Annotated in this window: 49 protein-coding genes; 43 read left to right on the top strand and 6 right to left on the bottom strand. The window is 39.2% G+C overall.

The features are described from left to right. Window positions 1-106: 106 nt before the first annotated feature. Window positions 107-814: a DUF975 family protein gene (locus tag AB5Z52_RS02635; RefSeq protein ID WP_003128265.1), complete on the bottom strand. Its 708-nt coding sequence runs from the start codon at window positions 812-814 to the stop codon at window positions 107-109. Window positions 815-1,008: 194 nt separating this feature from the next. On the opposite strand from AB5Z52_RS02635, the gene tgt reads away from it, so the two are divergent. Beyond that, the gene (gene tgt, locus AB5Z52_RS02630) at window positions 1,009-2,154 is read left to right on the top strand and encodes a tRNA guanosine(34) transglycosylase Tgt (RefSeq protein ID WP_005470211.1); all 1,146 of its coding nucleotides are present in this window, start codon (window positions 1,009-1,011) and stop codon (window positions 2,152-2,154) included. Window positions 2,155-2,236: 82 nt separating this feature from the next. Continuing rightward, window positions 2,237-2,575, top strand: a complete 339-nt coding sequence (yajC, locus tag AB5Z52_RS02625) for a preprotein translocase subunit YajC (protein WP_005470213.1) — start codon at window positions 2,237-2,239, stop codon at window positions 2,573-2,575. 368 nt (window positions 2,576-2,943) lie between these two features. Here yajC and AB5Z52_RS02620 read toward each other — a convergent pair whose 3' ends face one another. Beyond that, the gene (locus tag AB5Z52_RS02620; RefSeq protein WP_003128269.1) at window positions 2,944-3,375 is read right to left on the bottom strand and encodes an Hsp20/alpha crystallin family protein; all 432 of its coding nucleotides are present in this window, start codon (window positions 3,373-3,375) and stop codon (window positions 2,944-2,946) included. Window positions 3,376-3,606: 231 nt separating this feature from the next. Here AB5Z52_RS02620 and AB5Z52_RS02615 point away from each other — a divergent pair, with 231 nt between their 5' ends. The 14 genes from AB5Z52_RS02615 (at window position 3,607) to AB5Z52_RS02550 (ending at window position 21,108) form a co-directional block, all read left to right on the top strand. Then, window positions 3,607-4,449, top strand: a complete 843-nt coding sequence (locus AB5Z52_RS02615; protein WP_005470216.1) for a YitT family protein — start codon at window positions 3,607-3,609, stop codon at window positions 4,447-4,449. Window positions 4,450-4,469: 20 nt separating this feature from the next. Beyond that, complete coding sequence (locus AB5Z52_RS02610; RefSeq protein WP_003128274.1) at window positions 4,470-5,198, top strand: GntR family transcriptional regulator, LSA1692 subfamily; 729 nt, start codon at window positions 4,470-4,472, stop codon at window positions 5,196-5,198. A 12-nt stretch (window positions 5,199-5,210) separates the two neighbouring features. Next, on the top strand, window positions 5,211-6,512 hold the full coding sequence (locus AB5Z52_RS02605) for a Sapep family Mn(2+)-dependent dipeptidase (RefSeq protein ID WP_005470217.1): 1,302 nt from the start codon (window positions 5,211-5,213) through the stop codon (window positions 6,510-6,512). Between the two features lie 156 nt (window positions 6,513-6,668). Further along, on the top strand, window positions 6,669-7,616 hold the full coding sequence (locus AB5Z52_RS02600) for a N(4)-(beta-N-acetylglucosaminyl)-L-asparaginase (RefSeq protein ID WP_003128278.1): 948 nt from the start codon (window positions 6,669-6,671) through the stop codon (window positions 7,614-7,616). Between the two features lie 50 nt (window positions 7,617-7,666). Next, window positions 7,667-9,013: a PTS sugar transporter subunit IIC gene (locus AB5Z52_RS02595; protein WP_005470219.1), complete on the top strand. Its 1,347-nt coding sequence runs from the start codon at window positions 7,667-7,669 to the stop codon at window positions 9,011-9,013. 13 nt (window positions 9,014-9,026) lie between these two features. Beyond that, a complete protein-coding gene (locus AB5Z52_RS02590; protein ID WP_003128281.1) occupies window positions 9,027-9,548 on the top strand; it encodes a GrdB-related putative oxidoreductase in 522 nt (173 codons plus the stop codon). Between the two features lie 15 nt (window positions 9,549-9,563). Further along, complete coding sequence (locus AB5Z52_RS02585) at window positions 9,564-10,628, top strand: M42 family metallopeptidase (protein ID WP_005470220.1); 1,065 nt, start codon at window positions 9,564-9,566, stop codon at window positions 10,626-10,628. Between the two features lie 12 nt (window positions 10,629-10,640). Continuing rightward, window positions 10,641-11,720, top strand: a complete 1,080-nt coding sequence (locus tag AB5Z52_RS02580) for a M42 family metallopeptidase (RefSeq protein ID WP_368243514.1) — start codon at window positions 10,641-10,643, stop codon at window positions 11,718-11,720. Window positions 11,721-12,050: 330 nt separating this feature from the next. Then, entirely contained in the window at window positions 12,051-14,642 is a 2,592-nt protein-coding gene (adhE, locus tag AB5Z52_RS02575; RefSeq protein WP_005470221.1) for a bifunctional acetaldehyde-CoA/alcohol dehydrogenase, read from the top strand. A gap of 258 nt (window positions 14,643-14,900) precedes the next feature. Then, window positions 14,901-15,389, top strand: coding sequence for a hypothetical protein (locus tag AB5Z52_RS02570; protein ID WP_005470222.1), 489 nt, complete (start codon window positions 14,901-14,903; stop codon window positions 15,387-15,389). A gap of 45 nt (window positions 15,390-15,434) precedes the next feature. After that, on the top strand, window positions 15,435-15,983 hold the full coding sequence (locus AB5Z52_RS02565) for a GNAT family N-acetyltransferase (protein WP_288551566.1): 549 nt from the start codon (window positions 15,435-15,437) through the stop codon (window positions 15,981-15,983). A 614-nt stretch (window positions 15,984-16,597) separates the two neighbouring features. Continuing rightward, window positions 16,598-18,961, top strand: coding sequence for a MucBP domain-containing protein (locus tag AB5Z52_RS02560; protein WP_288551565.1), 2,364 nt, complete (start codon window positions 16,598-16,600; stop codon window positions 18,959-18,961). A gap of 365 nt (window positions 18,962-19,326) precedes the next feature. Continuing rightward, window positions 19,327-20,193 (top strand): AraC family transcriptional regulator, encoded by an 867-nt coding sequence (locus tag AB5Z52_RS02555; RefSeq protein ID WP_005470224.1) that lies wholly within the window; start codon window positions 19,327-19,329, stop codon window positions 20,191-20,193. A 357-nt stretch (window positions 20,194-20,550) separates the two neighbouring features. Further along, window positions 20,551-21,108 (top strand): hypothetical protein, encoded by a 558-nt coding sequence (locus AB5Z52_RS02550; protein ID WP_003128291.1) that lies wholly within the window; start codon window positions 20,551-20,553, stop codon window positions 21,106-21,108. An 85-nt stretch (window positions 21,109-21,193) separates the two neighbouring features. Here the strand turns inward: AB5Z52_RS02550 and AB5Z52_RS02545 are convergent, their stop codons facing one another. Further along, complete coding sequence (locus AB5Z52_RS02545) at window positions 21,194-21,667, bottom strand: GNAT family N-acetyltransferase (protein ID WP_029486348.1); 474 nt, start codon at window positions 21,665-21,667, stop codon at window positions 21,194-21,196. Between the two features lie 481 nt (window positions 21,668-22,148). On the opposite strand from AB5Z52_RS02545, the gene AB5Z52_RS02540 reads away from it, so the two are divergent. The 13 genes from AB5Z52_RS02540 to sufB all read left to right on the top strand — a co-directional run bounded on the left by AB5Z52_RS02540 (window position 22,149) and on the right by sufB (window position 35,797). After that, complete coding sequence (locus tag AB5Z52_RS02540; protein WP_003128293.1) at window positions 22,149-23,609, top strand: ATP-binding protein; 1,461 nt, start codon at window positions 22,149-22,151, stop codon at window positions 23,607-23,609. A 6-nt stretch (window positions 23,610-23,615) separates the two neighbouring features. Then, complete coding sequence (locus tag AB5Z52_RS02535; protein ID WP_003128294.1) at window positions 23,616-24,314, top strand: response regulator transcription factor; 699 nt, start codon at window positions 23,616-23,618, stop codon at window positions 24,312-24,314. A gap of 302 nt (window positions 24,315-24,616) precedes the next feature. Then, the gene (locus tag AB5Z52_RS02530; RefSeq protein WP_225585975.1) at window positions 24,617-24,739 is read left to right on the top strand and encodes a teichoic acid D-Ala incorporation-associated protein DltX; all 123 of its coding nucleotides are present in this window, start codon (window positions 24,617-24,619) and stop codon (window positions 24,737-24,739) included. Between the two features lie 11 nt (window positions 24,740-24,750). Continuing rightward, window positions 24,751-26,268: a D-alanine--poly(phosphoribitol) ligase subunit DltA gene (dltA, locus tag AB5Z52_RS02525; protein WP_003128296.1), complete on the top strand. Its 1,518-nt coding sequence runs from the start codon at window positions 24,751-24,753 to the stop codon at window positions 26,266-26,268. Beyond that, a complete protein-coding gene (gene dltB, locus AB5Z52_RS02520) occupies window positions 26,265-27,464 on the top strand; it encodes a D-alanyl-lipoteichoic acid biosynthesis protein DltB (RefSeq protein WP_003128298.1) in 1,200 nt (399 codons plus the stop codon). The genes dltA and dltB overlap by 4 nt, the downstream gene beginning before the upstream one ends. A gap of 14 nt (window positions 27,465-27,478) precedes the next feature. Further along, complete coding sequence (dltC, locus tag AB5Z52_RS02515) at window positions 27,479-27,721, top strand: D-alanine--poly(phosphoribitol) ligase subunit DltC (protein ID WP_003128300.1); 243 nt, start codon at window positions 27,479-27,481, stop codon at window positions 27,719-27,721. After that, the gene (gene dltD, locus AB5Z52_RS02510; RefSeq protein WP_137264604.1) at window positions 27,718-28,992 is read left to right on the top strand and encodes a D-alanyl-lipoteichoic acid biosynthesis protein DltD; all 1,275 of its coding nucleotides are present in this window, start codon (window positions 27,718-27,720) and stop codon (window positions 28,990-28,992) included. The genes dltC and dltD overlap by 4 nt, the downstream gene beginning before the upstream one ends. Before the next feature lie 45 nt (window positions 28,993-29,037). After that, a complete protein-coding gene (locus AB5Z52_RS02505; protein WP_029486352.1) occupies window positions 29,038-30,300 on the top strand; it encodes a serine hydrolase in 1,263 nt (420 codons plus the stop codon). A 263-nt stretch (window positions 30,301-30,563) separates the two neighbouring features. After that, window positions 30,564-31,337: a Fe-S cluster assembly ATPase SufC gene (gene sufC, locus AB5Z52_RS02500; protein ID WP_003128303.1), complete on the top strand. Its 774-nt coding sequence runs from the start codon at window positions 30,564-30,566 to the stop codon at window positions 31,335-31,337. A gap of 13 nt (window positions 31,338-31,350) precedes the next feature. Continuing rightward, window positions 31,351-32,670 carry a Fe-S cluster assembly protein SufD gene (gene sufD, locus AB5Z52_RS02495; RefSeq protein WP_003128304.1) on the top strand — a complete coding sequence of 440 codons (1,320 nt, stop codon included), beginning with the start codon at window positions 31,351-31,353 and terminating at the stop codon, window positions 32,668-32,670. After that, entirely contained in the window at window positions 32,667-33,911 is a 1,245-nt protein-coding gene (locus tag AB5Z52_RS02490) for a cysteine desulfurase (protein WP_288551564.1), read from the top strand. The genes sufD and AB5Z52_RS02490 overlap by 4 nt, the downstream gene beginning before the upstream one ends. Next, window positions 33,889-34,377 (top strand): Fe-S cluster assembly sulfur transfer protein SufU, encoded by a 489-nt coding sequence (gene sufU, locus AB5Z52_RS02485; RefSeq protein ID WP_003128306.1) that lies wholly within the window; start codon window positions 33,889-33,891, stop codon window positions 34,375-34,377. The genes AB5Z52_RS02490 and sufU overlap by 23 nt, the downstream gene beginning before the upstream one ends. A gap of 28 nt (window positions 34,378-34,405) precedes the next feature. After that, complete coding sequence (sufB, locus tag AB5Z52_RS02480; RefSeq protein WP_005470231.1) at window positions 34,406-35,797, top strand: Fe-S cluster assembly protein SufB; 1,392 nt, start codon at window positions 34,406-34,408, stop codon at window positions 35,795-35,797. A 94-nt stretch (window positions 35,798-35,891) separates the two neighbouring features. On the opposite strand, the gene AB5Z52_RS02475 is transcribed toward sufB, so the two are convergent. Beyond that, complete coding sequence (locus tag AB5Z52_RS02475) at window positions 35,892-37,034, bottom strand: site-specific integrase (RefSeq protein WP_002287705.1); 1,143 nt, start codon at window positions 37,032-37,034, stop codon at window positions 35,892-35,894. Between the two features lie 38 nt (window positions 37,035-37,072). After that, window positions 37,073-37,807 (bottom strand): helix-turn-helix transcriptional regulator, encoded by a 735-nt coding sequence (locus tag AB5Z52_RS02470; protein ID WP_002287709.1) that lies wholly within the window; start codon window positions 37,805-37,807, stop codon window positions 37,073-37,075. A gap of 232 nt (window positions 37,808-38,039) precedes the next feature. Here AB5Z52_RS02470 and AB5Z52_RS02465 point away from each other — a divergent pair, with 232 nt between their 5' ends. Beyond that, window positions 38,040-38,315, top strand: a complete 276-nt coding sequence (locus tag AB5Z52_RS02465) for a helix-turn-helix domain-containing protein (RefSeq protein WP_002287723.1) — start codon at window positions 38,040-38,042, stop codon at window positions 38,313-38,315. A gap of 97 nt (window positions 38,316-38,412) precedes the next feature. After that, entirely contained in the window at window positions 38,413-40,410 is a 1,998-nt protein-coding gene (locus AB5Z52_RS02460) for a hypothetical protein (protein ID WP_002323107.1), read from the top strand. Window positions 40,411-40,485: 75 nt separating this feature from the next. On the opposite strand, the gene AB5Z52_RS02455 is transcribed toward AB5Z52_RS02460, so the two are convergent. Next, window positions 40,486-40,821: a helix-turn-helix domain-containing protein gene (locus AB5Z52_RS02455; protein ID WP_002301912.1), complete on the bottom strand. Its 336-nt coding sequence runs from the start codon at window positions 40,819-40,821 to the stop codon at window positions 40,486-40,488. A gap of 126 nt (window positions 40,822-40,947) precedes the next feature. Here AB5Z52_RS02455 and AB5Z52_RS02450 point away from each other — a divergent pair, with 126 nt between their 5' ends. From AB5Z52_RS02450 to AB5Z52_RS02395, 12 genes are all read left to right on the top strand, one after another. Then, window positions 40,948-41,163, top strand: coding sequence for a helix-turn-helix transcriptional regulator (locus AB5Z52_RS02450; protein WP_002298398.1), 216 nt, complete (start codon window positions 40,948-40,950; stop codon window positions 41,161-41,163). Window positions 41,164-41,199: 36 nt separating this feature from the next. After that, the gene (locus tag AB5Z52_RS02445; RefSeq protein ID WP_002298396.1) at window positions 41,200-41,562 is read left to right on the top strand and encodes a zinc ribbon domain-containing protein; all 363 of its coding nucleotides are present in this window, start codon (window positions 41,200-41,202) and stop codon (window positions 41,560-41,562) included. A gap of 45 nt (window positions 41,563-41,607) precedes the next feature. Continuing rightward, entirely contained in the window at window positions 41,608-41,934 is a 327-nt protein-coding gene (locus tag AB5Z52_RS02440) for a hypothetical protein (protein ID WP_002298394.1), read from the top strand. 842 nt (window positions 41,935-42,776) lie between these two features. Further along, a complete protein-coding gene (locus tag AB5Z52_RS02435; RefSeq protein WP_002298390.1) occupies window positions 42,777-44,600 on the top strand; it encodes a beta-glucoside-specific PTS transporter subunit IIABC in 1,824 nt (607 codons plus the stop codon). A 13-nt stretch (window positions 44,601-44,613) separates the two neighbouring features. Next, window positions 44,614-46,023, top strand: coding sequence for a glycoside hydrolase family 1 protein (locus AB5Z52_RS02430; protein ID WP_002298389.1), 1,410 nt, complete (start codon window positions 44,614-44,616; stop codon window positions 46,021-46,023). A gap of 17 nt (window positions 46,024-46,040) precedes the next feature. Further along, window positions 46,041-46,877 (top strand): PRD domain-containing protein, encoded by an 837-nt coding sequence (locus tag AB5Z52_RS02425; RefSeq protein WP_002298387.1) that lies wholly within the window; start codon window positions 46,041-46,043, stop codon window positions 46,875-46,877. Window positions 46,878-46,941: 64 nt separating this feature from the next. After that, entirely contained in the window at window positions 46,942-47,724 is a 783-nt protein-coding gene (locus tag AB5Z52_RS02420; RefSeq protein WP_002317770.1) for a hypothetical protein, read from the top strand. A 509-nt stretch (window positions 47,725-48,233) separates the two neighbouring features. Beyond that, a complete protein-coding gene (locus AB5Z52_RS02415) occupies window positions 48,234-49,829 on the top strand; it encodes a type I restriction-modification system subunit M (RefSeq protein ID WP_002330869.1) in 1,596 nt (531 codons plus the stop codon). Next, the gene (locus AB5Z52_RS02410) at window positions 49,819-51,036 is read left to right on the top strand and encodes a restriction endonuclease subunit S (RefSeq protein WP_002330870.1); all 1,218 of its coding nucleotides are present in this window, start codon (window positions 49,819-49,821) and stop codon (window positions 51,034-51,036) included. Before AB5Z52_RS02415 ends, AB5Z52_RS02410 begins: the two co-directional genes overlap by 11 nt. 12 nt (window positions 51,037-51,048) lie before the next feature. Next, complete coding sequence (locus AB5Z52_RS02405; RefSeq protein WP_002330871.1) at window positions 51,049-54,198, top strand: type I restriction endonuclease subunit R; 3,150 nt, start codon at window positions 51,049-51,051, stop codon at window positions 54,196-54,198. A gap of 843 nt (window positions 54,199-55,041) precedes the next feature. Next, the gene (locus AB5Z52_RS02400; RefSeq protein WP_341874536.1) at window positions 55,042-55,653 is read left to right on the top strand and encodes a fibronectin type III-like domain-contianing protein; all 612 of its coding nucleotides are present in this window, start codon (window positions 55,042-55,044) and stop codon (window positions 55,651-55,653) included. Further along, window positions 55,646-57,061: a PTS transporter subunit EIIC gene (locus tag AB5Z52_RS02395; protein WP_060804982.1), complete on the top strand. Its 1,416-nt coding sequence runs from the start codon at window positions 55,646-55,648 to the stop codon at window positions 57,059-57,061. The genes AB5Z52_RS02400 and AB5Z52_RS02395 overlap by 8 nt, the downstream gene beginning before the upstream one ends. The last annotated feature ends 52 nt before the right edge of the window (window positions 57,062-57,113 follow it).

Genomic DNA, 57,113 nt, shown 5'->3' with positions numbered 1-57,113 from the left:
TAACAGTTAATCTTATCATACAAAAAAGGAGTGGATTTCTCCACTCCATAAAAGTCTAACTTTTTGGGGTCACTACACTTTGATATGTCAAAGTAAGGTCCTTTTTTTAAGCTAATGTCTGTTTTGGCAAGTTTTCATAAAAGGCTGCTTTGGTAGCACTGATATAAGGTGTCAACCAAAGATACCCGATACCAGCTGTGATAATGGCTAGAATGTGCCAGCCAATAAAACTCAAATCAAGTAAGAACAGTTTTCCTTTATACCCTTTCATCAATCGGCGGCTAGCCGTGATGCAAGCAAGAAAATCTGGCCGTGTACCTGTTTGCTCATAGGTATCATAGTAGATGAAGTATGCTTGTGAGTAGGAATAGGATTTGATGATTCCTGGAATCACAAATAATAATGCCCATAAACTAACGAAAATCGTTGATAAAATATAGATGACAATGATACCAAGTGCGAATACACCGCTAAATCCACGAAAGACATCAGAAAATGGACGAATCTCTTGTTTATTGCCGCGTAACAAATCAAGGAATGTCCAAGAAATCCCGGCACCAAACAATGCTGAGAATAATCCGCTGATCAAGCCACCGCCACTACCGCCAGTTGAGTTCGACGCTTCATTGATGGATTGACTATCAAAGGCACCATTTTGACTTAATGCCATCAAAGGCAACACAACAATCACTACGATCACAACAGCAAAAGCAATAGAGATCAACGTAGGGACCAAGCACATCAATACGCTATCTTTCCAGCGTCCATTCAGAACGGATTTGGCTTCACTTTTTAGTTGTCCTCTAGTTTTCATAAAAAAACCTCCTTTCTATCTGTTTAACATGATAGCAAATGAGCATGGATTGTACAAAAAATAAAGCAAAGAAAGGAAAGTTTTTTTGAAAAAGAGGAAGAGAAGCTGAAACCTTCTTGCAAATTCCTAACGCAACCCTTATCATTAATAGCGTTGCACAGTTAATCGAGTCTATAAAGAAAGTAGGGAAATGAATGTCGCAACCTGCCATTCGTTATCGTCTGATCAAGAAAGAGAAACATACAGGTGCCCGTTTAGGTGAATTGATCACACCGCATGGCACTTTTCCAACGCCAATGTTTATGCCTGTAGGAACTTTAGCTACTGTTAAGACCCTTGCACCGGAAGAACTGAAAGCCATGGGCGCTGGTGTCATTTTAAGTAATACATATCACTTATGGCTGCGACCAGGAGAAGATCTAGTGGCCGAAGCAGGTGGGCTGCATAAGTTTATGAATTGGGATCAGCCGATTCTAACCGATTCTGGTGGCTTCCAAGTTTTCTCACTAGCAGATATGCGAAATATTGTTGAAGAAGGTGTCCATTTCAAGAACCATCTAAACGGTTCAAAAATGTTCCTTTCACCAGAAAAAGCTATCGATATCCAAAACAAACTAGGTTCGGATATCATGATGAGTTTTGATGAATGTCCGCCATTCGATGAAAGCTATGAGTATGTCAAAAAATCAGTAGAGCGGACTTCTCGCTGGGCAGAACGCGGATTGAAAGCTCATGCCAATCCAGATTCTCAAGGCCTATTCGGGATCATTCAAGGGGCCGGTTTTGAAGATTTACGGAAACAAAGTGCGCAAGATTTGATCAGCATGGACTTTCCTGGTTATTCGATTGGCGGTTTGTCAGTAGGCGAGCCAAAAGCTGAAATGAATCGCGTCTTGGAATTTACCACACCATGGATCCCTGACCACAAACCTCGCTATCTGATGGGGGTAGGAGCCGCAGATTCTCTGATCGACGGCGTTATTCGCGGGGTCGATATGTTTGACTGCGTATTACCGACTCGAATCGCCCGTAACGGAACATGTATGACGTCTAAAGGTCGTTTAGTCGTGAAGAATGCCCAGTTTGCCCGAGATTTCCGACCAATTGATGAAAACTGTGATTGTTATACTTGTAAGAATTACTCACGGGCGTATATTCGTCATTTGATCAAATGTGATGAAACATTCGGGATCCGATTAACTTCTTATCACAATGTTTATTTCTTGTTGAATTTGATGAAACAAGTCCGTCAAGCGATCATGGATGACAACTTGCTGGAATTCCGGCAACATTTCTTCGAAGAATATGGCTTCAATAAAGAAAATGCCAAAAATTTCTAATTTATTCTGGTAAAACGGTAGGAATACACGTCAGATTCTGATAAAGTATCTATAGAAAAGTAAAAAAATCGAGGTGAAAAAAATGGCACAATCTTTACCAATGCTCTTTATGCTTGTTGCTTTGGTGGCAATGTGGTTCTTCATGAGCCGTTCACAAAAGAAACAACAGCAAGAACGAAAAAACTTATTGGAAAATATGAAGGCTGGAGATCGCGTAGTAACAATTGGCGGACTTCATGGCGTTCTTTCTGAAGTAAATACAGACAAGAGTACAGTTGTCATCGACTGTGAAGGTATTTTCTTAGAGTTCGATCGGGCAGCGATTCGTACCGTGACACCTGGTACTGGTGCATCTGTTGCAACTGAAATCGAACCAGCTGATGTTGTTGATGAAACAAAAGCAGACGATACAAAAGAATAATTTTTTTCGATCCGTCTGACAAAGACAGCTAGGACTAGAGCGTGGGACAAAAGTAAAAAAAACTTTTGTCCCACGCTCTAAACACGTCTAGATGGTGGGAGCAGAAGCAACTCCTTCGGAAACAAGTCGAAATACCCCAAAATTTGAGAAGCAATTTCCGCGTATTCCTTCTTATTTCTAGGAGTTTAGCACCTCTGTCCCAGCCTCTTTTTTTATAGAGTGGCGTTTGTCCAGATTTTCGCTTGTTCTTTAGCAAGAGCAAAAAAATCAGCAAGCAAAGCATGGAGAACAGGTCTTTTTCTACATTAATAGCCCCCTTAACAAGCATTTCTGTTAAGGGGGCTGTTTGTTTGGTAAAAGTGATGCTGCTACTCGATCGGAATGGTTTTCTTAGGTTCTTTGCCGTGATCATCTTTTGGCAAAGTCAATTTAAGAATACCTTCAGAATAAGAAGCTTTGATGTCGTCTTCTTTGACATTTTCTAGCAAATATTGGCGACGAACACTTGTTAAACTACGCTCGCTGCGTACTAGTTTTCCTTTTTTATCTTCAGTCGTAGTATCCGATTGATGTTGACCAGCAATCGTCAAAATACCATTCTCATAAGTGACTTGAATATTTTCTTTAGGAATACCAGGCAGCTCTGCTTCAACGAGATATTCCGAATCATTTTCGTGAATATCTGTTTTGATCATGTTCGCTTTAAAACCATCAAAAAAACTGCGACCAAAATCTTCGAAGAAATTAAAAGGTGTCATACTATAGGCATCTGAGCGACGAGGTTCAATCTCATGTGACATAATAATCAATCCTTTCTTTATTTTTCTTTCCAATTATTATTTTAGTCAAAATTAGTCAGTTTTCAAGTATTTTACTCTCTTTTTCTAGCCCGCATGTCAGGATAAATTTTACCCCTCGATCCTGAGAAAGACTATGGATCAGCAAAGGCGGTTTCTTTAAAGAAAATAAGTTTTTTGATGACAGTATATACTTAATGATATATACTATAATCGAAGCGGAAGGAGATGCTTATGCCAAAAAGAATAAAACGATTAGCTGTTGCACTCATTTATGCACTGTTATCATCCATCGCATTGAATATGTTCTGGCTGCCAGGAAATATATTTGCCAGTGGAATTACTGGACTTTCACAATTATTGTCGCAGCTCTTGGAAGTATACTTTGGTAACGAGTGGTCAATCCCTGTGTTGGTCTTATTTTTTAACGCGCCATTGTTAGCGATTGCATGGTGCAAAATCGATCGTGATTTCGCGCTTATGACGGTTTGTACTGTCTTCCTCTCATCTGTTATGATGAAGGTGGTCCCAGTTGTCACATTGACTACAGATCCAGTCATCTGCGCTGTTTTTGGCGGTGTGCTCCATGGGTTTTCCGTTGGTCTGACTTTAAACGATGATTTTTCCACAGGAGGATTAGATATTTTAGGGATCTTAGTGAAGAGAATGACCGGCAAAAGTATTGGCAGTTTCTTTATCTTTTTCAATGTCAGTCTCCAACTCGTTGCTGGAATGATTTTTGGCTGGCCGTACGCTTTTTATAGTGCAATCTCTTTCTTTATCAGTGGTCGAATGGTAGACTACGTGAATCTCAAGCAAAGGCGTGTGCAATTACTAGTAGTAACCGAAAAAGCAGAAGGTGTCATTGCAACATTACAATGTGCACTTCAGCGAGGGATCACAGTGATCAATGATGTTGAGGGGGGCTTTGATCATCAACAGAAGAAATTGTTGCTTTTAGTCATCTCCCAAAAAGAATTAAAGACAGTTGAAGGAATGATTCAATCCGTCGACAACCAGGCCTTTGTTAGTGTGGCTTCTGGTGTGAGTGCGAATCGTCCATTTTATGAATGGTAGAGTAGAAAGTAGGGAATCAAGTGAAAAAACAAGCCGTTTTTCAGGAAGTAGCAGATAAAATCGCCCAACGTGTCAATGATGGCACTTATGTAACGAGTCAGAAGCTGCCTTCTGATTATGATTTAGCGGAAGAATTTCAATGCAGTCGGCTAACTGTCCGCAAAGCCATCGATCTTCTGATCACCCAAAATATCCTAGTCAAAGAAAAAGGCAAAGGAACGTATGTGATGAAGCAGCCAAAGATCCAGAGTGGATCTGGCGGATTGCAAAGCTTCACCGAAACGGCCAAAGCCCAAGGGAAAAAGACCCGAACCGAAGTATTACAAGTAGAGACAGTGAAAGAATTACCGACTAAGATCCGACAGATGTTCGGCAACTATGGGAAAGAACCAATGGTGTATCTGACTCGTTTGCGTTATTTTGATGATGAACCGATGACGGTGGAGAACCTCTATGTATTGAAGCGTTATTTAGAAAAAGAGTCCGGCGAAATCACCAAAGATCAGTTAGAGTCTTCTTTATATGAAGTGATCGAAGCCAACATTGAGATTGGTTATTCCCATCAAGAAGTGGAAGCGGTCAAAAGTCCGCCAGACATTGCCAAGCTATTGCATGTATCCGAAGAGGAACCAATGCTTCTCGTCCATTCGATGACTTATTCCCCTTCTGCGAAACCGATCTTGTTCGATACATCTTTTTATCGTGCAGATAAATATACCTTTAAAAATACATTGGTACGTCAAAAATAAGGGGTGGCAAAAATGGACCAAATCAGCACAGCCATTGAGGAAAACTGGCTGGATTTTCTAAACTTACTCAAACAAGTCATGCAAGTTCCTAGTGTCAAATCTGAACCTATGCCACAGGCGCCCTATGGTACGGAAACTCGGCGAGTTTTGTCTTTGGTAATGGAAAAAAGTGCCGCTTTTGGATTTGGAACAAAGGTGATCGATGATGCGATCGGCTATGCACAGTGGGGACCAGAAGGGTCAGACTACATCGGTATCCTGGGACATCTCGATGTGGTGCCTGCGGGTTCAGACTGGGATTTTCCGCCGTTTGATTTAAGCGAAAAAGACGGCCGCCTTTATGGTCGGGGAATTCTAGACAACAAAGGACCAATCATTAGTTGCCTTTATGGGATGAAATTATTGAAAGAATTAGGACACCAACCGAAAAAAAATCTGCGGATCATTTTCGGTACGGATGAAGAAAGTGGTATGTCGGATGTTCCTCATTATTTGGCCGCAGAACAACCACCTGTGTTCGGATTTACGCCAGATTGTAAGTATCCGGTAGTCTATGGCGAACGAGGGGTCGTCAATGTAGCGCTCCATTTTCCGCTGCCAGACGATGAACTACAGCAACTCACTTCGTTTCAGGGGGATCAATTCCGAGACCATGTTCCTGACGACTTGAGTGTAAGCATTGCCGATCAGAAGTTTGAAGTCACAGGGAAACGTTCTCCAAGCAATGCTCCTGAATTGGGAGAAAATGCAATTTCGATCCTGGCAGCCCAACTGGCTGAGAAACAAACTATTCCTCCAACCATACAATCTTATTTTCGTTGGATCTGTCAAAGCTTTCATCAGCAGCATTTTGGAGAAGGGATTGACTTGGCGCTGGCTGATGAAGATTCTGGTAAATTGATTTTGACGCCTGTCGTGATACAAAAGTCTCTCACAGGATTAGTGATGGAAGTTGCCTTTCGCTACCCAGTGACTGTTACAGAAACAGACGTATTGTCCCGTTTGAAAAGGCAACTGCCTATCGGTGTCGAATTAGAAGTCATTCGCAGTATTCCCGGGTTTTGCCGAGACAAAGAATCAACCGAAATAGCTAAACTGTCGACGATTTATCACACAGTCACAGGCAATGACCCTAAACCAGTAACCACAACAGGGGCAACCTATGCACGCAAAATGCCGAATATCTTGGCATTTGGTCCGTCTTTTCCTGGTCAAAAAGGGATTGCACACAATAAGAATGAGTACATGGACAGTGCTGACTTACGGATGAATTTAGAGATCTACATGCGCAGCATCAAAGCATTAACAGAATAAGAATGCCCTGGATGAATCCTCAACAATAAAAAAAATCCGAAACGAGTTTCTTATAAATCAATGAGAGTTGAAAGAAACTCGTTTTTTAGTATAGACATACTAGTATATACCATATAGAATATACTTGTAAGCGCTACAAATGATGGAGGGAAAGATATGTGGGGAATGATTGCAACTTGGCGAATGGCACACGATGGTGTACTGGCAGCCAAAGAACTTTTAGAAGGACAAGCGTCATGCAAAGATGCAGTAGAAACTGCCATCAAAGCAGTGGAAGATTATCCATTTTATAAATCAGTTGGTTATGGCGGATTGCCAAATGAACGCGGAATCGTCGAAATGGATGCCGCTTTTATGGATGGTGAAACATTTAAGATTGGTGCCGTTGCAGGGATTACCGATGTTGCCAATCCCATCTCAGTTGCACGCCAATTGAGTGATGAGAAATTCAATAGCTTTCGAGTAGGGCAAGGAGCCACCGAATACGCGATGTTGGCTGGATTTGAACGTAAGAATATGTTGACCGATCGGGCAAAAAAAATCTGGGAAAAACGATTAGCAGAAATCGCTGCTTCCAACCTCGATCCTTACGATGGCCATGACACGGTTGGCGTTGTTGCTCTCGATACGCAACAGCAAATGGCAGTCGGAACCTCTAGCTCTGGTTTGTTCATGAAAAAACAGGGTCGAGTGGGAGATTCGCCATTATCCGGCTCAGGATTTTATGTAGACAGTACGATTGGCGGAGCTGCCGCTACAGGTTTGGGTGAAGATTTGATGAAAGGCTGTCTTTCTTATGAAATCGTCCGCTTGATGGGAGAAGGTCTTTCACCACAAGCCGCTTGTGACCGGGCTGTTTATGGGTTTGAAGAACGATTACGCAAACGTTATGGCAAAGCAGGTGCCTTTTCGTTGATAGCATTGGATAAAAATGGGGCATGGGGGGTGGCAACAAATGTAGAATTCACATTTAGCGTTGCGACAGCTGACCAAGAAGCGGCTATTTATATGGCCAATCCTGGTCCAGATCAAACCACGGTGATCACACCGATCACGCAAGAGTGGCTTGATGCATATGAAGCACGCATCAAAGCACCGGTATGATTTCAAAAAAAGAGGATTGCAAAGAGCAAGATCTCGAAAGGAAGAGTGGAATGTTCGATAAATTAGAAAATGTGTTGATGCCGCTTGCGGTAAAGTTAGGGCAGAACAAAATTTTGATCGCAGTGCGTGATGGCTTTTTGATCACGACACCATTAGTGATTGTAGGATCGATTTTCTTACTGTTCGCAAATTTTCCAATACCAGGGTGGTCAGAGTTTTGGGCAGGAATGTTTGGTACAGGTTGGGAGTCGTGGGTCACTCGGGTTTCTGGTTCTGTCTTTAATACAGTTGGCTTCTTTTCATGTCTAGGAACGGCGTATGCTTATGGACGGGAAAAGAAAACCGATCCCATCCAAGCGGCAGCGGTAGCCGTGATTGCGTTTTTGATTTTAACACCAAATAAGCTGATCGTTGAAGGAGTGGCAGATCCAATTAGCGGGCTTTCTTTTGATCACTTAGGAACAAATGGGATTTTTGTCGGTTTGCTCGTCGCACTTATTTCTGTAGAAATTTATGCTTATACAACAAAACGAGGCTGGACCATCAAGATGCCTGATGGGGTTCCACCTGCTGTAACGAAATCCTTTGCTGCGCTGATTCCAAGTGCACTAGTCATGCTCTTATTTTTTGTCATCAATATATTATTTGGTATGACCCCTTTTGGTACCGTCCATGATTTTATCTTTAATGTCTTGCAAATGCCATTAAAAGGAGCCGGTAATACATTAACCGCACAGATTTTCTATAGTTTAGCCTGTACGATTTTTTGGTTCTTTGGGATTAATGGTCCGGCGGTAGCCAATTCTGTATTTGCGCCGATCTTAAGAATTCTAACCATGGAAAACCTAGATGCCTTTCAAGCTGGTAAAGATTTGCCAAACATCTTCACGGATCCATTTTCGAACTTCTTTACCAACTTTGGCGGCGGTGGTTCTACACTTTCCCTTGTAATCATCATGGTCCTCTTCTGTAAATCAAAACGGATCAAAGAACTAGGGAAACTTTCGCTCGTTCCTGGAATTTTCGGGATCAATGAGCCAATCATCTTTGGTTTGCCAGTCGTATTGAATCCAATCATTATTATTCCTTTTATCGCTGTTCCAATGGTTAATCTGCTTTTATCAACATTGGTAACCAACCTAGGAATCATTCCTTATACAACCGGCGTTTCATTGCCATGGACGACCCCGATCGGCTTCTCAGGGTATTTGAGTACAGGAAGTCTGGTTGCCTCTGTCTGGCAATTGATTCTATTAGCCATTGGTTGTTTGATCTACTATCCATTCATTATGGCATTAGACAAGCAATACCTGAAGGATGAACGGGAAGCAGAACAAGCCAAAAGTGAAGAACTGGAATTGTCGTTTGATGATATTTCCATCGATCACTTGTTATAGAAGGGGGATCACAATGAAAATAATCTTTTTGCTGGATCAAATTCAAGCCGGACTTGGTGGGAAAGAACATGGGGATCAGCCATTAGGGGGGCAAAAGACAGCGATTGGTTCTGTCAAAATGTTCGAAAAGTTATTAAAGGAAAAGAATATGGAGGTTCTTGCCACGATTTATTGTGGTGATGACTATTACCGAAAGCATGCGAAGGAATCTTCTTTAAAGATTGCCGCAATGGTACAGAAATTAGGCGCAGATGTGTTGCTTTGCGGTCCATGTTTTAATTATGAAACATACGGGGAAATGGCTGCTGAAGTTGCGAAAGTTGTCGAAGAGAAGGTTCAGATCCCTGCTGTTGCGGCGATGTCCATTGAATGCCAAGAGGCAATCACAAGATTTAAAGATCAAGTAGATATTGTAAAAATGCCAAAAAAGGGTGGTACTGGATTAACAGAAGCAATGAACGAAATGTTGACTCTTTGTCAGTTGAAAGCAGAGAAAAAAGATACAACGGATTACGTGAAGGAACATTGTTACTAAGGAGTGGTAAAGCAGATGGGACAAATGGATCAGCTCGAAAAAGTGGTCAAAACTCCCGGAATTTCCGGAAGAGAAAAAACAATCTCTAAATTATTGAAAGAGTATTATGCACCTTACTGCGATGAAATCATCTATGACAATCTAGGTTCGATCTATGGGGTCATCAAATCTGAAAAGGAGAATCCAACCACTGTTTTAGTGACTGCCCATATGGATGAACTTGGGTTTATTGTCAAAAAAATCGAAGAAACCGGCTTGATTCGCGGACTGATAATGGGGAAAATCGAGCCGAATAGCTTATTGGGACAGGAAGTCCACCTGTACAATCGACAAGGGAAAGCCTTCCCAGGCGTCATTTTAGGACGAAACAAAGCAAACCAGGTTCAGGGAAAAGAGGACGTTTTATTAGATTTTGGTTTTTCTTCAAAAGAGGAAGCATTGTCAGAAGAAGTTTCTTTGGGAGATATGGTGACATTTGCGCCCAAATTTACTGTCAGCAAAAATGGAAAAGAATGGATCGCTCCAAATTGGAATGGACGGATTTCTGTCAATCAAACGATTGATTTGTTACGTCAAATTTATGAAAATCAACTCAGCTTCCCTTTTGATCTATATGTTGGATGTACGGTTCAGGAGCAAGTCGGTGCCAGAGGTGCTCAAACAGCAGCGAATCTGGTTGCACCAGACCTAACGATCATCCTAGATACAAATCGAGCCTGGGATTATCAGGAAGATGCTGGCGATGTACAAGGAGAACTCTCAAAAGGAGTTCTATTGACATATTATGATCCTTCCGTTTTGCCAAATCGGTTGCCGATGGAAGAATTGAGAAAAATCTGTGAAGAGGCAGCATTGCCATATCAATATTATTTCTCATTAGAAGACTCAGACGGTGCTTGGTTCAACAAATTACGGACGGGATGTCCAGTCTTATTTATGAACATGCCTGTAAGAAATATGAACACAGCAGCTCAAGTTGTTTCGCAAGAAGATTATGAAACAGTCGGTCAAGCCATCTATCTTTTTCTGAAAGACTTAGACGAAGCAGCGATTGTTTCATTCAAAGAAGAAAACCGCTAGGAGACGATCCCTATGAGAGCTGTAGACTTAGAAATCCTAAAAGAATTAAGTGAAGCCGATGGTATCGGCGGCCGGGAAAAAGAAATATCCAGAATCGTGAAGAAATATGCAGAAGGAGCAGTTGATTTCTGTTTTTATGACAACCTTGGTTCATTGATCTTAGTAAAAAAGAGTTCTAAAGCGAATGCGCCCAAAGTGATGTTGTCAGCCCACATGGACGAAGTCGGTTTCGTAGTTCGAAAAATCACCAAGGAAGGTTATTTGAAACTCTTACCGGTAGGCGGCTGGTGGGGACACGTCATGCCCGCACAGGAAATGCGTGTCACAACGATGGAAGGCAAGAAATACACAGGGGTCATTGGAAGTCGCGCGCCCCACGGGATGTCGCCAGAAGAAAAGAATAAAGTGATCCCAGCTAATGAATTTTATTTAGATATGGGGGTTCCGTCAGCTGAATATATTCGCCAGTTAGGAATAATGGTAGGCGACATGGTTACACCTAAGACGGTCTTTCGTGAAATGAATGATCCGAATTACTTGCTAGGGAAAGCGTGGGATGATCGAGTTTGTGTGGGTGTCTGTATTGAGGTCATGAACGCTTTAGCCAAAGAAGAGCTAGCTGTTGATGTCTACTTTGCGGCAACGACTCAAGAAGAAGTCGGTATACGAGGTGCCCGTACAGCTGCCCACAGCATTAAGCCCGATTTGGCGATTGCGTTAGATGTCACTACCGCTGTAGACACTCCCTTTGATCAAGGGGGATTGCAACTGGGAAAAGGTCCTGTACTCTCTGTTTTGGATTCGCTAACGATCGGTAATAGTGAACTGCTTGCAAAAATGGAAGAGATTGCAGTAAGACAAAAACTACCTTATCGGCATGACTTCATGACTGTTGGAGGGACAGATGCTTGCAACATCCATAAAGCAATGACAGGAGTTGTTGCAATGACAGTATCGATTCCGACAAGGTATATGCATTCCTCAAGATTAATCATCCACAAAGAAGATTATTTGCAAACAATCATTCTATTGAGTGAATTTTTGAAAAAAATCACCTCTGAAGAAACACGCTCCTTCAAAATTGGACAATAGAGTGTTATTGTTCATCTATGTAAATGCAAAACCAAAATCAGTATCCATCATACTAAGAACCGATATATTTGAGAATCAATCAAATATATCGGTTCTTTTTCTTGGAAAAAGCTTGATAAAAGCAACGATTGTTCAATAAAGCACATGGATACTCGAGTCACTTAAACATCAGATTAAAATAACTCGATATGTTGAAAACGCTTGATTTAACTTATTTTTAAAAAACTGTGAAAAAAATCACAGAAATTGTTTACAAACGAAAAGAGTTATTGTATGATGTGTATGTGAAGTAATTAACAAATAAATTGTTAACGAACTAGGAGGATTACAATGGCTAAGACATTGGAAAAAGAAGTGACGATCGATGTACAAGCAATGATCGATGATCTTGCAAAAAAAGCAAACGTGGCCTTAAAAGAAATGGAAAACTTTGATCAAGAGAAAGTAGACCATATCGTACACGAAATGGCTATGGCAGCCTTAGACAAACATATGCCGCTTGCAAAAATGGCAGTTGAAGAAACGGGTCGCGGAATCTATGAAGATAAAGCAATCAAAAATATGTATGCTTCAGAATATATTTGGAATAGCATCAAACATGACAAAACAGTTGGCGTGATCAATGAAGACAAACAAAAAGGGTTGATCGAAATTGCTGAACCAGTCGGGGTTGTCTGTGGGGTAACTCCAACAACGAACCCAACGTCAACAACGATCTTTAAAGCAATGATCGCATTGAAGACTCGGAACCCAATCGTGTTTGCTTTCCATCCATCTGCTCAAAAATGTTCAGCAGAAGCAGCGCGGATCGTTCGTGATGCAGCAATCGCAGCCGGTGCACCAGAAAACTGTGTGCAATGGATCGAACATCCATCAATCGAAGCAACAGGCTTATTGATGAATCACCCAGGAATCGCCATCGTATTGGCAACTGGTGGTGCAGGCATGGTCAAAGCTGCATACTCAACAGGAAAACCAGCCCTAGGTGTAGGTCCAGGTAACGTCCCTTCTTACATCGAAAAAACAGCAAAAATCAAACGCGCGGTCAACGATTTGATCGTTTCTAAAACATTTGATAACGGAATGATCTGTGCTTCTGAACAAGCAGTGATCGTTGATAAAGAAGTCTATGCAGCTGTTAAAGCAGAGTTTGAAGCTCATCAAGTATACGTGGTAAAACCAAAAGAATTGCAAAAACTTGAAGATGCAGTGATGAATGAAGGCAAATATGCTGTAAATCCAGCAATTGTTGGACATTCAGCAATGGAGATCGCAAAATTAGCAGGCATCAAGGTGCCTGAAGGTACGAAACTATTGATTGCAGAACTAGATGGCGTGGGTGCAGATTACCCATTATCTCGCGAAAAACTTTCTCCAGTTCTAGCAATGATCAAAGCAAACAACACAGAAGATGCTTTCCAAAAATGTGAAGCTATGCTTGATTTAGGTGGATTAGGACATACAGCGGTTATCCACACAGAAAATGAAGATTTGCAATTGGCATTTGGCTTACGCATGAAAGCTTGCCGTATCTTGGTGAATACTCCATCTGCTGAAGGTGGTATCGGTAATATCTACAATGAAATGATCCCTTCATTGACACTTGGTTGTGGTTCATACGGAAAGAACTCTGTTTCTCGTAATGTTTCTGCTGTGAACTTGATCAACGTTAAAACTGTAGCGAAACGGAGAAATAATATGCAATGGTTTAAATTACCGCCAAAAATCTTCTTTGAAAAGAACTCTCTATTATACTTAGAGAAAATGGAAAATGTTGAACGTGTCATGATCGTTTGTGACCCAGGAATGGTTCAATTCGGCTACTGCGATACCGTTCGCGAAGTTCTTGCTCGCCGCAAAAACGATGTGAAGATCGAAGTCTTCTCAGATGTAGAACCAAACCCATCAACAAATACCGTTTATGCTGGAACGAAGATGATGGTTGATTTCAAACCAGATACAGTAATCGCTCTTGGTGGTGGATCAGCAATGGATGCTGCGAAAGGCATGTGGATGTTCTATGAACACCCAGATACATCTTTCTTTGGCGCAAAACAAAAATTCTTGGATATCCGTAAACGGACATACAAGATCGACAAACCAGAAAAAACTCAATTTGTATGTATCCCAACAACTTCCGGTACAGGTTCTGAAGTAACCCCATTTGCGGTTATCACAGATAGCGATACGCATGTGAAATACCCATTAGCAGACTACGCATTAACACCAGATGTAGCGATCGTTGACCCTCAATTCGTCATGTCAGTTCCTGCTTCTGTAACAGCAGATACAGGTATGGATGTATTGACCCATGCGATTGAATCTTATGTGTCGGTAATGGCATCTGATTACACTCGTGGGTTGAGCTTACAAGCAATCAAGTTAGTCTTTGACTACTTAGAAAAATCAGTGAAAACACCGGATATGGAATCTCGCGAAAAAATGCATAACGCATCAACAATGGCAGGTATGGCCTTCGCCAATGCATTCCTAGGTATTTGTCACTCAGTTGCTCACAAAATTGGGGGAGAATATGGTATTCCTCACGGACGTACCAATGCGATTCTTTTACCGCATATTATCCGTTACAATGCCAAAGATCCTCAAAAACATGCGATGTTCCCTAAATATGATTTCTTCCGTGCTGACACAGATTACGCAGACATTGCGAAATTCTTAGGTCTTAAAGGAGAAACAACTGCGGAACTAGTTGAAGCATTAGCAACTGCGGTTTACGAATTAGGTAAATCCGTTGGTATCGATATGAACTTGAAAGCACAAGGCGTGACTCAAGAAGTATTGGATGCAACTGTAGATCGTATGGCTGAATTGGCTTACGAAGACCAATGTACAACTGCGAACCCTAAAGAACCATTGATTTCTGAATTGAAACAAATCATTGTGGATGCTTATAACGGCTAAGCAATGAATGCACCAATCCCCTCGGTATCTTAGCTGCCGAGGGGATATTTTTTGTAGTTGAGAGATACAATGAATTGAGTTAACTGTAGGGTGGTGCAGAAACTAGTAAATTTGACTATAAAAGAAGTGGTATGTGATATGTAATATACAGTAGAGAAAACAATTACTATTCAGCCCGTCTGTTTTTCAACATTATTCTCGAAGCTTTTCTTGACGAAGCAAAAGAAAAACGCAACAATAGAGTAGGAGGTGGTACCGATGGACACAGAGGCCTTAGTGTTAGATTTACTCGTTCAGCAAAAACAAATGGAAGCGTTACAAAACTATTTAATGAAAACATCAATGGTTGAAGATGAAGCAAGCCAAACGTTTCTTTTTGACTTAAAGGATTATGTCGATAGTTTATCTTTAGTGACTATTTACGAAACGGCACCAACGATAGAAGAACGTCAAGTGGAAGAGATGTCGGCTATTCTGGGAGATCAGGCTCAAACACTTCGAGAGTTAATCCGGCAACTAGAAGAACTTGAAGATGCTGGGAAGAAGGATTTCTATGGTCAACAAGACGGTGAGTTGCGCCGAACGATTGCTGGGTTAAAAGGTATCCTCGAGTTAAATGGATTACTTTTACAAGATAATCTTACGTTTCAGAGAAAGTGGAAGGACACCGATGGTACAGTGGTAGTCAAAGAAACAGCGTCCGAAAAAAATGGCTTTTTTCAACGTTTGTTTGGTAAAAACAAGTAGCTTCAGTTTTATTTTTCAGCAGTTTGATGTTTGAAAAGGAGAAAGATGAAAAATCATATACAATTGAAATCAATCACCGAAGAAAACCTTTCTGCTCTTTGGTCGATCAGTTATGGTCCTAAAGCTGACTTAGAGTGGAAAAAGTGGGATGGACTTTATTTTCAGGACCCTATCCTAACCTGGGAAGAATTCAAAAATGGATTTGGCAAAAATTGTTTAAATAATCCATTACGGAAGGCTATTTATTATCAAGGAAGGCTTGTAGGAATCGCCACTGCATATTGGGAAGATGGCAATCTGCATCAATGGCTTGAATTTGGTGTAGCAATCTATGATGCCACTATATGGAATCATGGGGTCGGTAGTCATGCGATGCGTTTGTGGATCACATTCTTATTTGAACAAGAACCACTCATCCAACGGATCGGATATACGACTTGGTCAGGCAATCACCGGATGATGAAGGTTGGGGAAAAACTGGGCATGACGAAAGAAGCACAAATCCGTAGAGTTCGTTATTGGGAAGGCCACTATTATGACTCAGTAAAATACGGTGTGCTGCGAGAAGAATGGAACCAAAGAATGGGCAGGTAAGAAAAAAACTGCACTGTACCAATAAACGGGATTTTTTGTTCCGTCTGTTGGCATCGATAACAGATCTAACTGCTAAAACGTAAAAAATATCTATTTGTGGATCCAGCTGGGGATATTCCTTGCTGGTCTTTTTTTGTCGCCAACTGTTATTGATTGTCTTGCTCCACAATATCGAAAGACGAGGAAGCTAAGAAGCAGCTTTATTTCAGCTGATCAATTTACAATTTTAGATGCAATCCTTTTTTGAAAGTCATGGGAGAGTAAGCGTAGATACACTGATTTTTGTTTGAAGCAAAGTCAAAGCAGGTACAGCTATTTTTTTTGCTACCATTATTCCTAGAAATACTTTGGTCTACAGATACAGTAGTTATTAATTTTTAGCAAATGAAATGGCGTGATTGGGGTGTGAAAAGTGCGTAACGTTCGTGCTATATTTCACTAGTTAAGTTATAACTTTACTATTTTCCATTTTAGGATTATTATTATTAAAATGAGAATATGGTTAAAAAAAGAAAAGGTAATGATTAGCAAAAAAGGAGATCAAAAATAAACGAAAAATATTTAGCTATGTATCTTTATTTGTCTTATTAAATTCACCACTGGCTACCCCCGTAGTGACAGTACTAGCAGCGGAGGGAAACGACTCTGTACAGTCTGACACCACCCAAGAAACTAGCAACGATTCAGTTGAGACTGTTACTGAATCTTCTACCTCTGAAAGTGTTACTTCTGATTCAAAGGAATCAAGTTCTGAGAGTGAAGCATCAACAACATCAACAGCATCAACAGTAGGTACAGAAGAATCATCGATTCCAGATACAAGTTCTGCCAAATCAAAGGAAAAATCAGCTAGAAGTTTGTTGCCATCAAATGCTCAACAGTTCGCAAATTCGTTGCCTGATAATCAAGCCAATACTGAGGATGTTTCTAGTTGGTTACCAGATCCTACATTACAGTCAATAGTGGCGAAGGCATTAGGAATCGAAGTATCAGAAATCACTAAAGAAAAAATCAGTAAAATGCAGACAATCTATATTTATTCGACTGATTCAGCTCTTGCTGATTTGTCCGGTTTGGAGTATGCCACAAGCCTGTCTTCCTTTTACATGAATGGAACCAATCAGATTTCTGATTTTTCGGTATTAACTAAGATAGATAGTTTAGTCTATGCTTATTTAATGGGAGCGAATGTTACAGATGACAATGTTCCTGATTTTGGGGACAATTTTACTCGATTGAACCTTTCTTCTGCTAATGTCACAGATGCTGTCTATCCGAAGATACTTGAAATGAAGAATTTAGAATCACTTACTTTTGAGTCGAATATGAATATTACTACGATTGCGCCATTGGCTACATTGCCGAATTTAAAGGAATTACGGATTCAATTTTGTGCGGTCAGCGATTTCACCGTTATCAACAATTTTCCTGTCTTAGAAAATCTGGCGGCTTATGGGCAGAATACAGGAAGAAGTGATGGAGTGACTACGATATCTGCTAAGGAGCTGAATTATGATGCTGCAACGCAGTCATTTTTTGTCCCGTTTTCGATCATGCCCAATCGACTAACAAATTTTGATGGCTATGTTCCACCTTTTTCAACATCCAATAGTCAAAGCCAAACGTATTTTGACTTAAACGGGGTTCAACTCCCTTCTTCTCAGCTATCTATTACAGATCAAGACGTCACTGTGTCTGATATAACCCCAGAAGAATTTGAAGGTATTCATACGATGAAATACAATTCACGTCTGAATAATCCAGCCGGGACATATGCACAACCAGATGGGTTTAGCTTCTACGCGATTTCTTCAGGTACCTATTTGCATCAATTTGCGATCAATCATCAAGAAGCAGCCGCAGATGTCACAGTAGAATATGTGGACACAGATGGAAATGAGATCCACGCACCACAAGTCATTACAGGGAATGTTGGAGATGACTACGACGCTACGACAGATGTATACAAACTAACGATCAATGGTTATACATTAGACACGAAACAGTTGCCAGATAATGGTATTGGGGTAATGAGTGATCAAGCACAAACAGTGACCTATGTGTACGCGAAAGACCCTGTAAAAGCCGCAGATGTGACGGTGAAATATGTGGACACAGATGGAAATGAGATCCACGCACCACAAGTCATTACAGGGAATGTTGGAGATGACTACGATGCTACGACAGATGTATACAAACTAACGATCAATGGTTATACATTAGACACGAAACAATTACCAACTAATAGCACTGGGGTAATGAGTGATCAAGCCCAAACCGTGACCTATGTATATACCAAAGATCCTGTGAAAGCGGCAGATGTGACGGTAGAATATGTGGACACAGATGGAAATGAGATCCACGCATCACAAGCCATTTCAGGAAATGTTGGAGATGACTACGACGCTACGACGGATGGATACAAACTAACGATCAATGGTTATACATTAGACACGAAACAGTTGCCAAAGAATGGCACTGGAGTAATGAGTGATCAAGCGCAAACCGTGACATATGTGTATACGAAGAATTCGGATAAAGGCAAAGATTCAGAAAGAGCGGCAGCTGTGACAGTTGTCTATGTTGACAAAGACGGCAAAGAAATTCATGCAGCGAAAACCATTCAAGGAAATATCGGTGATCACTATGATGCTACTACGAAAGAATATCAGTTGTCGATCAATGGTTATCATCTAGATGAGAGCCAATTACCAGAAAATCGGATCGGAAAGCTAGGGAAAGAGCCGCAAACCATCACATATGTATATACAAAAGATGCTTCTCCAGCAAAAACATCCACTTCAGAGCAAAAAAACAAGACATCAACATCTAAGAAAGAAAATACAAATTATCAAAAAGATTCAGAATCAAAAGCAAAATTACCACAAACCAATGACGTATCAAAAAGTTATTTAAACCTTATAGGAATTGGATTAGTCAGCTTTATTGAATTCTATTTAATAAAAAGACGAAAATAAAAGGTAGCAGTTCTTTTTGATTACGAGATGTCGATTCTTAAGTGGAGACAAGGATTGTTCATTAAGAACGATCGATGAGTAAACGACTAAATACCAAAACAAGGAGCCTATCTTCTTGTTTTGGTATTTTTGTGTGCGGTAGTCTTTAGGAATCAGTACATCGACAGCTCAAAAAAATAGATCTATTTACAAATACACTTTTTAAAACATAGAGAACGTTCATGCATTTAAAGGAATTTCTTGTTCTATGCTATACTTGGGGCATCAAAAAATACTTTTGACTAAAACCGATAAAACATGCAACGATAATACCGGGTGACGTTCTTTGAACTTTGTTATTGTGTAGGAGATGGGAGAGAAGACGAATGAATCCTTTAGAGAATATGAATCAGGCAATGGCCTATCTAGAAGAAAACTTGTTAGAAGAAATTGATTTTACACACATGGCTAAATTAGCTGGTTGTTCGGAATATCATTTTCGGCGGGTATTTTCCTATTTGGCGGGTATGTCTTTAAGCGAATATTTGCGATGCAGGAAATTGGTTTTGGCAGGAGACTTGTTGAAACAAGGAGCGAAAGTAATCGACACTGCAACGTTACTTGGCTATGATTCGTCGGATGCTTTTAGTAAAGCCTTTCGTGGGATGCATGGCATTTCTCCCTCACAAGCAAAACAGCTGGATGTTATTCTAAAAGCATTTCCACCAATGACTTTCCAGCTGACAATCAAAGGAGGTAACAAAATGGACTATCGGATCGTGCACAATGAACCTTTTCAAATCGTCGGTTTCAAAAAAAGGATCACGCTGCAGTATCAGGGAGAGAATCCGCAAATGACATCACTGTATGAAAAGCTGACGCCAGAGCGCATTATGGAACTCAAAAATCTGGCAAATATCCAGCCGCGAGGAATTATCAGTGTGTCGGCAAATTTTGTCGAACGAGAAGTGGAAGGAACAGCGCTTGATCAGTATGTCGGTGTAGCAACTACCCAAAAAGCATCAGAACCTTATGATGTGTTACAAGTGGAAGAATCTGATTGGGCAGTCTTTACAGTAGTAGGACCATTTCCAGAAGCAGTTCAAGAAACTTGGGCGCGTATTTACAGCGAATGGCTGGCAATGTCTGATTATCAATTAACTGGAGGACCCGAACTTTTGTGGCATGAAAGTCCTGATTTGTCTAAACCCGACTGCAAAAGCGAGCTATGGATTCCAGTCAGTAAAAGCTGATGATTGACGAATCAAACGTCACGAAAGAACGTGCAAAGTGAGGAATCAAAACAAGCCAAAAGAAGCACAGAAAGTTACTTCTGTGCTTCTTTTGTATATTCATTGAATAGGAGTTTGAGAAGAATCCATGATGTGGAATTTGTGAGAATAAGACGAGTGATGGTGCAAGAAACTTTGGGCGAAGCCCATTGCTCAAAATAAGTAAGCTAAAAAAATATATTCAAAATAAAAAATGTTATTGTATGTTTGAGAAGTAAGAAGTAGACTATTCTTAATAGTAGACTACTCTTAATGATAGAATGGCGCCTTTTATAGACAAACGTTTTTGAACAAGTATGCCAGGGAGGAGCTGGGTAAATGGACAAGCAAACGAGTAATCAATCATGGTTTTATAGTACATTTTCAAATGACATCCAAAAAATGTTACTCGATGGAAAGCGGGTAGCAGCACTGATTGAAATTGACGCCAAGGAATATCCTCAAGGGTTTGTCAAATGTTCAGCTGGAACGCCTAATTGCAAATGTATCATTGGAGAAGATACGATTGACATAATCAAGTTGGGGGAAAACCATTGTTTGTTTATGAAAAAGCAGGAACAGGAACTATTTCACATAAGAAGAGCAGACTTGGAATATCTTTATTTAGAGATAAGAAGATTAGGAGCTGCGACTAATGGGTACCATTTCTTATTTTTAGATTTGAAAAGCAAGATAAATCCGAACCCGCTAAAATTTGCTATCAATTCTTTGAAACCATTTTTGCTGCTGTGGAATCATCCAGCTTTTGCAGCAATTGAAAAAAGGATAGACGATCGCTTAACTCCTTTACTAAATTGCAATGATTCAGATAGGATCCCTGACGAAATCAAAAGTAATAGAATCGATATTCCTTTAGTGACTGATCGAATAGAATAGAGACAGATTCAAATTAGTCCAAGTGTCAGGTGAAACCCGACTATCGCATTTTCATTGAAACAAGCAAAAAGACTGCGAAGAACCTTTAGAAAGGTTCTGTCGCAGTCGTTTTCTTGTATACCATAATCAGTTCACCATTTTCTGGATCTATGTGGTGGGTATGCCTAAAGCCAAAAGCGGTATAAAACGAAAAGATCGTTTTGTTCTCTTTGTGGGCACTTAAATAGATTTTTTCCACTGTCCAATGGCAGAAAAGATAGTCTAGGAGCAACGGCATAAATTTCTTGCCTAAGCCTAATTTTTGCCAATGCTGATCGATCATCAAGCGATCCAACCAAATACTTTGTTCTTGTTCGTTATAGGCACCGACCATTGCAAAGCCGACAATGGTTTCTTCTTTGTACAAAGCAAGCGGGACCCAATGCAAAGAAGTATCATATGCAGCTTCCAGCAAGGAGGTGGTGTTGTCTTCAATAAAAGTATGTTGGGATTCTGATACTTTTAAGGCAGCAATTGTACGCCAAGTAGACTGGGACACTTCTTCAATTCTGACTGTCATAGTGTATGTCCTTTCTTCCATTTTTTTTTAGTATAACGAAAGCTGTCTCAAAGAACAAATACAGTTGCCGCAATTAGCAGCTAGTCTTGCGTTAGGGGGAGAAGCCGGGCTGTACTTTTCGTATTTAATTTACTTTTTAGCAATAGTTTACTTTTTGTTTACTATTTCCTGTTACTATAGTATTGGCTCAGTTTTTATTATTCTGATAATCAAATTTTATTTTCTTTATTTAAAAAGGTAAGAAATCGGATCATTGCGTGTGCAAGGAAGAAAGAATTCACTCTTTCACAACTGACTGAAGGCATCGGTTGAAGTACCTACAAGTATGGGCTAAAATCGAAAAAAATAGACAGCACCTCCTTTCAATAAGAGGCGGATCACGTCGTGAAAACAGGCGATCCCAATTTTTTCAAAGAGAACACTTTAAATGATGGCTGCATAACTATGTTGAATCATCGCTATCAAAGAGAAGAGGAAAAGAATGACTATCAAGCAGCGTTTATTTATATCGCATATATTGATGATTATTGTCCCAGTTTTATTGAGCTTATTAGCTTCAGTGATTGCTTTTTTAATGGTCTGGCGTTATTTCTGGGGGCTAGATGAAGGAGCCATGATCAAGAATACCGAATTTCGTGCCCAGTATGCGACGGTTGAAAGTCTGGTGATCAAATGGGATACGGAGAAGACGACAGATGCAGAAGTAGTCGCCGACATGCAACATTTCAAAAAGACCAATCATAGCAAAAATATTGCATTGCTGGTTTATCGCGGCGACAAGCTAATTTCGTCTGTAGGGGAAGTAACAGATCAAAAAATGAAAGAAACTGCTCTTAAAGAAGAGGGAGAACATAGTTACTTAAAAGATCAAACCTTTCTTACGACATTTGATACCAGCAACTACAAGATTATCTTGATCAATTCAAATTATTACAATGATTTGTATTATCAAGATCCATTATGGGATCGCGATTACAAAGCGATGTTGTCTCGGATCATCGTGTTAGTCGTGATTTTGATTTTGTCGATTATTTTTATTACTAGCCGTGTTCTGACGCGATATCTCACAAGAAGTATTACCGATCCTTTGGAATTATTGACTGTAGGTTTCTATAAAATCAGAGAAGGAGATCTGCAATATCAGATCCAGTATACGAAGCAAGATGAATTTTTACCGGTCTCAAAAGACTTCAACGGTATGGCACGTCAGCTGAAAGAAATGATGGATAATCAAAACAAACTGGAAACCAATCGTCGAGAATTGATCGCGGGTATTTCCCATGATCTGCGAACCCCACTGACTTCGATCAAAGCCTATGTCGAAGGATTAGAGAAGGGGATCGCTAATACACCTGCCATGCGGACCAAATATTTTACGATTGTAAAAAAGAAGATCGATGATTTGGACCAAGTGATTGCACAGCTTTTCTTGTTTTCTAAGTTGGATACCGGTGAATTTCCTTTCAATCTAGTGACAACTACTAGTAAAAAACTGATCGATGAATACATCGGCTTTATCCAGCAGGAATACGAATTGAATGGATTGACGATTCTATTGGAACCGACGGATCAAAACGTTTCGCTAGAAGTGGATCCAGTTCAGTTTCGTACAGTCTTAACAAATCTATTTGAAAATGCCCGCAAGTATGTGGATCGCAACGATAAACAAGTGGTCGTCTCTTATGAAGTAGTTGAGGAACAGTTTATCTTGTCGATCATTGATAACGGCAGCGGTGTTTCGGAAGAGAATTTGGAAGACTTGTTTGAACTTTTCTATCGCGATGACCGCTCAAGAACCAACCCGAGCAAAGGCAATGGCTTAGGCTTAGCGATTTCGAAGAAAATCATTGAAGGATTCAATGGAACGATTCAAGCGTACAACCATCCAGCAGGGGGATTAGCGATCGTTATCACCCTCCCAGTTAAATCAAAAAGGAAGTGATCGAAGTTGAGTGTACGAGTATTAATTATTGAAGACGATGAAGATATTTCAATGATCGAAAAAGATTTTTTAGAAATGGAAGGGTATGAAGTCCATATCGTTAACGACGGTTGTGTGGGCTATCATGAAGCATTGACGGAGAAATACCAATTGATCCTATTGGATGTGATGCTGCCAGGAATGGATGGACATGAGATTTGTCGAAACATTCGCGATAAAGTCGATATTCCAATCATTATGGTCACGGCCAAGTCAGAAGAATTAGAAAAGCTGCGAGGTTTAGGTATAGGTGCGGATGATTATATTTCGAAACCTTTTTCGCCAACCGAACTTGTCGCTCGGGTCAAAGCGAACATTGCACAATACAATCGGATCAAGCGCGGACAACAGACAGAAACTGTATCTAGTGAAATCGAATTAGGCGGTATCCGAATCAATTCACAAACGCATCGGGTTTACGTGGATGGAATCGAAGTTGACTGCAAACATCGAGAGTATGAGTTATTGCTCTTTTTGATGGAAAATCCAGAGATCGTCTTCAGCAAAGAACAACTCTATGAAAAAATCTGGGGGATGGAAGCACTAGGCAACATCCGAACCGTCGCCGTCCATATCAATCGTTTAAGAGAAAAAGTCGAGGAAGATCCCACCAATCCACAATATATTCAAACCGTCTGGGGAGCAGGGTATCGCTTTAAGGCGTAACATTGCAGCAAAGTGGTTAGTTGCTGCCTAAAAATATAGCAGCAAGAATCTTTTTTCAGCATAGGTGCTGTTTAAAGAGATTCTTGCTTTTTTTATGAAGAGATGACAATTTTGTTCGTGAAAGCCATTTTGTATTACAAAAATGTAAGCAGATTAAAAAAAACTAATAAATGAAATAAAAAGTTTATCGCCAGTTTATAAATTGTTTAACATTTCAAGGTCAATTATTTACTCCTTCATTCTAGAATCAATATAGCAAGAAAAGGAGGGATTTGGTGAAACAACGAATCAAAAATGAACATGTGCGTCAAGCACTCTTCTTTGCAGGCAAAACCCTTTTTTATTTCTGTATCATTTTGATGCTGATTTATCTTTATCATTATAAAAACGTGCAAGGTGGCACCTTTATCTATAATGAATTTTAGGAGGAATGTTCATGAACGTGGTAAATATTGTGCAAGCCATTGAAGAATGGGCACAAAAGGATCCAGAGAGGATTGCCTACCGAGAAGATGACCTAACATATACTTATGGACAATTAGCAGCTCGATCCGACCAATTAGCTGCCTATCTCGAGGAAACTCTGGAAACTCGCGGACCGATCGTGGTTTATGGCGAGTTAGAATTTGACATGCTAACAGCCTTTTTGGCAGCTTCCAAAACAGGTCGGGCATATATTCCGATTGAAAGTACCACGCCAAAAGAGCGTATTGAATTGATCCTCTCTGTGGTTACGCCAGATTTGATCATTAGCGTAGCTGACTGGCAAGGTCCGGAAACAATGATTCCAATGCTAGAAATAAATCAATTGGAAGAAATCTATCAAAGTGGGCGCAATTTAGGCACTACAAAAGTACTAGGGAAGGATGATATTTACTACATCATCTTCACATCAGGAACGACCGGCATCCCTAAAGGAGTTCAGATTAGTCATGGAAATTTATTGAGTTTCGTGCAATGGACATTGAAGGATTTTTCTTTACGCGAAGGGATGCATTATTTGGCACAGGCACCGTATTCCTTTGATCTCTCTGTCATGGGGTTATATCCAGCATTGACTTCTGGCGGCTGTTTGGTGCCTTTAAAAAAGGCGGTCATTAATGACTTCAAAACATTGTTTGGAACCTTGCCGCAATTGGCTATCAATGTTTGGATCTCGACACCTTCATTTATGAAACTATGTTTGATGGAAGAGACCTTTGACGGGATGCACGTTCCTCAGTTGGAACGTTTCTTATTCTGTGGGGAAGAACTACCAAAAAAAACCGCTCACGCACTGCTGGAACGTTTTCCAAATGCAAAAATCTACAATACCTATGGACCTACTGAAGCGACTGTTGCCGTATCCGGAGTGCAAATCACTGAAGAATTACTGGAGCAATATGATCGAGTGCCAATTGGGTATGTGAAAGAAGATTCGACGGTTTTCTTTATGGAAGAAGATCAACTAGTTCCTAAAGGGCAAGTAGGTGAGATCATCATTAGTGGTCCTAGCGTGTCAAAAGGGTATCTGAACAATCCCGAGAAAACAAAAGAGGCATTTTTTGTCCATGAAGGGCAACCAGCGTATCGAACCGGCGATAGTGGCAGAATGACGGAAGATGGTTTGTTGCATTATGAAGGGCGTCTTGATTTTCAAGTGAAGTTCCATGGGTATCGAATGGAATTAGAAGAGATCGACCATCATTTAAGCAATAGTTCGTGGGTCAAACAAGCCGTCGTAGTCCCTAAATATCAAGAAAAGAAAGTGGAACAGCTGATTGCTTATGTCGTTCCCGAAACGCACCCCTTCGAGAAAGAGTTCCAACTGACAAAAGCCATCAAATCTTCACTGAGTGAAACAGTGATGGAGTATATGATTCCGCAGCGATTTATCTATGTTGAGCAGTTGCCTCATACGGCAAATGGCAAAATCGACCGCAAATGGCTGACAAATGAGGTGAATCCTTCATGAACCTGCAGCATATGATTCCTTATGCAAATCCCACCTATTTCATTTGGCTAATGGTAGGATTGCTTCCGATGATGCTTGTGCTGCTGTTCAAACAAAAGCGTTGGCAATGGTATCAAACGTTACTCACACTAGTGGTATTGTACGTAAGTTTTGGTGGTGAATATTGGCAACAGGGGCTAGCGCTGATCGGATACGTCGTGTATCAGACATTACTCGTCTATGGCTATTATCAGCATCGCCAACGAGCAAATACTTCAGGCGTCTTTTATGGTGCAGTGGTAGCAGCGATTTTACCATTGGCATTGAGCAAAGTCACCCCTTTCTTTGTTGGACATGCCTCATTGATTTATTTCTTGGGTATCTCTTATCTGACCTTTAAATCAGTGCAAATGATCATGGAGATACGGGATGGACTGATCAAAGAATACCATCCTTGGCGTTATATCCAGTTTCTACTATACTTTCCAACGATTTCTTCGGGTCCGATCGATCGATATCGCCGCTTTGAGAAGGATCTGCTGAATCCGCCGACAAAAGAAGTGTATCTCGATTATTTAAACAAAGGAGTCGCCAAAATCATGCTAGGGCTCCTGTATAAGTTCATTCTTGGTTATTATCTCGGTCAAGTATTACTGCCGATCGTAACCAAAGAAGCCCTGCAAAATGGCTTGTTCTCTTGGGGAATGCTGAGTTATATGTATGTTTATAGTATGTATCTGTTCTTTGATTTTGCTGGCTATAGTTTGTTTGCGATTGGTGTCAGCAACTTCATGGGTTATGATACACCAGCTAACTTCAATAAACCTTTTCTGGCGCCTAATATCAAAGAATTCTGGAATCGTTGGCACATGAGTCTGTCTTTTTGGTTCCGAGACTATGTGTACATGCGTTTAATGTTCACACTGATCAAGAAGAAAGTTTTCAAAAGCCGTATCGTCGCATCCAATGTCGGCTATTTTGCCCTCTTTTTGTTAATGGGCATTTGGCATGGACTTACCTGGTATTACATTTTATACGGGGTATATCATGCGACATTGATTTGCGGAAATGATGCGTGGATCCGTTGGAAGAAAAAACAAGGAAATCTGCCATCGAACAACCTAACCAAAGCGGTGTCCACTGTATTGACCTTCCAAGCAGTTTGCTTTAGTTTTCTGATTTTCTCAGGAATCTTGGACAAATTATTCGTTAAATAAAAGGAGAAAAGAATATGACAACCAAAGAAGCAGTATTAGACATTTTAGAATCAGTTACAGGAAGTGATGAAGTAAAAGAAAACGAAACAATCGATCTTTTTGGTGAAGGATTATTAGATTCATTAGGATCTGTTCAATTGCTGGTTGAACTAGAAGGGCAGTTAGGAATTGAATTTCCCGTATCGGAATTTGACCGGGCAGAGTGGAATACACCAGCAAAAATCATTGAGAAAGTCGACACGCTGCAAAGCCGATGATGAAAAAACGACTACTCACGGCTTTTGGACCGCTTCTTTGTGTGGGGATTCTTGTCGGGGTACTCTTCCTTGGCCCTTGGAAGATCAATAGCTACGATCCGAAAGTCATCGCTCAAGCGGCGACGGCAATGAATGATGTGGTGTTTCGCGGGGATCGTATCAAAAATGAGGCAATAGCAACAGGAAAATATGTCCCATTTTTTGGCTCATCCGAATTAAACCGTGTGAGTGCCACCCATCCTTCCGTATTGTCGCAGAAATATCAACGTTCTTATACGCCATTTTTGATTGGTGCACCTGGCACCCAGTCGCTGACCCAGTACGCCATCATTCAATCAATGGCGAAAGAATTAGCAGGGAAAAAAGCAGTCTTCATCGTTTCCCCTCAATGGTTTGTTCCTAAAGGGTTGAAAGGAGACTATTTCAACCATCATTATTCCGAACAGCATGTGTACGATTGGCTCTCTTCGTTAAAGAAAGTCTCTGACACCGATCAATACTATGCCGAACGTCTCTTAGACTATTCGAAAGTGAAAGAAAATAGCTTGACGGAACAAGTCTTGAATGAAGTGAAATCCGGTAAGATACCGACTGATTGGCAGAAAAAACAGATTGATCTGCAACGATCTATTTTGAAACGGGAAGATGAGCTTTTTAGTGGTCTTGGGTTGGGGCACAACTTGACTGACAAAATCACTGCTGCTGCAAAGAAATTACCTTCTACCTATAATCTCGCTCAAATAGAACAAGTAGCCGATAATGAAGGAAAAGCAGAAACGACTAATAATTCTTTAGGGATCAAGAATTCTTTTTACCAACATAATCTGCAAAGCCGCATAGATAAAATGAAAGGCTCTCAAAAGAAATGGGATTATCGTTTTGGACCAGAATATAGCGACTTTCAACTAGTACTGACAGAATTTGCTCGCAACAATGTGGATGTCTTATTTGTGATTCCGCCCATCAATCAGAAGTGGATGGATTATACCGGCTTGCCGCAAGAGGTGTTGTCCGGTTTTGACAAAAAGATCCGCTACCAGTTAAGAAGCCAGGGCTTCATGAATATCGCTGATTTATCAACGAAGGGCAATCAACCCTATTTCATGGAAGATACGATTCACTTAGGCTGGCGTGGCTGGTTGGCAGCAGATGAATACATTCAGCCATTCTTGGATTCCAAGGTCAAAGAAAAACCGTTGTATGAAATCAACCATTATTTTCTCTCCAAAAATTGGCAGCAAGAGGCACCAAAAGATATTCAAGGGAAATGAAAAAGGAGGACTGTTGGAGAATAGGAATGCTGGAGGCTTCATTCAATGAGTAGACATACGAAAAGACATGCAAAAAGACGCTCAAAAAGACGCTCAAAAAGAAACGTTCAAAAACTATTGCTTGGGATTGATATCCTGGTAATCATTTGTGGTCTCATTGGCATCTACTACTTGTTTTTGCCAACGGAACCAACGGCTGCTTCTGATCATTACAGTGAGCAAGTCGCACATTCCAGTACTGCCAGCAGCTCCTCCTCCAAAAAGGAGCAACCCGCAAACAAGAAACAGGACTTGTTGGATGCGGGGAACTATGACAATCTCATTAGTGACCAAGAAGTCGTCACAGCCGAAGGAGCCAGCTACGATCAGAAAATTCTTTCCAGTGGTTTTATTGGAAGTGCATTGGTTGTAAAAAACGGGAAAGTCCTGCTGCACAAAGGGTACGGATATGCTGACAAAGCAGCTGATGTCAAAAACACCCCGGCAACATTATTCAATATTGGCTCGATGCAAAAAGGATTGACGGCGGTCTTGATCATGCGGGCAATTAAGGAAGGGAAACTATCCTTGACGGATACATTAGCGCGCTTTTATCCGTATATTCCAGGCGCTGCCAAGATTACGATTCAGCAAATGCTGCAGATGGCTTCCGGACTCAAACTTTCAGAAAATCCGCAAGGGCTGGAAGACGTGCAACAGATCCTCGACTGGGATGCCACCCATGCTGTCTTATCCGGAACCCAAGGAACATTCAAATATAGTCCCATCAACTACAATTTACTGGCAGGTATTTTGACAAAAGTATCAGGAAAAAGTTATGATGCGTTGTTAACGGATTTTTTTATCAATAAGAATGGGTTGAAACAATCTTTCTTGTATAAAGCCTTTTTACAGCAGGATCATCCTACGGTCAATTACAAAACGGATGGCGAAGCAGATCCTTACGGGAACCCTAACAATATTTCCTCAGCCAACTTGGCAGCTGAGGTAGGAACTGGAAATCTCTATATGTCAGTTGGCGACTTGTATCGCTATTATGATTTATTATTGAATGGGAAACTGCTGGATAAAGCTTCACTGAAGCAAATGTGGCAACCAGCCGCTGGCGGGTCCTATGCCGCAGGTTTTTATGACAAAGGGACTTATTTTCGGGCTCATGGTGGTAAAGGAGGATTCGAATCGTTTGGGTTGTTTTCTAAAGACAACAAAACCAGCGTGATCCTACTATCCAATCGTGGACGTAAAAGCGACACAGAATTAATGAATCAACTCTATCATCCGCTTGCAAATGTTGATGCTTCTTTTTGATTGCATCATTTTGCTCGTGCAAGCTTAGAGTTTTCAAGTAGGATACCCTCTGTTCCTAAAGACAAAAGCACATGCTTTCGTCGGGGCTGAGGGTGTCTTTTTTTAGTTTCTTTCAAAGGGGATCCTCACAGCAGTTTGTAATGATTCCAATGTATCTCTAGGGGCTAGATTAGAAGAATTTTAAAAAAGTAGGCAATTGCGTTTGAACTTCATTCTCAATTAGTCTAAAATAGTGAGAAAGAAAAGATACTGGAGGGAACAGAATGTCAGTTTTAGAAATCAAAAACCTGCATGTCCAAATTGAAGATAAAAAGATCTTAAAAGGTGTTGATCTTGTTTTAAAAACCGGTGAGATCCATGCCATCATGGGACCTAATGGGACAGGAAAATCTACCTTATCTGCAGCAATTATGGGAAACCCGAATTATGAAGTCACTGAAGGAGAAATCTTGTTCGATGGGGAAAATGTGCTGGAAATGGAAGTGGATGAGCGAGCACGTTTAGGTTTGTTCTTGGCGATGCAATACCCTAGTGAAATTCCAGGAATCACAAATGCTGAATTCATGCGAGCTGCTATCAACGCTAAACGGGATGAAGAGGACAAAATCTCTGTCATGGATTTTCTAAAGAAATTAGATCAAAAAATGGATCTATTGAACATGCCAGAAGAAATGGCAGAACGCTATTTGAATGAAGGTTTCTCTGGCGGGGAAAAGAAACGGAACGAAATCTTGCAATTATTGATGCTAGAACCAACATTTGCGATTTTAGATGAAATCGACTCTGGATTAGACATTGATGCCTTGAAAGTCGTCGCTAAAGGGGTCAATGAAATGCGCGGGGAAGGCTTTGGCGCGCTCATCATTACACACTATCAACGGTTGTTGAATTATATCACTCCTGACGTGGTACATATCATGATGGAAGGTCGCGTGGTAATGACGGGATCTGCTGATTTAGCGAAACGCCTGGAAGCTGAAGGCTATGCTGGAATCAGTAAAGAATTAGGGATCGACTACAAAGAAGAAGAAGCATAAGGAGGCAAGGCAAATGGCAAAATTACAGGATTATCTTGACCAAGTCAACGTGTTTTCAGCGTTGAAAGAAGAACCTGAATGGATGTTGGAACTCCGCCAAGCAGCCCTTGCAAAAGTGGATGAACTCCCGTTTCCAAAAATTGAACGGGTCCGTTATGAACGCTGGCCTTTGTTTAATATCAATGAAGCAGCACTTGTCGGTGAACAAGAATTCTCTGGCGTGATTGATCCAGCGGCAGCAGGATTGGGGGCAGTTCCATCCTTTGATGCAATGGATAGCCATCCAACGGTTGTTCAGTTTGATGAAACAACGGTCTTTGAACAATTACCGCAACATCTAGTGGATCAAGGTGTCATTTTTACGGACTTGTTTACCGCAATGAGAGAAGTACCAGAACTCGTCAATCAATACTATATGACTAAAGCAGTCCCAATGGATGAAGACAAAATGACTGCGGCCCATGCGGCATTTATGAATAGTGGTTTATTTTTATATGTACCCAAGAATGTCATCATTGAAGAACCACTAGAAGCAATCTTCTATCATAATGGCAATAGCCAAGCGCATTTCTTCAAGCATGTCTTGATCGTAGCAGATGAGCACAGTGAATTCAGCTACTTGGAACGTTTCCAAACCAAAGGGGATCAAGCCAAAAAGTTATCTGGAAATATTGTTGTAGAAGTGATCGCCAAAGCAGGGGCTAAAGTCAAATTCTCAGCTATTGATCAATTGGGGGTCAATATCACTACCTATATGAATCGACGAGGCTATGTCTTACGAGACGCTATGGTTGATTGGGCGATTGGTGTCATGAATGACGGCGATGTGATTGCTGACTTTGATTCAGACCTCGTTGGCGAAGGCGCCCATTCTGAAGTAAAAGCTGTTGCTATCAGTGCCGGTCGGCAAACACAAGGGATCGATACGCGAGTGACAAATAAAGCACCACATTCGATCGGCCACATTTTGCAACATGGTGTCATTAGAGAACGCGGCGTCTTGACCTTCAACGGTATCGGACATATTTTAAAAGGAGCCAAAGGTGCCGATGCCCAACAAGAAAGTCGGGTCTTAATGTTGTCTGACCAAGCTCGTGGCGATGCCAATCCGATTCTATTGATTGACGAACATGAAGTTACGGCAGGACATGCTGCCAGTGTGGGTCGTGTCGATCCAGAAGAAATGTACTACTTGATGAGTCGCGGCTTGCGCAAGGAAGAAGCAGAACGCTTAGTGATTCGCGGATTTCTGGGATCTGTCTTAACAGCCATTCCTGTGAAAGAAGTGCAACAAGAACTGGTGGCTGTTATTGAAGGGAAGTTACTTGCATGATCGATGCCCAAAAAGTGAAACAAGCGTTTCCTATCTTGGATCAAGTCGTCAATGATGAGCCATTAGTCTATCTTGATAATGCTGCCACCACCCAAAAGCCGGAAGCCGTTTTGAAGACGATCGCTGCCTATTATCATCAAGACAATGCCAACGTTCACCGTGGCGTTCATACATTGGCGGAACGGGCGACCCATTCTTATGAAGCCGCGCGGGAAAAAGTTCGCCATTTTATTCAGGCCAAAGAAACCGCCGAAGTGTTGTTCACTCGTGGTACGACGACAAGCCTGAATTGGGTAGCCCGCAGTTTTGGGGATCAATTTGTCAATGAAGGTGATGAGATCGTGATCTCTTACATGGAGCACCATTCCAATATCATCCCATGGCAACAACTGGCAAAACGCAAGAAAGCGATTCTGAAATATATCCAATTGACGCCAGAAGGTATCCTTGACATGGATGATGCACGTCAACAGATCACGGATAAAACAGCGGTGGTTGCCATTGCTCATGTCTCAAATGTTCTTGGTGTGATCAATCCAATTGCTGAGTTAACGCAACTAGCCCATCAACACCAAGCCGTGATATTAGTAGATGGCGCCCAAGCAGTTCCCCATATGTCAGTTGATGTCCAATCATTAGATTGTGACTTCTATGCTTTTTCTGGTCATAAAATGTGCGGCCCGACCGGCATTGGTGTCTTATATGGCAAACGTTATTGGTTAGATCAGATGGAGCCAGTGGAATTTGGCGGCGAAATGATTGATTTCGTTCATCTTCAAGAAAGCACGTGGAAAGAATTGCCATGGAAGTTTGAAGCAGGTACTCCAAACATAGCTGGCGCCATCGGGCTAGGGGCAGCGGTAGATTACTTGAGTGAACTTGGGTTAGCGGCCATCCATCAACACGAGGCTGAACTGGTCGCTTATGTTTTGCCAAAATTGCAAGCCATTGATGGACTGACGATTTATGGTCCACAAGAAGCAGCCAAACGAACAGGTGTCATCGCTTTTAACATCGACGGGATTCATCCCCATGATGTAGCGACTGCATTAGACATGGAAGGTGTCGCTGTCCGTGCCGGTCATCATTGTGCACAACCCCTCTTAAACTATTTGCACGTACCGGCAACTGCACGTGCCAGCTTTTACCTGTATAATACAAGAGAGGACGCCGATCGATTGGTTGACGCCATCAAGTTAACAAAGGAGTTTTTCCAACATGGCATTAACGAAATTAGATAATTTATACCGACAAGTCATATTAGATCATTCCAGTCACCCCCATCATCGCGGAACACTAGGAGATTCTACCTATAAAGTTGAATTGAATAATCCCACTTGTGGCGATGTGATTCATTTAGAACTCGCCGTTGAAGGGGAGACCATCAAAGACGTGGCATTTACCGGTGAAGGCTGTTCTATCAGCACTGCCAGTGCTTCAATGATGGGAGATGCAGTGATCGGCAAAACATTGACCGAAGCTGGAGAATTGTCAGGTTTATTTTCTGAATTGGTCCAAGGTCATACTGTTTCTGACAGTGACCGTCTAGGTGATGCTTCAATGCTAGGAGGAGTGGCTAAGTTTCCCGCGCGGATCAAATGTGCCACCCTTGCATGGAAAGCATTGGAAAAAGCGATCGCCGACGATACCCAACAATCAGATGTGGAACACAGACACTCGGAAACCGATGAGCATCAAGTAGAGTAGATTGCAGCAAAACAAAGGAGTGAGAACCATGGGTGTACCCGAATTAGAAGAATATAAATTTGGCTTCCACGATGACGTGCAGCCCGTATTTAGTACCGGTGAAGGCTTGACCGAAGACATCGTCCGTGAAATCTCACGGGTCAAACAAGAACCAGAATGGATGTTGGAATTCCGATTGAAGTCATTAGAAGCCTTCAACAAAATGCCCATGCAAAACTGGGGACCGGATCTGTCCGACATCGATTTCGATGCCATCAAATATTATCAAAAACCTAGCGACAGCCCAGCTCGAGACTGGGATGATGTACCAGAAAAAATCAAAGAAACCTTTGAACGAATCGGAATTCCCGAAGCAGAACGTGCCTATTTAGCCGGGGCTTCGGCACAGTATGAATCAGAAGTCGTTTACCATAACATGAAAGAAGAGTTTGAAAAGTTAGGCATCATCTTTACCGATACCGATTCAGCCTTGAAAGAATACCCAGAGATCTTCAAGCAATACTTTTCAAAATTAGTACCGCCAACCGATAACAAATTGGCTGCACTGAACTCAGCTGTTTGGTCCGGTGGAACCTTTATCTATGTACCAAAAGGCGTCCGCGTTGACGTACCGCTGCAAACCTATTTTCGGATCAATGCCGAAAACACCGGTCAGTTCGAACGAACATTGATTATCGTTGATGAAGGTGCCAGCGTCCACTATGTGGAAGGCTGTACCGCACCAACCTATTCCAGTAATAGTTTGCATGCAGCTATCGTCGAAATTTTCACCTTGAAAGATGCCTACTGCCGTTATACAACCATCCAAAACTGGTCCGACAATGTCTATAACCTCGTAACCAAACGAGCAAAAGCATTGGAAGGTGCCACAGTCGAATGGATCGACGGCAACTTAGGTGCCAAAACAACCATGAAATATCCAAGTGTCTATCTCGATGGCAAAGGCGCCCGCGGTACGATGCTCTCCATTGCATTTGCCGGTGCGAACCAAATCCAAGATACAGGTGCTAAAATGATCCACAACGCACCAAACACTTCCAGCTCCATCGTCTCGAAATCTATTTCAAAAGACGGCGGCGCCGTAAACTATCGTGGACAAGTCACCTTCGGCAAGAAGAGCGCAGGCTCTATCTCTCACATCGAATGTGACACTATCATCATGGATGATCTATCGAAATCCGATACCATTCCATTCAATGAAATCCACAACAGCCAAGTATCATTAGAACACGAAGCAAAAGTCTCAAAAATCTCAGAAGAACAACTCTACTACCTCATGAGCCGCGGCCTATCCGAAAGCGAAGCCACCGAAATGATCGTCATGGGCTTCGTCGAACCATTCACCAAAGAACTACCAATGGAATACGCCGTCGAGCTAAACCGATTGATAAGTTATGAGATGGAAGGCAGTGTTGGGTAAACCTGTTATAGGAGCTAGAACCCTTGATATATAAGGGTTCTAGCTTTTTTGTTTTGCCTGTATACTAGAAATGACCAGATTTTGACCAGCTCTTTTACTGATGAGCCATCATATCAGCAAAGTCTTGACCTGTTTTCTTAGGTGCATTATTTGTAATATGTGCATAGATGTCTAATGTCACTTTACTATTTTCATGCCCTAATCGTTGTTGAACTACCTTGACAGATTCTCCTGCTTCTAATAATAAACTAGCATGTGTATGTCTAAACCCATGAGGTGTAATACGAGGCAAGTTATATTTTTTCAAAATATATCTTAACCAATCATTAACAGTGTTTGGAATGTATAGAGTGTTTTTAACTGTTGTAAAAACATGTTGCTCTTTAGAGCTAGTATTGTATCCAAGTTTTAAATACTCTTCTTTTTGCTGTAATTTCCAGTTGTTGAGGATAGAAAGAGTCTCAGTATCTAAAGAGATAACTCGTCTAGAAGCTCTTGTTTTCGGAGATTGAATTATAACTTTACCAAATTCATCTACAGCAAGAGTTTTATTGACATGTAGTTCTTTATTAAACGTGTCTATGTCTTTCCACTGTAAAGCGAGTACTTCACTCTTTCTCATACCTGTGTATGCCAATAATCTGAAGAAGGCGTATTGTTTCATGTTACCAAAATCTTTAAAAGCATCCAGTAAATTATTAAGCTCCTCTTTTGAGTAAAATTTACGATTTTTCTCATACTCTTTTTTTCGTGGAAGAAGTGTTTTTTCCATAGGATTATTGTCAATATATTGCATTGCAACCCCGTAGCGTAAAATTTGTGCAGTCTGTTTTCTCATATAATCGTAACTTTCATATTTACTGTGCCATTCATCTACCACTTTTTGACAATATGGGACAGAGATATTCGATAGTTTAAGCTTACCAAATGCTGGAAGTATTTGATTATTTGCGTATCTTACTGAGATTGCGATTGTTGAAGCTTTAACACTGGTACGCTGATGAGTTATCCATTCATTATACAGGTCTTCAAATGTCATATCAGGTGCTTTCTTTTTAACACCGTATAATATTTGATGTCTGTACTCGTCATAATCTTTTTGAGCTTCTTGTTTGCTACTAAAACCTCTTCTCGTAGTATTTATTTTTTCACCAGTTCGTGGATCGGTGGCAATGTGTCCTTTATACATCCACGCCACTTGACCGTTTTTCTTTTTGTACTTTGATATTTTTGCCATTAAATCATCTCCTCTTAGTTTACAAGGAGTACTTACCACTAGATGGTATCACCTCCCTTCATTTTTTTCTTAGTGTATTTTTTCCCAATTGATGAAATCGTTTGTTCTAGCTTGTTTATATTATCAGTAATTTCTCTCACAGCTTCTTCGGGATAAGACATGTCTTTCAATTGAATAGGTAGCCATTCATCTACCATTCTTTCTAGTAGTTCTTCTATACTGCTAGTGAGGAAAAGAATGTTATTGTCAAATTCTTCTACAATAGCATTGATGAATAATTCTTCTATTTTTAAGATATTGAAAAGACTAATTTTTTCATTTTTAACTTTATTACAAGTCTTGTTAGCAATAAATTCTTGCATCTCTGGTTCTAATTTGGAATATCTATCCAGCCATGTATCTAAATTAGAGTGTACTGGTGGGAACTGTTGACGAAGATGCTGGAACAGGTTTTTATCTGGAAATGTTATACCATCTAGTACAATGCTATCTCTATAAAGAATAATTCCCAAAATATATTCTTCTACATTGCCACAAACTAACTCCTCTATACTCATATTTCCCAAATCAGCAATTCGGGATAATCGCTCTGGTATTGGTAAATAGGTTCCCTTCTCCCATTCGTAGATAGTTTTTTTGTCAATTAATTGACCGTTGTTAATCATAAGACCAAATGCTGGTTGTGTTAATTTTTTACTCTTTCTTATAGCTTTTATTTTTGTTCCGAGTATCTTTTTTCGTTCTAAATAATTTATTGGTGGACGTTTTATCATATTGACCACACCTCCTAAAATTAGTATACCTCAAAAAAAGGGGTGTTGTAAATAAATTTTACAAAGATGTTGACACCCCTTTTTTATCGAGGTATTATGTGTATGTCGATGAACTGGTAATCATTTTTTGTTTGATTAATCGGTTAATAACAAAATACTTTTATTTTGAGCAAAAAATACGAAGATAATTCTTAGAAAATTTGTTCAAGCAATCACGAAAGGAGGGGGAAATATGTCTCTACAAATCATTGATAGCATTGTTTCTATACAAGTTGAACAACAAGTGAAAGAGATAATTACAGTGCTAAAGCCTATGCTAGAAGACATTATTTCTGGAGTCACTCTAGAGTATATGGACTATCAGCAGGCAAGTGAATATCTAGGTGTATCAGTAGGAACGATTAGAAAATATGTTTCTCAATACGGGTTACCTGTTATAAAAATTGATACGGTCATTAGATTTAAAAAATCTGATATTGATAGTTTCATGGAACGGTATAAAGGTTGAGTAAACAAATAAGACTAAAACATATAGTAATAAAGAGTTTGTTTTTATTATCTGTATGTTTTAGTCTTTAACAGAATTTTATAAGGAGGAAACACAAATGGAAACATCAATGATTAATATTCCAATTTATGTAGATCAAGAAAAATTATTAGAGAAGCCAGTTACAAAAAAAGAAAAAACTGATGTAAGAGATAGGTGTTTAGATAACTATAGAGAAGTTACAAGAGATGAGTTTGTAGAGATACTAAATTCATCACAATCATTTATTCCAAGCAAGACAAAGAATAAAGGCAATGACAAGGAGAGTTTTGTGGAAACCAGAGTAATTATTCTGGATGTCGATAACACTGTTAAAGATGAGAAGGGGAAGGTAGTAGATTTGAGTAAAGATGATAGTAGATACTTAAGCGTAGAAAAGGTTTTATCTATCAATTTAGTTCATAATTCTGCGTTTGCGATACAAAAAAGTATTCGGTACTCTGAAAATCTAGAAAAATACAAGATTGTCTTTCTATTAAAAGAAGCAATTACTGACTATGGTAAAATGGTTGCTGTTTACGAATACTTGAAAAAGAACATCCCCGGGTGTGATGACAATGTAAATGCTTCGAATAGAATGTTTTTTGGAGGATATAAGTCAGATGCAGTGATAATAATTAATGAAGACAACATGTTAGATATTACTGAGCTTCCGATTGATTTTACCATGACATGTTCTAAAAATTGTCAAAGTGATTCAGGGAGAGAGTATGAACTAGTCAATGAAACCGATTTTGTTAAGTTGATAAAAAATGACGACAAAGAAGAAATGAAACAGTGGTTTAAAGACTGCCTGTTTGATTCCTCCGACATGTCTTTTAATGAGATTTATGAAAGATTGTTAACCATTGATATGAATAAATTACTTAAGTCAAGTAAAAACTTAAGATGTCTGTTTCACAACGATCATAATCCCTCTGCTAGTATTTTTACCAGTAAAACTGGGCATTCCATTTTTTATTGTCATTCCAGTAATTGTGATATCAGTGAAAATTTTATTGGAGTTGTGATGCTAATTTTAAAGAAAGACAGTCGGGTAGAAACATTTAATTGGCTATTAGAGAACCTAGACTTGTATCCTACACATTTTCGAAAATTGAAAGAGGAATCAAAAGTACTTTTTGACACTCTTGAATCAATGAAAGACAAACTTTTCAGGACAATAAGGAATTATCTAGAGGAAATGCGACGTGTCTATGATGTCTTGCTTTCTGATGTTAATTTTTTTGATGATAGTAAGGAAAGTGTGACTTGTATTTTGTCGGGGGAACAATTAGCTAAAAAAATGAGTTCTTACTATGGTAAAACTTATGACATAGATAAATGTAATAAGTTACTATCACTTATGACTTTTATAGGATTGATAAAAAAATTAGATGATGAAGATGTTCCTTTGAAGATGCTCGAATACCTAAATAGGTTAAAGGAAGAGAAAGCGTTAGGAAACTTTAATCATAAGAGAAGCAATGTCTATCGATTAGACGTTTTTAATGCAACTTCTGTGATTCAAAAATTGAATGAAGATATCCTTCCACTTCTGGAAAAAATTCATTTTACATATCAATATTTTTCTTATGAATGGGTTAAGATATGTTTTAACGAAAAAGAGGCTAAAAGAGTATTTCCTCAAAATTCCCGATCAGAACTCAGCAAGGAAAAACAATTGATTTTAGATGAAGCACATGAAGTTTTACAGGGCTTATCGTGGCAAGGGACATATCTAATGACAGAGAAAGAACTTATTAACACTGTTTGTGAACGCCTACGTAATGTTGGGGATAACAGCGTGAAAAATGCTTTAATAAAAAACAGAGGCTACTTTGTTAAACAAGGATTCACTCTTGAACGAGCTTCTAAGGATATTAAGAAACTATACAATGTGAAAGCAAGTAGTAGTTTTTTAATATATTTAGCGAAAGGGGCAGGGATAGATGAAACAATAAAAGAATTGATATTATCAGGAGCTGGGATAGTTCCTCTGTATCAATTTACAAGTGTAACAAGAGATGATGGACGGAGAGTAAGGAAGAGAAAAGACCCAATTGTATTAAACTAGACAGGTTATCCATAGCTCTTAATCTTATTTCATCTCAATACACCCACCGTTAAAGTTCGGTGGGTTATTTATTTTTCAATCTTTCAATAGCTGATTGCGTTCATTTTCTTGCCTTTTTAATAGCTTCATATAGTCAATTGTTCGAACTGCATCTTCAGTGCTAAGAGAACGATAGAGAGCCAAAAACTCTTCCTCATAATCTACGACAACATTGTCTAGAAAATGGCTTACAGGGGTTCCTAGGGCTCTAGAAAGAGCTGTTAAGCTATCGAGGTTAGGCTCTGTTACAGAATTTTCCCATCTTGCTACTGCCTGTTGTGTAGAGAAGATTTTTTCAGCTAATTCTTTTTGTGTCCACCCGAGAGCTTTTCGCTTTTCTCTAATGACCTTTGCATATTGTTTCTGTTTCATTAATACACCCCCATCTCAGTATAGTACAACAAGTTGTTGTATTTGTAATGGTATTTGAAGTTTTTTATATTTTATGAGTTGAAATACATCATATTGTTGTATATAATAAAACAGGAGGGGAGAATCATGAAAAAAGTAAGTAATCTCAGCCGATACAGAAAAGAAAAAGGACTTTCTCAAACGGAGTTAGCAAAAAAAATGAATGTTACACAGCAATGTGTAAGTTCGTGGCAAACAGGGAGAACGATTCCTAAACCCTATCAAATGAAGATGCTTTCTGAGATATTAAGTGTACCAATGAATGAGCTGTTTTCTGATGTATTTAATAAAGTAAACAGTTAACTAATAAGCAATTGAATGATTTTAGGAGGAGAAGACATGTATTGTAGAAAATGTGGCAAAGAAATAACAGATGAAAGTAAGTATTGCCAGTTTTGTGGAGCACTACAAGAAACAGATGAGACAACCGGAACAGACACAGTAAAGAAAAGTACTGAGCAGACAATTAATGAAATGAAGGAACAAATCGTACATGGACAAGAGACAGGGAAGCTGTATTTGATTATTGGTTGGATTTCTATGGTAGTATCGTTAGCATTTATTCCTGTTGTATTTGGTGCTGTTGCTGTTATTATGGGCTACTTATATCGAGAAAAAGATGAGAAAATGGGTACGATTTTGATGATAGCAGGGGTAGCTGGAGCAATCTTTGGTGTACTTTTAGGGATGTCAATGTACTGATAAGAGGGATAAGAGCAAATTATTTTGGAGATAGGAGATAAAAAGTTGAATAAAGTAAATATGAACAAGAAGTTTGTCATTATAGGTATTGTTGTCTTGGCTATTATAGGTATTATTTTTTCAAAAATGACAGGTACATCTGGATTAGAGAAGTCATCAAAACCATTGGTAACACAGATTTTACAAGAACAGTACAACTTAAATCGATCATGTGATGATGTGACGATTACTCATGAAAATGGAGATAACACATACCGGGCTAAAGCTATATTAGACAATGGAAGTGCTATCAACATAAATATTGAGTACTATCCAAAGAAAGACCGTATATATGTGGAGATACCATATGCTGAGGTGTTAATGTTAAATTGATTTAAATGTATTATGCATACCGTCCAAACAGGAACTCCCAAAGGTGTAAATTCACTAGGGAGTTTTTATAGTTTCCTATAAATTAAATACTAATACAGGTGACAAAAAAATATTACAATGATTGTCGGGAATTTTTATGTTATTCACTGTTATAACAATATAAAAGAAATGAAAAAGAAAAAATTATTATGGATATGTTTGGTATTTTTATTGATAATTGGTGGAATTGAAATACTTACTACATGTAGATTAGAAATAAATCAGTTTAAACATTTGCTAGTTAATTTTTAAGAATACTAGCCCAAATCATTCTATCGATACCTTTATATCTCGGAATGATTGAAATTGGCTATTGCTTACTGATTTTTACCAAAAAAACAAGTATCACTATTGTTGCCTATATTGTTGGAATGCTGTTTATTCCATCCTTTACTCACCAAATTCATCAATTTTTCCCAAGAGCAGAATTGTTGAAGTTGTGTGATCCGTTATATGCATTTTTGATGCTTTCACGATTTTGGGAATTTCCCGCTGGTTATGTAGGAATGGTTTTACTGGTATAGTTAATATTAGATATACTTATTTTAGCAGTAAGTATACGCAGATATACCCTAGTTGATGTGATCTAACTGTTATATTACCCTATACGGTCAAACGAAAAGATAAAAAATTAAATTCCCTGTTGATTGCGCTATCATAATGTGCTATTATTGGATTACAGCAAAATAACGTTATTGGCATGTTACTGATTATGCAGGCAAGACCAAGACAAACTAACACTTCAATGTTGATTGGGGCGTGGTTTGACTTGGTCTTTTTTACTGCTTTAAGGAGAGAGAATAATGGATTACAGAGAAGTAGGAAGAAATGTATTGCAACAGGTTGGGGGAAAAGAAAATGTGGTCAGCTTAACCCATTGTGCCACCAGACTGCGTTTTGAACTCAAAGATAAAAGGAAAGCCGATACGAAAGCCTTAGAAAAAACACTTGGTGTAATTAGTGTGGTGGATAGCGGTGGACAATACCAAGTGGTGATTGGCAATGAAGTCCAAACAGCCTTCAAGGAAATTCAAAAGGAAGTGGGAACTTCAATTAAAAAGGGCCCCTCTTCAGACAATCAAGAAAGTATTATTTCAAGATTGATTAGTGTCATTTCTACCACCTTTACACCGATGATTCCAGCTATAACAGGTGCCGGGATGGTAAAAGCCATTTTGGCCGTCTTGACTTTGACTGGTGTACTATCAGACAGTAGTCAAACTTACATCATTTTGAATACTATTGCTGATGCAGCCTTTTATTTTATGCCAGTACTATTAGCCTATGGGGCAGCCATAAAGTTTGATGTCAACCCAATTTTGGCGATTACTGTTGCTGGCATTTTGCTTCATCCAAATATTTCACAGCTTTTTTCTACTGGCGATGCCGTTTCTTTTCTAGGAATTCCGGTATTAGCTGCAGATTATGCGGGATCAGTTTTACCGATTATCTTTACTGTTTGGATCATGTCCTATGTAGAGCCCTTTGCGGATCGAATTTCGCCTTCGTTTATTAAATTCTTTACTAAGCCGATGCTGGTATTTTTAATTATGGGGCCTTTAGCGTTGGTTGTCATTGGACCGTTTGGAACGTTGCTGAACGATCTTATAGCAATGGGGGCTGAATGGATTAACGGCAAAGCAGCTTGGTTAATTCCATTTTTGATGGGTGGTTTGCAGCCATTTTTGGTGGTTACGGGTACAGCTTGGGCAATGACGCCAATCGCTACTATGCAATTGAGCAGTACGGGTTCTGAAATGATCAATGGGCCAGGAATGCTGGCTTCTAATATTGCTCAATCAGGTGCTACCTTTGCTGTAGCCGCGAAAACTAAAAACAAAGAGTTGAAGCAGCTAGCTGTGTCCACTGGGATCACTGCTTTAATGGGAATTACTGAGCCTTCACTCTATGGAGTAACCTTGAAGCTGAAAAAACCATTAGTTGCTTCCATGATTGGTGGTGCAATTGCTGGTTTGTATGCTGGCTTGAGCGGTTTAGTCAGATATGCCTTTGTTTCCCCTGGCTTAGCAGCCTTACCAGCCTTTATTGGAGAAAATCCAATGAATATTGTTCACGCAATTATTACTTGTGTAATCGCCTTTGTTGCAACCTTTATCATTGCTTATCTAATTGGATTTGACGATACTTCTGATGAATCAGAGCAAACGGCAATAGCCGAAGCAGTCATTGTTGAAAATCCGGTAAAAGGAACCGTGTGTCCTATTTCTGAAGTGAACGATGCTGTCTTTTCTAAGGGACTATTGGGAAAGGGCGTAGCCATTCATCCAGAAGAAAACAGCATTTATTCACCTGTTGAGGGAGAAGTCATTACTATTTTAGAATCTAAACATGCGATTGGTCTACGTTCTAAAGAAGGTATTGAATTATTGATCCATGTGGGGATCGACACCGTGAATTTAAAAGGGGAACCCTTTGAAGTATTTGTAAAAGCAGGAGATCAGGTGTCAGCAGGACAATTATTAATCAACGCCGATTTCGCTGCCATTAGAAACGCTGGCTACGATGATACAGTGATTGTGGTAGTGACCAACAGTGAAAATTACGCAGGAATTAGTGAAGCAAGCGGAAGCTTAAAGGAACACGAACCATTGATGCAAATTAGTTAAGGAGAGGATTTTTGTGCAATACAAACAGCTTTCAGCATTTCCAGAGAAGTTTTTATGGGGTGCCTCCATTAGTGCCTACCAGGCAGAGGGTGCCTATCAGGAGGATGGGAAACAACCGTCTATTATTGACAAGTATCAGCATACAGAAGGGGTAGCTAATTTTGAAGTTGCCTCGGATTTTTACCATCACTATAAAGAAGATATACAGCTGTTTAAAGAATTAGGCTTAAAAGCTTTTCGCTTTTCCATCGCTTGGACGCGAATTATGGATATTGAAAATAATAAAACCAATCAAAAGGGAATTTCTTTTTATCATCAAGTAATTGATGAATGCCTGAATCAGGGAATCGAACCGATTGTCACCATGTACCATTTCGATTTACCTTATTTTCTAGAGGAGCAGGGCGGTTGGTTAAATCGAGCAACTATCGATTATTTTGTGGACTATGTACAGGTATTGCTTACTGAGTATGGTGACAAGGTGAACTATTGGCTGACAATTAATGAGCAAAACACGATGATCCTTCATCCTGGAGCGATTGGTTTGCCACCAAGTGGAGAGCTGCCTTCAAAAAAAGAACTCTTTCAAATTAATCACCATGTTTTATTAGCTCAAGCTAGAGTAATTCACTTGTATCATCAGTTGAATCTTAAAGGAAAAATCGGTCCAGCAATCAATTTAACGGCTATGTATCAAGCTACCTCCAGTCCAGAAGATGCAATTGCAGCCCATAATTGGGAAACATTGAGAGGCTGGTCTTTCTTAGATGTAGCAGTTCGGGGAAAATACAATTATTTGTTTGAAAACTATTTGAATGATCGTGGATTATATCCTAAAATTGAGGCAGAGGATCAGGCAATTTTATCCTCCGGTAAACCCGATTTTATTGCGATTAATTATTATTCAACTGCCACCATCGCTGCCAGCAAAAATGACGGATCAGATGTTTCCGCTAGAGCGGGGGATCAACAGATCATGTTGGGAGAAGAAGGTGTCTACCGGGCAGCTGAAAATCCTTATGTAGATAAAACGCCATATGGCTGGGTAGTTGACCCTACTGGACTACGATTAACATTGAGGAAATTGTACGATCGCTATGATTTACCTATTTTAATTACTGAAAATGGCTATGGGGCACCCGACATAGTTGAGGAAGATAGACGAATTAATGACCAGGATCGAATTGATTATCTAGCCAAACATATTCTGGCTATTCAAGCAGCTTTAACAGATGGTGTAGATGTTTTTGGTTATTTACCTTGGTCAGCGATTGATGTTGTTAGTACCCATCAAGGCTTCAATAAGCGTTATGGTTTTATATATGTTGACCGAACCGATGAGAATCTTAAAGAATTAAAACGAATAAAAAAAGAAAGCTTCTTTTGGTATCAAAAAGTAATCGCAAGAAATGGCTTAGCTTAGAGAGAACGGTGAATCTAATGAGAGTAATTAAAACGTTAAACAACAGTTTAATTCTTTGCTTAGATAAGCAAGGCAAAGAAGTAATTTTGATGGGGAAAGGGATTGGATTTCAACTAAAGAAAGGCGATTTGGTTCCGGCTGACAAAATCCAAAAAGTATTTAAATTAGATTCACTTTCTGATGCTCTAAAAAAGGATTACATTAAACTGTTTGAGGCTGCTCCGGATGATCTAATTATTTGCGTCAAGCGAATTATCGATTATGCCAACGCCAAGTTTGACTTTAAGCTGAATAAAAGTCTATTTTTTACCTTGGTTGATCACTTGAAGCATGCCATTGAACGCAGTCAAAAAGGCATTGTTTTTCAAAATCGCCTGCTGATTGAAATTCAAAAGTATTACCCAAAAGAATTTGAGATCGGCTGCTATGCTATCCAATTGATCAACAAAAAAATGAATGTTCAGTTGCCAGAAGAGGAGGCTGGAAACATTGCGTTTCACATTGTAAATGCCCAAAGTGAACAAGCAAATATGGAAGAAACCATGCTCTCGGTAAGAGCACTAAAGGATATCTTGGCTATGCTAGGATATCTGTTTCCCGAAAAAAAGGTTGATAAAGATTCGATGCTTTACTTAAGATTTGTGACACATTTACAGTTTTTTATTGCCCGAATGATTAAGAAGGAAGAGTTGCCGGAGAAGGATGATTTTTTGCTGGCTTCAGTGAAGCAGCGTTTTCCGAAAGAGTATCGGGCGGCCTTGAAAATCAAGGAGTACGTTCAAGAAGAGATGGGTGCCTCAGCAAATCAGGACGAACTGCTTTATCTAACACTGCATATTTCAAGGGTGTACTGAATGAAGAAAATATCGGCTGCACAATATATAAAGACTTGTTGGTTGTGCTAAGGCTCCTGATTCCTTGGAAAATTCTTCTAACAGTGCGGAGGTGAATGTTTCGACCTCTACCAGTGAAGTGGTAAAGTGTTCACAAGAAACTACTAGCTTGCCAGAAGAGCTACTTGGAGATTGGCAGATTAATAATAAGGATGCTGGTATAGAGATATCAGACAGTAAAGCTGTATTCCGTATAGGAAGGTCTCAAGTAGAGTCAAAGGATTATTATGTAGATGTAAACAACAAAATGCTTTTACATGTCTATTTTTCTTTTGAGTATGATAGTGTGAAATACATTGAAGTCTCTATTGAAAGAACTGGTTATAGTGAATTTATTAGTAAAAGCGTGGGAATTTTAACTATGCACACTAAAGATGGACAATATATAAGTTTGGGTGTGAAGAGAGTTTCCGGTGAGAATAATGAGACAGAAGCAGTTACGGAGCAGACGATGGATGAAAGAATCGATTCATCTAAGAGTAATGAGACAGAAGTAGATACTGGGAAGACGATAGATGAAAGAATTGATTCATTCATCGAAACATACACAGCTATACCACCTACTTGGAAGCTTGTAAATGAAGATAAAGGAATCACGATAAATACTGATACAGAGATTTCTACAGATGCTCAATCTTTATCAGATTTATTAGCTAATCTAACAGGTATCAGTAATGCAGTGACAGAGCAAGTTGGTAAAGACATTCCACTTCGGTTACTTGAAAATGGGAAAAAAGATTATTCTGTGGTATTTAAGAACGGACAGGTAACTGATTACAACGAAGTATTTAAAAAAGTTATTGAATAATGATTCTTCCATCTTTTTCATTTATTTACCCTACCCCGTTGTTATATGACCGTACTTATACATCTCCAGTAGCTTAGGATAAGCTACTGGGGGTATTTTTTTTCGGATTTGGAGCCCGACTATATTTATTTGTATCTGAAATGAAACGGAGATAGTTTCATTAAACGTTGATATATAAGTGTTTTAGACTGTTTCAGGTAGTGATTTTAGTGAAAAAATTTTTAAGAAATTTGTATATTTTATACTACTAGACAGTACTGTTTTTTTATGAAAAAATCATATGTAATTGTTTCATATGTATCTGAAATGGTTCTAAAGATAACTATGTAGAAATATAAAAAATAAGTTAACGATCAGTCTAAGTTATATCAAACAACGTTAGACTCCTTTCGCGTAGTTTATTAGCAAGAATAAGTTTCTTTCTTTTTTTTTTTGCTTTTTATAAAAGGGGGTATGCTAAAATAAGAGGGTATATAGCAACTTTAAATAAGAGATAGGAGTGTATCTTTTTGGGTGCAGAATTAAATCAAAAATTATTTAGTGCGGCAGATAATCTCCGTAGTAAAATGGATGCGTCAGAATATAAAAATTATTTATTGGGACTGATTTTCTATAAATATTTATCCGATCGATTGTTGGAACAAGTGGTTCTTTTAGCAGATGAATCCTTAGAGGAATATGACACAGTAAGCAAACAAACAATGTTGTATCGTGAATTACTTTCAGATGAAGAATCAAAAGAAGATCTGATTGCCACAATCGTTGATATTTTGGGATATGCAATTGCACCAGAGTATCTTTTCAACGTCTTAGCGGATCAAGCAAAACAAGCAACGTTCCAATTGAACGATCTAAACAAAGCCTTTGTGCAATTGGCATCTACCTACAATCAATTTAATGGGTTATTTGATGATGTGGATCTCCAATCAAAAAAACTAGGAACAGATGAGCAACAACGAAATGTGACGATTACCGAAGTCATCAAGAAATTGAATGATGTAGATGTTTTAGAACACGATGGGGACGTGATCGGGGATGCGTATGAGTTTCTGATCAGTCAATTTGCTTCAGAAGCAGGGAAGAAAGCCGGAGAATTTTACACACCTCATATGGTTTCTGATATGATGGCGCAAATCGTAACGCTCGATCAAAAGGAACGACGATTCTTTAGTGTTTTTGATCCAACGATGGGTTCAGGTTCATTGATGTTAAACGTACGTAACTACTTAACACACCCAGATAACGTTAAATATCATGGGCAAGAACTAAATACAACGACATACAATCTAGCAAAAATGAACTTGATTTTACATGGTGTCGACGCCGAAGAAATGAATCTCCGCAATGGGGATACGTTGAATAAGGACTGGCCAACAGATGAACCTTACACATTTGATGCAGTAGTAATGAACCCACCTTATTCGGCTAATTGGTCAGCAGATACGACTTTCTTAGATGATTCTCGGTTTAATCGTTATGGGAAATTAGCGCCAAAATCCAAAGCAGATTTTGCGTTTCTTCTTCATGGGTTCTATCATTTGAAGGAAACAGGTACCATGGCCATCGTCTTACCACACGGAGTTTTATTCCGTGGCGCTGCAGAAGGGGTCATCCGTCAAAAATTACTAGAAGATGGCAGTATTTATGCTGTGATCGGTATGCCTGCGAACTTGTTCTTTGGGACATCGATTCCAACGACGGTGATTGTGTTGAAGAAGAATCGTCAAACTCGAGATGTATTATTCATTGATGCTAGTCGTGAATTTGTTAAAGGGAAAAATCAAAATAAACTATCGGAAGAAAACATTCAAAAAATCCTCGAAACCTACGCTGAAAGAAAAGATGTCGAGAAATACGCTCATTTGGCAACCTTTGATGAAATCAAAGAAAATGACTATAACTTAAATATCCCACGCTATGTAGATACTTTCGAAGAAGAAGAACCAATTGATATGGTTCATGTCGGAAATGACATCAAGAAGATACGACAAGAACAGCAAGTGCTAGAAAAAAAACTTTTAGAAGCTATCTCTTCCCTGCAAACAACACCTGAAAATGAAGCGTGGTTACAAGGTGCGCTGGAGGTGTTCAAACATGAGCAATGATACACAACCAGAAATCCGTTTCCCAGGATTTACAGATGATTGGGAACAGAGGAAGTTGGGGGACTTCGTTGTAGATTATGTTGAAAAGACAAGTGTACAAAATCAATTTCCTATGCTAACTTCATCTCAACAAAAAGGGATAGTTTTGCAAGAAGACTATTTTGCAAATCGGCAAGTAACTACAGAAAATAATATTGGTTACTTTGTACTACCTAGAGGATATTTCACGTTCCGTAGTCGAAGTGATAATGATGTGTTTGTGTTTAACCGTAATGACATTATTGATAGAGGGATTATAAGCTATTTTTATCCTGTATTTACTTTAAAATCTGCTGATTCCGACTTCTTCTTAAGACGTATTAACAATGGAATCCAACGACAATTATCTATTCAAGCAGAGGGAACAGGTCAACATGTTCTGTCTCTAAAAAAGTTTAAAAATATAGTAGCAATGTTTCCTAGTGAGGAAGAACAACAAAAAATCGGCACCTTCTTCAAACAACTTGACGACACGATCGCTCTTCATCAGCGTAAGTTAGATTTGCTGAAGGAAACGAAAAAAGGATTCTTACAAAAAATGTTCCCTGAAAACGGAGCAAAAGTGCCAGAAATCCGGTTTCCTGGTTTTACGGAAGATTGGGAAGAGCGTAAGTTGGGAGAATTAGGTAAAACTCAATCGGGAATTGGATTTCCTGATGCCGAGCAAGGTGGTTCTGAAGGTACTCCATTTTTTAAAGTTTCCGACATGAATAACATTGGTAATGAGTATGAAATGAGAAATGCAAATCATTATGTATCTAATGAGCAAATTGAGCGTAAAAAATGGAAGCCAATAAAAGATGTGCCAGCGATTATATTTGCTAAAGTTGGCGCAGCAATAATGCTTAATAGAAAACGTTTGGTCACAAGCCCTTTCTTAATAGATAACAATACCATGGCTTATTTATTTAATAATACTTGGGATATCTATTTTGGTAAAATATTGTTTGAAACTATAAATTTGCCAAGATACTCCCAAGTAGGGGCATTGCCTTCTTATAACAGTTCTGATATTGAGAATATCAGTGTTAAGGTTCCTGTAAAGGATGAACAACAAAAAATCGGTACTTTCTTCAAACAGCTAGATGATACGATCGCTCTTCATCAACGTAAGTTAGATTTACTAAAAGAAACGAAAAAAAGCTTCTTACAAAAGATGTTTGTCTAGGAGGGAAGAAGAATGAAAATTAGTCACCGTGAGGAAGCAGAAGTCGAAGAACAGTTGATTCGTGTACTTGGAGAAGGGCATAATCAGTGGACGTATCGTCCGGATCTAAAATCAGAAGAAGACCTTTGGGTCAATTTACGCCAAAAAATTATCTCAAATAATCAAGCAGAACTGAATGATTTTCCTTTGACCGATAAAGAATTTGAAACGATCAAAACGGAATTACTGCTGCGAACGAAAACCCCATTTGATGCTGCGAAATGGTTAAAAGGTGAAAATGGGATGGCTCGGATCACGATTGAACGGGAAGATTCGCAATTGGGTTCTGTCTCACTTATCCTTTATTCCAATCAAGACATTGGTGGAGGAATCTCTACTTATGAAGTGGTCCATCAAATTGCAAAACGTGGAAGTAACATAGAAGCACGGGATCGACGTTTTGACGTCACCTTATTAATCAATGGATTACCGATTGTCCAAATCGAGCTGAAACAAGTAACTGCAAAAGATGGTGTTTATCAGGCATTTAACCAAATCAAAAAATATGCAGAAGAAGGTATGTTTCGGAACAATATCTTTTCGACCTTACAGTTGTTTGTGGTTTCCAATGAACAAACCACTCGGTATTTTGCAAATGCCTTACCGAAAGACTTGCACCCTAAGTTTTTATTTAGTTGGCGAACGAAAGACAATGAAAAAGTAGAAAACTTATATGAGTTTTGTAAACAAGTGTTAAATATCCCGGATGCTCATCGTTTGATTGCGGATTATACAATCGTCAGTGAAGATCAAGACAATAAAACCCTCATGGTGTTACATCCTTATCAAGTACATGCGATTCAAGCCTTGTTTATTGCCGCAAATAAACATCAATCAGGGTATGTGTGGCATGCGACTGGTTCAGGAAAGACGTTGACTAGTTTTGTATCTACTAAGCTTTTAGCACGAAAATCGGGGATCGATCGAACGATCATGTTAGTGGACCGCAAAGATTTAGATAATCAAACCACCACAGAGTTTACAAAATTTGCTTCGGAATTTAATACTGGGATTTCTTCCGGGAACGCCAAAGCGAATAGCTTGATCGTTGGAACGGGAAGTGCCAAAGAATTAAGTGAAACCCTGTTGGCAGATGCCAATGCAAATGTTGTAATCATTACAACCCGTCAAAAACTAGATGCGGCGTTGAAATATGCAAAGAAACAAGAAGAGAAAAAAGGAACCAATCGCTTCCAAAAATTAATGGGCCAACATATCGTGTTTGTAGTAGATGAGTGTCATCGAGCGTTAAGTGCTGAAAATATGGAAGAAATCAAAAAAATGTTTCCGAAATCCACTTGGTTTGGCTTTACAGGTACACCGATTTTTCCTGAGAATCGGAAACAAGCCAAAGGGCAATTGGCACGTACAACCCATGATCAGTATGGAGAGGTCTTGCATACCTATACCATTAAGAATGCGCTAGAAGATGGCTCTGTCTTAGGATTTCAAGTAGAGCATGAAAACACCGTGGAGCCGACTTCACTAGAGAATAAAATCTATCGGAAATTAAAAGAAGTAGAAACATATGCAGAGTATTCATCAGAACAGATCAATCGTATGATTGATCAAATGGAACCTGTCAAAAAAGAAAGTTATTTGGACCCAGCTGTTTTTGAAGCAGATGAACATATCCAAAAAGTCATTCATAAAATGTTCCGTCCAGATAATGCCTATACAAAATTTGATTTTCGAAATGGCAGGCCAACGAAATCTGCAATCTTAACCACGAGTTCCATTGACATGGCCAAAAAGTATTATCGGGCCATCAAAGAGATGACGAAAGAGCCTGATTGGTTAACAAAAGAGTTTCCCAATCAGCTCATTCGTGAAGGACGAACGATGGAGGATCCTGATTTTCCACGAATCGCTATTACCTATTCATTAGAAGAAAATAGCCGAGATTCAAGTGCCCAACAAGAAGAAATGCAAAAAATTATTGAGGAATATAATCAGTATTATGATACTTCCTGGTCATTAGCAGACATTGAGCGTTATAACGGAGACATCAATAATCGTTTGGCACGAAAAAGAGCGGAATTCAAACAATTTGGGAAACAAATCGATTTAGCGATTGTAGTGGATCGTCTATTAACAGGTTTTGACGCCCCTACGATTCAAACCCTATTTGTGGATCGTAATCTAGAGTATGCAGGATTGATCCAAGCTTTTTCACGTACGAATCGTACGTATCCTGATAAGACAAAAGGATTGATTGTGACGTTTCGTAAGCCAGCGACAATGGAGAAGAATGTCGAGGATGCGACAAAACTGTATTCAAAAGCAAAAGAAGAATCAGGTTTGATTTATCCAAGTTATCAGGAATCCAAAAAAAGATTCAAACAAGCATATGGTAAGTTAAAAGAGGTTTCATCCATGGAATCCATTGATGAACATACGCCACTTGAAATCCGTATCGAGTACGTCAAAGCATTTCAAGAATTGAATCGTGCTTATGAATCGTTAGTGACTTATGACGATTACAATGATGACATGGTGAAATCTCCAACTTTGAACAATCAAATTCAACTTTTGGAAGAACAAATTGGCGTGTACGAGACCGTGAAGGGTTCATTAATAGAGGAAGAACCAGAAAAAGAAGGAGAAGATTTTTCAACGATCGAATTTTATAGTGAAAATACCACTAAGTTGTATGATATTGATTCAACTTATATTGATCAATTACTAGGAACTTATGCTGCGAATAGTTCAGATGCACGAGAAGAAATTGAAAAAGCTTTGGCTAAATTGAATAAAACAGAAGGAGTCAAAGAAGTTTACCGACAAATTTTAAATGCATTTGATGTGGGGACTTTAGATAGTAATGAAGATATCTTTGTCATTAAACGTCGCTATTTTACACAAGCGAGTGATGATTTGATTCATGTCTTTTCCAATGAGTGGTTTGTTTCTGAGAAAGAATTACATGCTTCTAATCTGCAATATCTACCAGGTGAAGATCCAATTCCTAATATGAAAGCAATTATCAACAGTAAGGATTACGAAGGATATAAAGCCAAACATCCAGAAGCGAAGCCATTTAAATACCCACAAGAAATGAAGCGAGCATGGCGTAAAATGTTAGATGATGAGTTGATTCCACTTGAGAATGAATTGAGGTAAACGAGAAGAGTTAAGAAAATTGTACGATTCAAAGATGGTAGTCAAGTGGAAGTGTAGAAAATAGGGATAGATGTCTTTTATTTGTTCACATTTTATAACGAAGTATTTAAGACAGCTATTGAATAATGTTTCCTCCACCTTTTTCATTCATTTACCCCACCCCGTTGTTATATGACCGTGTTTTGAGAGGAACCAATAAAAAGCATAGGCTAACTAGGGGTTCCTTTTTCTTTTGTTTTTTTGGAATCCGCTTAAGTGAAATGTATCTGAAATGAAACGGAGATAAAGTGATTTTTTGCTATAATGACAAGGTTTTAGCTGTTTCAGATACCATGTAACCCAAAATAGTTTATTGAGAAAATAGGAGAGTATTTGATACTAACTAGTAGGAAAAAATGAGATAAAAATTAAATGGAATCATTTCAGGTAATCTCAAATAAAAAAATATACAGTCCTGTGGCACTTTACCTATGGGACTGTATATTTTTTACTCTCAGCGGGCTTGTTTTGACTCCGTGTCTGACTCCGTCGTATTGATTTTAAATGATATTCGATGACCATTTAACAGGTCATTTTTGAAATTTTTGTCTCTATATGACTCAGTTTGATAATTATTGATAGATCAATTTGGGTCTATATCGAACAAGGGAATAATCCAATAAAAAATGATTTAGAATATCAAAATAACAAAAAAGAGGACTACCTGTATTCGTCCTCTTTTTTGACCAGATTTTGACCAGTCTAATTTACATTCTAATATATTCATATGAGCTAATTTTTTGATTAAATGGTAAGTTTTTCCTTGTTTGTTTTAGTTTAAACTAGTGTGTAATTTAAAAATCTATATGTAAGGGATTAGTTGAGGCTTGGCATCTAGGAGCAGAGGCTGGCAATGCTATTTTGGACGTCCTTTGTGGCAAAATAAACCCAGCCGGAAAGCTTACAATAACAATTCCGAGACATTTAGGACAAATCCCTATTTATTATAATTATTTCAATACTGGTAGACCGTATTCAAGTGAAAAGTTTAATACGACCAAATACTTAGATGTATCCAATGAACCACAATTTCCCTTTGGGTATGGGTTGAGTTATACCACTTTTTCTATGTCACCAATTAGCATTAAAGAGAAGGGTAAGAACTGTTGGAAGGTGACTACTACCGTTTCAAATAAAGGAAGTAGAGATGGTTATGAGGTTGTTCAACTATATATTGGAGCTCAATATGGTCGTTATATAAGACCAACAAAAGACTTGGTAGCCTACAAGAAGGTTTTTGTTAAGTCAGGGGATAGTGTGACTGTTTCTTTTGAACTTACAAACAAAGATTTTAAGTATTATGATGAAGAGTTCAACGAAATTATAGATGATGGTGCTTATTGGATCATGGTAGGCAATGATTCATCTCAAGCATTAACTAATAAAGAAGAAATAGAGGTAAGAATTAATGAGTAATAAAGAAGAAGCTAAATCAATCATTAACTTTGTTGGTGGAAAAGAGAATATTGCAGCACTGACTCACTGTGTGACACGTCTGAGGTTTGCCTTGCGAGATGACACTAAAGTTGATAAGGCAGGATTGGAAAACCTGGAAGATGTGAAGGGTACCTTCAATGCTAATGGACAGTTTCAAGTTGTTATCGGTCCTAAAGTAGCAGATATCTATGAAGAGGTTATAAGCCAATCTGGGCTGAGTGGGGCAAACAAAGAAGACGTTAAAAAAGTAGCGGCTGAGTTGAATTTGAATTGGTTTCAACGTGCAGTTAAAATATTGGGTGATGTATTTGTGCCGATTTTACCAGCGATCGTTACAGCTGGTTTACTGATGGGACTGAATAATTTATTAACAAACCCAGGAATCTTTTTTGAGCAGTCACTCATTGAAGTATATCCTAATATTGCTGATGTCGCTGATATGATAAATCTTATCGCAAACACTTCCTTTCAATTTCTGCCTGCGTTAATAACATGGTCAACTGTAAAATACTTTAAAGGAAATCCTCTTCTTGGGATTGTGTTAGGTCTAGTCTTTGTACACCCAGATTTGATGAATGCCTGGAATTACGGGCAAGCAGTAACCACGGGAGATATTCCACATTGGACAATCTTTGGATTGTCCATCTCTAAGATAGGACTACAAGCACAAGTATTGCCAGCTCTAGTTTCCGGCTATGTGTTAGCTAAAACAGAGCTATTCTTGAAAAAGCGTGTGCCTGAAACAATCCAACTGTTGGTTGTTGCACCAGTTGCAATTCTTTTTACTAGTGTTATAACATTTATTATTATAGCGCCGATTACAATTGCTATTGGTAATACGATTGTCGCAGGTATTGTATGGTTATTCCAAAAAGTTCCATTTATTGGCGGATTTGCTTATGGTATTGGTCTTGCGCCATTAGTCGTGACAGGGATGCATCATGCGTTTTTACCAGTTCATATTCAATTGATGGCGAACGGTGGAGATTATATTTGGCCTATTGGAGTCATGTCAAGTTTGGCACAAGGTTCTGCTGCTATTGCAATGAATTTCTTAATCCAAAATAAAAAGTTGAAAGGTGTTGGACTGGCTGCCGGTTTGTCTGCTTATATGGGTATCACTGAGCCAGCAATGTTCGGGGTTAATCTAAAGTATAAATTCCCATTCGTGGTTTCCATTCTGACCTCTGGAATAATTGGAGGATTTATGGCGTCACAACACGTCATTGCAACTTCTGTTGGTATCAGTGGAATTCCTGGTTTCTTGTCTATTCCGTTTGAATTCTGGCCAATATTCTTTATTTGTATGCTAGCAAGTTGTGTCGTCTCATTTGGAGCAACTTACCTTTACGGGAAAAATAAGGTTCTGTTGCAAAGTTTTAAATAAAGAATAAAATCCCTTACGGTATCTATGATTTAAGCTGGGATTCCCAATAATA

This window comes from Enterococcus sp. RTP21361st1_A6_RTP21361_211029, assembly GCF_040910045.1.
In the GTDB taxonomy this organism is placed as follows: Bacteria; Bacillota; Bacilli; order Lactobacillales; family Enterococcaceae; genus Enterococcus_D; species Enterococcus_D gallinarum.
The sequence above is the reverse complement of the archived record's forward strand: the minus strand, read 5'-3'. Positions and strand labels throughout refer to the sequence as shown.

Bases quoted from the DNA above. Each gene is read 5' to 3' on its own strand.
- sufC (WP_003128303.1), top strand. From the start codon at position 30,564: ATGTCAGTTTTAGAAATCAAAAACCTGCATGTCCAAATTGAAGATAAA.
- AB5Z52_RS02490 (WP_288551564.1), top strand. From the start codon at position 32,667: ATGATCGATGCCCAAAAAGTGAAACAAGCGTTTCCTATCTTGGATCAA.
- AB5Z52_RS02585 (WP_005470220.1), top strand. From the start codon at position 9,564: ATGGGACAAATGGATCAGCTCGAAAAAGTGGTCAAAACTCCCGGAATT.
- AB5Z52_RS02620 (WP_003128269.1), bottom strand. From the start codon at position 3,375: ATGTCACATGAGATTGAACCTCGTCGCTCAGATGCCTATAGTATGACA.
- sufU (WP_003128306.1), top strand. From the start codon at position 33,889: ATGGCATTAACGAAATTAGATAATTTATACCGACAAGTCATATTAGAT.
- AB5Z52_RS02590 (WP_003128281.1), top strand. From the start codon at position 9,027: ATGAAAATAATCTTTTTGCTGGATCAAATTCAAGCCGGACTTGGTGGG.
- AB5Z52_RS02555 (WP_005470224.1), top strand. From the start codon at position 19,327: ATGAATCCTTTAGAGAATATGAATCAGGCAATGGCCTATCTAGAAGAA.
- dltB (WP_003128298.1), top strand. From the start codon at position 26,265: ATGAACCTGCAGCATATGATTCCTTATGCAAATCCCACCTATTTCATT.
- AB5Z52_RS02445 (WP_002298396.1), top strand. From the start codon at position 41,200: ATGTATTGTAGAAAATGTGGCAAAGAAATAACAGATGAAAGTAAGTAT.
- tgt (WP_005470211.1), top strand. From the start codon at position 1,009: ATGTCGCAACCTGCCATTCGTTATCGTCTGATCAAGAAAGAGAAACAT.
- AB5Z52_RS02550 (WP_003128291.1), top strand. From the start codon at position 20,551: ATGGACAAGCAAACGAGTAATCAATCATGGTTTTATAGTACATTTTCA.
- AB5Z52_RS02425 (WP_002298387.1), top strand. From the start codon at position 46,041: ATGAGAGTAATTAAAACGTTAAACAACAGTTTAATTCTTTGCTTAGAT.
- adhE (WP_005470221.1), top strand. From the start codon at position 12,051: ATGGCTAAGACATTGGAAAAAGAAGTGACGATCGATGTACAAGCAATG.
- AB5Z52_RS02570 (WP_005470222.1), top strand. From the start codon at position 14,901: ATGGACACAGAGGCCTTAGTGTTAGATTTACTCGTTCAGCAAAAACAA.
- AB5Z52_RS02635 (WP_003128265.1), bottom strand. From the start codon at position 814: ATGAAAACTAGAGGACAACTAAAAAGTGAAGCCAAATCCGTTCTGAAT.
- AB5Z52_RS02435 (WP_002298390.1), top strand. From the start codon at position 42,777: ATGGATTACAGAGAAGTAGGAAGAAATGTATTGCAACAGGTTGGGGGA.
- AB5Z52_RS02450 (WP_002298398.1), top strand. From the start codon at position 40,948: ATGAAAAAAGTAAGTAATCTCAGCCGATACAGAAAAGAAAAAGGACTT.
- dltD (WP_137264604.1), top strand. From the start codon at position 27,718: ATGATGAAAAAACGACTACTCACGGCTTTTGGACCGCTTCTTTGTGTG.
- AB5Z52_RS02580 (WP_368243514.1), top strand. From the start codon at position 10,641: ATGAGAGCTGTAGACTTAGAAATCCTAAAAGAATTAAGTGAAGCCGAT.
- sufD (WP_003128304.1), top strand. From the start codon at position 31,351: ATGGCAAAATTACAGGATTATCTTGACCAAGTCAACGTGTTTTCAGCG.
- AB5Z52_RS02540 (WP_003128293.1), top strand. From the start codon at position 22,149: ATGACTATCAAGCAGCGTTTATTTATATCGCATATATTGATGATTATT.
- AB5Z52_RS02475 (WP_002287705.1), bottom strand. From the start codon at position 37,034: ATGGCAAAAATATCAAAGTACAAAAAGAAAAACGGTCAAGTGGCGTGG.
- AB5Z52_RS02410 (WP_002330870.1), top strand. From the start codon at position 49,819: ATGAGCAATGATACACAACCAGAAATCCGTTTCCCAGGATTTACAGAT.
- AB5Z52_RS02455 (WP_002301912.1), bottom strand. From the start codon at position 40,821: ATGAAACAGAAACAATATGCAAAGGTCATTAGAGAAAAGCGAAAAGCT.
- AB5Z52_RS02600 (WP_003128278.1), top strand. From the start codon at position 6,669: ATGTGGGGAATGATTGCAACTTGGCGAATGGCACACGATGGTGTACTG.
- AB5Z52_RS02405 (WP_002330871.1), top strand. From the start codon at position 51,049: ATGAAAATTAGTCACCGTGAGGAAGCAGAAGTCGAAGAACAGTTGATT.
- AB5Z52_RS02565 (WP_288551566.1), top strand. From the start codon at position 15,435: ATGAAAAATCATATACAATTGAAATCAATCACCGAAGAAAACCTTTCT.
- sufB (WP_005470231.1), top strand. From the start codon at position 34,406: ATGGGTGTACCCGAATTAGAAGAATATAAATTTGGCTTCCACGATGAC.
- AB5Z52_RS02505 (WP_029486352.1), top strand. From the start codon at position 29,038: ATGAGTAGACATACGAAAAGACATGCAAAAAGACGCTCAAAAAGACGC.
- dltA (WP_003128296.1), top strand. From the start codon at position 24,751: ATGAACGTGGTAAATATTGTGCAAGCCATTGAAGAATGGGCACAAAAG.
- AB5Z52_RS02395 (WP_060804982.1), top strand. From the start codon at position 55,646: ATGAGTAATAAAGAAGAAGCTAAATCAATCATTAACTTTGTTGGTGGA.
- AB5Z52_RS02605 (WP_005470217.1), top strand. From the start codon at position 5,211: ATGGACCAAATCAGCACAGCCATTGAGGAAAACTGGCTGGATTTTCTA.
- AB5Z52_RS02470 (WP_002287709.1), bottom strand. From the start codon at position 37,807: ATGATAAAACGTCCACCAATAAATTATTTAGAACGAAAAAAGATACTC.
- AB5Z52_RS02595 (WP_005470219.1), top strand. From the start codon at position 7,667: ATGTTCGATAAATTAGAAAATGTGTTGATGCCGCTTGCGGTAAAGTTA.
- AB5Z52_RS02615 (WP_005470216.1), top strand. From the start codon at position 3,607: ATGCCAAAAAGAATAAAACGATTAGCTGTTGCACTCATTTATGCACTG.
- dltC (WP_003128300.1), top strand. From the start codon at position 27,479: ATGACAACCAAAGAAGCAGTATTAGACATTTTAGAATCAGTTACAGGA.
- AB5Z52_RS02465 (WP_002287723.1), top strand. From the start codon at position 38,040: ATGTCTCTACAAATCATTGATAGCATTGTTTCTATACAAGTTGAACAA.
- AB5Z52_RS02545 (WP_029486348.1), bottom strand. From the start codon at position 21,667: ATGACAGTCAGAATTGAAGAAGTGTCCCAGTCTACTTGGCGTACAATT.
- yajC (WP_005470213.1), top strand. From the start codon at position 2,237: ATGGCACAATCTTTACCAATGCTCTTTATGCTTGTTGCTTTGGTGGCA.
- AB5Z52_RS02460 (WP_002323107.1), top strand. From the start codon at position 38,413: ATGGAAACATCAATGATTAATATTCCAATTTATGTAGATCAAGAAAAA.